The sequence below is a fragment of the Streptomyces sp. YKOK-I1 genome (genome assembly GCF_054660435.1).
The window spans coordinates 2,557,613-2,614,676 of the sequence record NZ_BAAGDR010000001.1; the positions used below are offsets into that span (position 1 = coordinate 2,557,613).

At 71.1% G+C, this 57,064-nt stretch carries 48 protein-coding genes, 3 rRNA genes and 1 pseudogene (2 of these 52 cut by a window edge); 16 read left to right on the forward strand and 36 right to left on the reverse strand.

The annotated features are described in order from the left end of the window. Positions 1–555: the beginning of an ABC transporter substrate-binding protein gene (locus tag ACYQ8Q_RS10875; RefSeq protein ID WP_460064035.1), read on the reverse strand. The gene continues 729 nt to the left of window position 1, outside the view; only the first 555 of its 1,284 coding nucleotides appear in the window; its start codon is at positions 553–555; its stop codon lies beyond the left edge, outside the window. Continuing rightward, the gene (locus ACYQ8Q_RS10880) at positions 524–1,090 is read right to left on the reverse strand and encodes a hypothetical protein (protein WP_460064038.1); all 567 of its coding nucleotides are present in this window, start codon (positions 1,088–1,090) and stop codon (positions 524–526) included. Before ACYQ8Q_RS10880 ends, ACYQ8Q_RS10875 begins: the two co-directional genes overlap by 32 nt. 107 nt (positions 1,091–1,197) lie before the next feature. Here ACYQ8Q_RS10880 and ACYQ8Q_RS10885 point away from each other — a divergent pair, with 107 nt between their 5' ends. The 3 genes from ACYQ8Q_RS10885 to ACYQ8Q_RS10895 are packed head-to-tail and all read left to right on the forward strand — an operon-like array spanning position 1,198 to position 4,990. Next, positions 1,198–1,671, forward strand: coding sequence for a hypothetical protein (locus ACYQ8Q_RS10885; RefSeq protein WP_460064039.1), 474 nt, complete (start codon positions 1,198–1,200; stop codon positions 1,669–1,671). After that, on the forward strand, positions 1,671–4,361 hold the full coding sequence (locus ACYQ8Q_RS10890; protein WP_460064042.1) for an ABC transporter permease subunit: 2,691 nt from the start codon (positions 1,671–1,673) through the stop codon (positions 4,359–4,361). The genes ACYQ8Q_RS10885 and ACYQ8Q_RS10890 overlap by 1 nt, the downstream gene beginning before the upstream one ends. Then, positions 4,355–4,990, forward strand: coding sequence for an ABC transporter ATP-binding protein (locus ACYQ8Q_RS10895; RefSeq protein ID WP_460073251.1), 636 nt, complete (start codon positions 4,355–4,357; stop codon positions 4,988–4,990). Before ACYQ8Q_RS10890 ends, ACYQ8Q_RS10895 begins: the two co-directional genes overlap by 7 nt. A 69-nt stretch (positions 4,991–5,059) precedes the next feature. On the opposite strand, the gene ACYQ8Q_RS10900 is transcribed toward ACYQ8Q_RS10895, so the two are convergent. Beyond that, positions 5,060–5,764: a LysM peptidoglycan-binding domain-containing protein gene (locus ACYQ8Q_RS10900; RefSeq protein ID WP_460064043.1), complete on the reverse strand. Its 705-nt coding sequence runs from the start codon at positions 5,762–5,764 to the stop codon at positions 5,060–5,062. A 517-nt stretch (positions 5,765–6,281) separates the two neighbouring features. Here ACYQ8Q_RS10900 and ACYQ8Q_RS10905 point away from each other — a divergent pair. Together ACYQ8Q_RS10905 and ACYQ8Q_RS10910 are read left to right on the forward strand one after the other, a co-directional pair. Then, complete coding sequence (locus tag ACYQ8Q_RS10905; RefSeq protein ID WP_460064044.1) at positions 6,282–7,064, forward strand: hypothetical protein; 783 nt, start codon at positions 6,282–6,284, stop codon at positions 7,062–7,064. Between the two features lie 132 nt (positions 7,065–7,196). After that, positions 7,197–7,598, forward strand: a complete 402-nt coding sequence (locus tag ACYQ8Q_RS10910) for a hypothetical protein (protein WP_460064047.1) — start codon at positions 7,197–7,199, stop codon at positions 7,596–7,598. 45 nt (positions 7,599–7,643) lie between these two features. Here the strand turns inward: ACYQ8Q_RS10910 and der are convergent, their stop codons facing one another. The 5 genes from der to aroH all read right to left on the reverse strand — a co-directional run bounded on the left by der (position 7,644) and on the right by aroH (position 12,159). Next, positions 7,644–9,125, reverse strand: coding sequence for a ribosome biogenesis GTPase Der (gene der, locus ACYQ8Q_RS10915; RefSeq protein ID WP_460064049.1), 1,482 nt, complete (start codon positions 9,123–9,125; stop codon positions 7,644–7,646). A gap of 108 nt (positions 9,126–9,233) precedes the next feature. Next, positions 9,234–9,944 carry a lysophospholipid acyltransferase family protein gene (locus ACYQ8Q_RS10920; protein ID WP_460064050.1) on the reverse strand — a complete coding sequence of 237 codons (711 nt, stop codon included), beginning with the start codon at positions 9,942–9,944 and terminating at the stop codon, positions 9,234–9,236. Next, entirely contained in the window at positions 9,902–10,588 is a 687-nt protein-coding gene (cmk, locus tag ACYQ8Q_RS10925) for a (d)CMP kinase (RefSeq protein WP_460064053.1), read from the reverse strand. Before cmk ends, ACYQ8Q_RS10920 begins: the two co-directional genes overlap by 43 nt. 117 nt (positions 10,589–10,705) lie before the next feature. Next, complete coding sequence (locus ACYQ8Q_RS10930; protein ID WP_460064054.1) at positions 10,706–11,800, reverse strand: prephenate dehydrogenase; 1,095 nt, start codon at positions 11,798–11,800, stop codon at positions 10,706–10,708. After that, positions 11,797–12,159 (reverse strand): chorismate mutase, encoded by a 363-nt coding sequence (gene aroH, locus ACYQ8Q_RS10935; protein WP_055636532.1) that lies wholly within the window; start codon positions 12,157–12,159, stop codon positions 11,797–11,799. The genes ACYQ8Q_RS10930 and aroH overlap by 4 nt, the downstream gene beginning before the upstream one ends. Positions 12,160–12,331: 172 nt before the next feature. Between aroH and ACYQ8Q_RS10940 the strand changes: the two genes are divergently transcribed. Beyond that, the gene (locus ACYQ8Q_RS10940) at positions 12,332–12,754 is read left to right on the forward strand and encodes a Rieske (2Fe-2S) protein (protein ID WP_460064056.1); all 423 of its coding nucleotides are present in this window, start codon (positions 12,332–12,334) and stop codon (positions 12,752–12,754) included. 60 nt (positions 12,755–12,814) lie between these two features. On the opposite strand, the gene ACYQ8Q_RS10945 is transcribed toward ACYQ8Q_RS10940, so the two are convergent. From ACYQ8Q_RS10945 to ACYQ8Q_RS10995, 11 genes and pseudogenes are all read right to left on the reverse strand, one after another. Beyond that, positions 12,815–13,837 (reverse strand): ADP-ribosylglycohydrolase family protein, encoded by a 1,023-nt coding sequence (locus tag ACYQ8Q_RS10945; protein ID WP_460064058.1) that lies wholly within the window; start codon positions 13,835–13,837, stop codon positions 12,815–12,817. Then, entirely contained in the window at positions 13,834–14,562 is a 729-nt protein-coding gene (locus tag ACYQ8Q_RS10950; protein ID WP_460073252.1) for an NUDIX hydrolase, read from the reverse strand. Before ACYQ8Q_RS10950 ends, ACYQ8Q_RS10945 begins: the two co-directional genes overlap by 4 nt. A gap of 168 nt (positions 14,563–14,730) precedes the next feature. Continuing rightward, complete coding sequence (locus ACYQ8Q_RS10955; protein WP_460064060.1) at positions 14,731–15,831, reverse strand: pseudouridine synthase; 1,101 nt, start codon at positions 15,829–15,831, stop codon at positions 14,731–14,733. Continuing rightward, a complete protein-coding gene (scpB, locus tag ACYQ8Q_RS10960) occupies positions 15,831–16,478 on the reverse strand; it encodes an SMC-Scp complex subunit ScpB (RefSeq protein ID WP_359003288.1) in 648 nt (215 codons plus the stop codon). Before scpB ends, ACYQ8Q_RS10955 begins: the two co-directional genes overlap by 1 nt. Then, complete coding sequence (locus ACYQ8Q_RS10965; protein WP_460064062.1) at positions 16,475–17,884, reverse strand: segregation and condensation protein A; 1,410 nt, start codon at positions 17,882–17,884, stop codon at positions 16,475–16,477. The genes scpB and ACYQ8Q_RS10965 overlap by 4 nt, the downstream gene beginning before the upstream one ends. 18 nt (positions 17,885–17,902) lie before the next feature. Then, the gene (locus ACYQ8Q_RS10970; RefSeq protein WP_460064063.1) at positions 17,903–18,442 is read right to left on the reverse strand and encodes a hypothetical protein; all 540 of its coding nucleotides are present in this window, start codon (positions 18,440–18,442) and stop codon (positions 17,903–17,905) included. Next, entirely contained in the window at positions 18,427–19,563 is a 1,137-nt protein-coding gene (locus ACYQ8Q_RS10975; protein WP_359003282.1) for a ParA family protein, read from the reverse strand. Before ACYQ8Q_RS10975 ends, ACYQ8Q_RS10970 begins: the two co-directional genes overlap by 16 nt. 436 nt (positions 19,564–19,999) lie before the next feature. Beyond that, complete coding sequence (gene ald, locus ACYQ8Q_RS10980) at positions 20,000–21,124, reverse strand: alanine dehydrogenase (RefSeq protein ID WP_460064064.1); 1,125 nt, start codon at positions 21,122–21,124, stop codon at positions 20,000–20,002. Between the two features lie 133 nt (positions 21,125–21,257). Next, positions 21,258–23,307 (reverse strand): annotated as a pseudogene (locus ACYQ8Q_RS10985) (tetratricopeptide repeat protein). Positions 23,308–23,818: 511 nt separating this feature from the next. Continuing rightward, positions 23,819–24,445 (reverse strand): NUDIX domain-containing protein, encoded by a 627-nt coding sequence (locus ACYQ8Q_RS10990; protein ID WP_460064066.1) that lies wholly within the window; start codon positions 24,443–24,445, stop codon positions 23,819–23,821. A gap of 87 nt (positions 24,446–24,532) precedes the next feature. Further along, a complete protein-coding gene (locus ACYQ8Q_RS10995; RefSeq protein WP_067250830.1) occupies positions 24,533–26,182 on the reverse strand; it encodes a CTP synthase in 1,650 nt (549 codons plus the stop codon). Between the two features lie 494 nt (positions 26,183–26,676). On the opposite strand from ACYQ8Q_RS10995, the gene ACYQ8Q_RS11000 reads away from it, so the two are divergent. The 3 genes from ACYQ8Q_RS11000 (at position 26,677) to ACYQ8Q_RS11010 (ending at position 31,689) form a co-directional block, all read left to right on the forward strand. Further along, a complete protein-coding gene (locus ACYQ8Q_RS11000; protein ID WP_460073254.1) occupies positions 26,677–28,479 on the forward strand; it encodes a glycoside hydrolase family 15 protein in 1,803 nt (600 codons plus the stop codon). Positions 28,480–28,563: 84 nt separating this feature from the next. Then, a complete protein-coding gene (locus ACYQ8Q_RS11005; RefSeq protein WP_460064069.1) occupies positions 28,564–29,946 on the forward strand; it encodes an FAD-binding oxidoreductase in 1,383 nt (460 codons plus the stop codon). Positions 29,947–30,027: 81 nt separating this feature from the next. Continuing rightward, entirely contained in the window at positions 30,028–31,689 is a 1,662-nt protein-coding gene (locus ACYQ8Q_RS11010; RefSeq protein WP_460064071.1) for a PucR family transcriptional regulator, read from the forward strand. A gap of 2 nt (positions 31,690–31,691) precedes the next feature. Here the strand turns inward: ACYQ8Q_RS11010 and ACYQ8Q_RS11015 are convergent, their stop codons facing one another. From ACYQ8Q_RS11015 to ACYQ8Q_RS11035, 5 genes are all read right to left on the reverse strand, one after another. Beyond that, positions 31,692–32,819, reverse strand: coding sequence for a glycosyltransferase family 4 protein (locus ACYQ8Q_RS11015; protein ID WP_460064072.1), 1,128 nt, complete (start codon positions 32,817–32,819; stop codon positions 31,692–31,694). A 196-nt stretch (positions 32,820–33,015) separates the two neighbouring features. Continuing rightward, complete coding sequence (recN, locus tag ACYQ8Q_RS11020) at positions 33,016–34,746, reverse strand: DNA repair protein RecN (protein WP_460064074.1); 1,731 nt, start codon at positions 34,744–34,746, stop codon at positions 33,016–33,018. A 225-nt stretch (positions 34,747–34,971) separates the two neighbouring features. Next, the gene (locus ACYQ8Q_RS11025; RefSeq protein ID WP_460064075.1) at positions 34,972–35,877 is read right to left on the reverse strand and encodes an NAD kinase; all 906 of its coding nucleotides are present in this window, start codon (positions 35,875–35,877) and stop codon (positions 34,972–34,974) included. Further along, positions 35,874–36,689: a TlyA family RNA methyltransferase gene (locus tag ACYQ8Q_RS11030; RefSeq protein ID WP_460064076.1), complete on the reverse strand. Its 816-nt coding sequence runs from the start codon at positions 36,687–36,689 to the stop codon at positions 35,874–35,876. The genes ACYQ8Q_RS11025 and ACYQ8Q_RS11030 overlap by 4 nt, the downstream gene beginning before the upstream one ends. A gap of 7 nt (positions 36,690–36,696) precedes the next feature. Then, a complete protein-coding gene (locus ACYQ8Q_RS11035) occupies positions 36,697–37,017 on the reverse strand; it encodes a hypothetical protein (RefSeq protein WP_460064077.1) in 321 nt (106 codons plus the stop codon). 42 nt (positions 37,018–37,059) lie between these two features. Between ACYQ8Q_RS11035 and ACYQ8Q_RS11040 the strand changes: the two genes are divergently transcribed. Beyond that, a complete protein-coding gene (locus tag ACYQ8Q_RS11040; RefSeq protein ID WP_460064079.1) occupies positions 37,060–37,407 on the forward strand; it encodes a sterol-binding protein in 348 nt (115 codons plus the stop codon). Here the strand turns inward: ACYQ8Q_RS11040 and ACYQ8Q_RS11045 are convergent. The 4 genes from ACYQ8Q_RS11045 to ACYQ8Q_RS11060 form a co-directional block, all read right to left on the reverse strand. Beyond that, positions 37,391–38,233, reverse strand: coding sequence for an ABC transporter ATP-binding protein (locus tag ACYQ8Q_RS11045; RefSeq protein ID WP_460064081.1), 843 nt, complete (start codon positions 38,231–38,233; stop codon positions 37,391–37,393). The two genes, ACYQ8Q_RS11040 and ACYQ8Q_RS11045, sit on opposite strands and share 17 nt — an antisense overlap. Beyond that, positions 38,230–39,249, reverse strand: a complete 1,020-nt coding sequence (locus ACYQ8Q_RS11050; RefSeq protein WP_460073256.1) for a FecCD family ABC transporter permease — start codon at positions 39,247–39,249, stop codon at positions 38,230–38,232. The genes ACYQ8Q_RS11045 and ACYQ8Q_RS11050 overlap by 4 nt, the downstream gene beginning before the upstream one ends. A 65-nt stretch (positions 39,250–39,314) precedes the next feature. Next, positions 39,315–40,358 (reverse strand): FecCD family ABC transporter permease, encoded by a 1,044-nt coding sequence (locus ACYQ8Q_RS11055; protein ID WP_460064082.1) that lies wholly within the window; start codon positions 40,356–40,358, stop codon positions 39,315–39,317. Between the two features lie 43 nt (positions 40,359–40,401). Then, positions 40,402–41,430, reverse strand: a complete 1,029-nt coding sequence (locus tag ACYQ8Q_RS11060; RefSeq protein ID WP_460064083.1) for an HAD hydrolase-like protein — start codon at positions 41,428–41,430, stop codon at positions 40,402–40,404. Between the two features lie 73 nt (positions 41,431–41,503). On the opposite strand from ACYQ8Q_RS11060, the gene ACYQ8Q_RS11065 reads away from it, so the two are divergent. From ACYQ8Q_RS11065 to ACYQ8Q_RS11075, 3 genes are all read left to right on the forward strand, one after another. Beyond that, entirely contained in the window at positions 41,504–42,787 is a 1,284-nt protein-coding gene (locus ACYQ8Q_RS11065; RefSeq protein WP_460064084.1) for a DUF1015 family protein, read from the forward strand. Between the two features lie 124 nt (positions 42,788–42,911). After that, positions 42,912–43,325, forward strand: a complete 414-nt coding sequence (locus tag ACYQ8Q_RS11070) for a YciI family protein (RefSeq protein ID WP_460064086.1) — start codon at positions 42,912–42,914, stop codon at positions 43,323–43,325. Continuing rightward, positions 43,325–44,482, forward strand: a complete 1,158-nt coding sequence (locus tag ACYQ8Q_RS11075) for an RNA polymerase sigma factor (RefSeq protein WP_460064088.1) — start codon at positions 43,325–43,327, stop codon at positions 44,480–44,482. Before ACYQ8Q_RS11070 ends, ACYQ8Q_RS11075 begins: the two co-directional genes overlap by 1 nt. A gap of 88 nt (positions 44,483–44,570) precedes the next feature. Here ACYQ8Q_RS11075 and ACYQ8Q_RS11080 read toward each other — a convergent pair whose 3' ends face one another. The 5 genes from ACYQ8Q_RS11080 to ACYQ8Q_RS11100 all read right to left on the reverse strand — a co-directional run bounded on the left by ACYQ8Q_RS11080 (position 44,571) and on the right by ACYQ8Q_RS11100 (position 52,888). Then, a complete protein-coding gene (locus ACYQ8Q_RS11080; protein WP_460073258.1) occupies positions 44,571–45,377 on the reverse strand; it encodes a hypothetical protein in 807 nt (268 codons plus the stop codon). Between the two features lie 1,201 nt (positions 45,378–46,578). Then, a 5S ribosomal RNA gene (gene rrf / locus ACYQ8Q_RS11085) occupies positions 46,579–46,695 on the reverse strand. 104 nt (positions 46,696–46,799) lie between these two features. Next, a 23S ribosomal RNA gene (locus ACYQ8Q_RS11090) occupies positions 46,800–49,921 on the reverse strand. 270 nt (positions 49,922–50,191) lie between these two features. After that, positions 50,192–51,717 (reverse strand): 16S ribosomal RNA (locus tag ACYQ8Q_RS11095). The 16S, 23S and 5S rRNA genes sit together here, the layout of an rRNA operon. A gap of 520 nt (positions 51,718–52,237) precedes the next feature. Beyond that, positions 52,238–52,888, reverse strand: coding sequence for a DNA-3-methyladenine glycosylase (locus ACYQ8Q_RS11100; protein ID WP_460064090.1), 651 nt, complete (start codon positions 52,886–52,888; stop codon positions 52,238–52,240). Positions 52,889–53,038: 150 nt separating this feature from the next. Here ACYQ8Q_RS11100 and ACYQ8Q_RS11105 point away from each other — a divergent pair, with 150 nt between their 5' ends. The 3 genes from ACYQ8Q_RS11105 to ACYQ8Q_RS11115 all read left to right on the forward strand — a co-directional run bounded on the left by ACYQ8Q_RS11105 (position 53,039) and on the right by ACYQ8Q_RS11115 (position 55,066). Further along, positions 53,039–53,821 (forward strand): sporulation protein, encoded by a 783-nt coding sequence (locus ACYQ8Q_RS11105; RefSeq protein ID WP_460064092.1) that lies wholly within the window; start codon positions 53,039–53,041, stop codon positions 53,819–53,821. Positions 53,822–53,866: 45 nt separating this feature from the next. After that, entirely contained in the window at positions 53,867–54,400 is a 534-nt protein-coding gene (locus ACYQ8Q_RS11110) for a YbhB/YbcL family Raf kinase inhibitor-like protein (protein WP_460064093.1), read from the forward strand. A 159-nt stretch (positions 54,401–54,559) separates the two neighbouring features. Continuing rightward, positions 54,560–55,066: an HNH endonuclease gene (locus ACYQ8Q_RS11115; protein WP_460064094.1), complete on the forward strand. Its 507-nt coding sequence runs from the start codon at positions 54,560–54,562 to the stop codon at positions 55,064–55,066. 122 nt (positions 55,067–55,188) lie between these two features. Here ACYQ8Q_RS11115 and ACYQ8Q_RS11120 read toward each other — a convergent pair whose 3' ends face one another. The 3 genes from ACYQ8Q_RS11120 to ACYQ8Q_RS11130 form a co-directional block, all read right to left on the reverse strand. After that, a complete protein-coding gene (locus ACYQ8Q_RS11120; RefSeq protein WP_055638678.1) occupies positions 55,189–56,136 on the reverse strand; it encodes an SPFH domain-containing protein in 948 nt (315 codons plus the stop codon). Positions 56,137–56,286: 150 nt separating this feature from the next. Continuing rightward, positions 56,287–56,721, reverse strand: a complete 435-nt coding sequence (locus ACYQ8Q_RS11125; RefSeq protein ID WP_460064096.1) for an NfeD family protein — start codon at positions 56,719–56,721, stop codon at positions 56,287–56,289. Between the two features lie 89 nt (positions 56,722–56,810). Next, on the reverse strand, positions 56,811–57,064 hold the 3' portion of the coding sequence (locus ACYQ8Q_RS11130; RefSeq protein ID WP_055638680.1) for an ABC transporter ATP-binding protein. It continues 544 nt past the right edge of the window; only the last 254 of its 798 coding nucleotides appear in the window; its start codon lies beyond the right edge, outside the window; the stop codon is at positions 56,811–56,813.

Consider the following 57,064-nt stretch of genomic DNA (forward strand, 5'->3'; position numbering starts at 1 on the left):
GAAGTAGCGGTAGACCTCGGTGCCGCCGTACAGCTCGCCGTCCCAGCCCGGGGTGCCGTCGCGGGGCGCGAGGCTGCCGTAGATGCCGTAGAGGTGCGGCCAGGTGTCGTAGGCGGGGCCGATGGGCTGGCCGCCGATGTCGGGCACGCGCGCGTGGGAGACGCGGGGGGCGCCCGCGTAGTCGAGGGAGGTGGTGGCGACGAGGGCGACGACCTTGTCCTCGTCGAGCAGCCGGTGCACACAGGTGTTGTTGCCGACACCGCTGCCGCCGTCGTCGCACAGCCGCACCTCGACGCGGTGGCCGTCGATGCCGCCGCGCGCGTTGATCCGGTCGAACCAGGCCACCGCCCCGTCGCGCGGCCCGGTGAAGGCGGCGCCGCCGAGGGGGCTGGTCGTGCTGGTGATCACGCCGACGCGGACCGGGGCGGCCCGCGGGGACGCGGTGGCGTGCTCGAAGTCGCTCTCCGGGAGCCGGCTGCCGCAGGCCGCGCTCAGCAGGAGCAGCAGCGCGGCGGCAGCGCCCTCAGCAGCCCGGGACCGCCGACGCCGACGCATCACCGCTCAGCCCGACCAGGGCGCACAGGGTGGTGACGGAGACCTTCCAGGTGCCGTTCTGGAGGACGGCCTTCCCGGTGGCGCTCGGCAGCGCGGTCGCGCCGTCGAGGGTGAGGGTGTACGTCACGGTCGCCTCGGTCGGGGAGGTGAACTCGACCTTCTCGACCTCGGCCGCCACCTGTCCGCCGCGCTGGTCCCCGGCGAAGGCCCGGAGCATCGGGCCCATCATCCGGCCGTTCTCCAGCAGGGCCTGCTTGTCGGCGGTGGAGGTGGCCGGGTCGAAGAACGTCTGCCAGTTCTGCCGGACCTGCTGTTCGGCCGCCGCCGCGTCGGTGGGCGCGGTGGCCGCCCCGCCGACCGTCGCGGTGGCCGTCACGGTCGCCTTGCCGCCCCCGCCCCCGTCGTCGCCGCACGCCGCGAGGGCCGGGGCGAGCGCGAGGAGGAACACCGCCGCCAGTGCCGTCGCCCGTATGCCCCGCGTCCCCCGCGTCCCCTGTGTCCCCCGGGTCCGTCCGAGGTCGCTCCCGAGAAGCATCACGCTCACCACCGGGTGTCGGTCCGGGCGTGCGCGCCCGGTCCTTTCAGGGTCAGCTTGCAGAAGGCATAGTGCAAGCCATCGGCGGACTGCGGCGGGAGCGTGGGATGCGGACAGGACGACTGCGGACCGTGCCCCCCGTCCTGTGGGCCGGCTGGGTCGGGCTGGCCGCGGGCGCGGTGCTGTGCGTCGCGGGCTGGTACGGCGTCTCCGGCGAGCGCTTCACCGCACGGCAGCTCCCGTATCTCGCCTCCTGCACGGTCCCGGGCGCGGCGCTGATCGTCGCCGGGGCCGTCCTGCTGGCGTCCGGCCGGGCGCCCGCCGCCACCGCGCGCGTGGAGGAGCTCTACGGCCTTCTGGTGGCCGTCGGCGAGGAGTCCGGGGCACCGGAGCCGGCGGTGTCCGCGCCCGTCGCGGTCAGCAGTGAGCTGCGGATGGTGCCCGGGGGCACGCTGTGGCACCGGGCGGACTGTCCGCTGGTCGCCGGGAAGCCGGAGGCGGTGCCGGTGGACGGCAGGCTGCTGGCCGGCGGCGACCTCGACCCGTGCCCCATCTGCGAACCGGACGCGGCGGACTCCTGATGTCGTCCCTGACCTACGACCTCACGCTCGCCGGCCTCGCGGTCGGCAGCGCGGCCGCCCTCACCGGCATCGGTCTGGTCGTCACCCACCGGGCGACCGGGGTCCTCAACTTCGCGCACGGGGCGATCGCGATGGTCTGCGCCTACGCGCTGCGGCAGTGCGTCGTGGAGTGGGGGTGGCCGCTGTGGCTGGGGGCCGTGGCGACCCTGCTGTTCCTCGCGCCCGGGATCGGGGTGCTGCTGGAACGGTTCGTCTTCCGTCCGCTCGCCGTCCTGGGCAACGACCCGGCGCGCACCCTGGTGGCGTCGATCGGTGTGTTCGTGCTGCTGGTGGGCGGGGCGGCGCTGGTGTGGGGGCAGGGGGCGCGCGACGACGCGCCCGAGCTGGTCCCGGCGGATCCCTGGGGGCAGCTCACGGTGGTGCTGGTGCTGGCCGCCGGGGTCGGTGCGGTGATCCGGTGGACGCGCTTCGGGCGGGAGCTGCGGGCGGTGGTCGACGACCGGGAGCTGGCCGTGCTCGGCGGGGTCGACGCGGACCGGGTGGCGGCCGCGGGCTGGGCGTTCGGCTCGTTCACGGCCGGGGTGACGGGCGTGCTGCTGGCGCCGTACGTACGGCTCGACCCGTACGGTCTGCCGCTGCTGGTGATGGAGGTGCTCGCGGTCGCGGTGGCGGCCCGGATGCGCAGTCTGCCGGTCGCGGTGGCGGTGGCGCTGGGCATCGGGATCGCGCAGAGCCAGCTGACCCGGCTGCACCCGTCGGGCTGGGCGGCGCCGCTGGTGCAGGCGGTCGGCGCGAACCTGTTCGTGGTGGCGCTGCTCATCGCCGCGCTCGTCCTGCCCGGTGTGGGCACCCGGGACGTGCCCCCGGCCGCGGTGGGCACACGCGTGCGGACCCCGCCGGGAGCGTGGGGGGTGGCCGCGGTGCTGTTCCTGCTGCCGCTCGGCTTCGCGGGGTCCGATCTGCACACCGCGGTCCAGGTGCCGGCCCTCGCGGTGATCCTGCTGTCCCTGGTGGTGGTCACCGGCCGCGGCGGCCAGATCTCCCTCGGGCAGGCGGCGTACGCGGGGCTGGGCGCCCTGTTCACCGCGCTGCTGGCCGCGGGCCGCTTCCCCGGGCTCCCCCGCCTTCCCGAGCCGGTGGCCCTGGCCGTGGCGGTCCTGCTGGTGGCCCCGCTCGGCCTGCTCACCGGCCGGCCGGCGATCCGCCGCCACGGCCTCGCCCTGGCCCTCGCGACCTTCGCGGTCGGCGTCGGCGTGAGCCGTTTCGTCCTCGCCCAGCCGTACGCCACCGCGGACCTGTCCCTGGGCCGCCCCGCCGGCTTCGACGGGGACCGCGCCTACTACGTCCTGGAGCTGGCCCTGCTCGTCCTGGCGCTGCTGGCCACGCGGGCGCTGCGCCGGGGCCGCACCGGGCGGGCGCTGGCGGCGATGCGGGACCACGAGCCGGGTGCCTCGGCGGCGGGCGTGCGGGTGCCGTCCCTGAAGCTGCTCGCCTTCGTCGCGGGGGCCGCGCTGGCCGCGCTCGGCGGCGCCCTGCTCGGCATGGGCCTGCGCTCCTTCGACGCCACGGCCTACGACCCCGTCCGCAGCTTGCTCTGGTTCGCCGCGGTGGTGGTCCTGGGCGCCGACAACGCCCTGGGCGCGCTCGTGGCGGCGGCCCTGCTGGTGGGCCTGGACGCGGGCGCCCGCGGCGGGGTGGCGGCGGCCCTGGTCGGCGTCCTGGCGGCCCTGACGGGACGCTTCCCGGACGGGCCGTACGAGGCCCTGCGGGCGGCATGGGCGCGCGCACCTGCCCGGCGGAGACCGGCACTGACCCCTTTGGGGACCCGGGTACGAAGCCGACTCGCGCCGCACTCTGCCGGGGCGCCGACCGCACCGGCCACCGCACCGCGTTCCACCCCCGCACCGGCCCCACCGGCCACACCTGCCCCACCGGCCACCGCCCCGTCCCGGCCCCGTGGGACAGCCCGTGCGGCGGGCCCGCCGCTTCTCACCGCTCGTGGTCTGGAGGCCCGCTACGGCGGGTTCACCGCTCTCGGCGGGGTCGGGCTGGAGGTTCCCGGTGGGCGGGTCACCGCCGTCGTCGGGCCCAACGGCGCCGGGAAGAGCACGCTGTTCCACTGTCTGGCCGGCACCCTGCGCCCGGTCCACGGGCAGGTGCGGTTCGCCGGGCGGGACATCACACGGCTGCCCGCGCACGCCCGGACCCGGCTCGGTGTCGCGCGGACCTTCCAGCAGCTCGCCGTGTTCCCGTCGCTGACGGTGGCGGAGAACGTGCGGGTGGGCGCCGAGCAGGGCCGGCTCGGCGGACCGGAGGCCGTGGAGCGGGCGCTGGCGCTGTTCGGGCTGGACGGGCCGGTCCGCGCACGGCCCGCGGCCGGGCTGCCCACCGGCACCCTGCGCCGGGTCGAGCTGGCCCGGGCGTACGCGGGAGGCCCGCGCGTGCTGCTGCTGGACGAGCCGGCCGCCGGGCTGGACACGGCCGAGGTGAACGCGCTGACCCGGATCCTGCGCGCCCTGGCCGCCGAGGGCACCGCCCTGCTCGTCGTCGAGCACGACCTCGATCTGGTCGCCGGGCTCGCGGACGTCGTGCACGTCATGGCGGCCGGCCGGATCGTCGCCTCGGGTCCGCCCGACCGTGTCCTGGACTCCCTGGACTCCCTGGACTCCCCGGAGGGGGCGGCCTGGTGATCTCGCTGCGGCACGCGCGCGTGCGGTACGGCCCGCTGGAGGCCCTGCACGGCGTCACCCTCACCGCCCCCGCCCCGGGCCTCACCGTCCTGCTGGGCCGCAACGGCTCCGGTCGTACGACGGTGCTGCGGGCGCTGGCCGGGACCGTACCGCTGGCGGGCGGGGCGGTGGTGTGGGACGGGGCGGACGTGACCCGGATGCCCGCGTTCGAGCGGGCGCGGCGCGGGCTGTGCCTGGTCCCGGAACGGCGGGTGGTGTTCGGCTCGCTGACGGTCCGGGAGAACCTGGAGCTCTCCGGGGCCGACCCCGCGCTCTACCCGCCGCTGGTGCCGTTGCTCGCCCGCCGTGCCGGGACCCTGTCGGGGGGTGAGCAGCGGATGGTGGCCCTGTGCCGCGCCCTGTCGGCGCACGCGCGCGTGGTCCTCGTCGACGAGCCGGCCCAGGGGATGTCCCCGGCGGTCGCCGCCCGGACGTACGCCCTGCTCGCCTCGCTCGACGCGTGCGTGGTCCTCGCCGAGCAGCGGCTGCCGCCCGCGCTGCGCGGCCGACGGGTCTTCGTGTACGAACTGCGGCGCGGGGCCGTCGTGTTCGCCGGGGAGGCGGGCGAACGGGTGCGGCGCGGCCGCTGAACACGGCGGCCCCGCCCGGAGGATGGTCCGGACGGGGCCGTGAAGTCCGGCGGGGCCGGAGCGTTCGGCTCAGTACGCGAGGCGCTGGCCCGGCAGGATCAGGTCCGGGTCGTTGCCTATGACGGTCCGGTTGGCGGCGTAGAGCCGCTGCCAGGTGGTGTTGTGCGCGGCGGCGATGGTGCTGAGGGTGTCGCCGGTCCGGACGGTGTAGTCCCCGCGGCTGCTGCCGCGCGAGGTGCCGGTCGTGGTGCGCTCGGGCGCCTGGGACGAACTGCCCTGCGCCGAGCCGGACTTCGTCGTGTCCGCCGGCTTGCCCGACCGGGTCGACTTGCTCGAACTCGACTTGGTGGAGCTCGACTTGGTGGAGCTGGAGTTGGTGGTGGAGGACCCGGAGGTCGACGGGGCGCTGCCGGTGGCTCCGGCGCGGGCCGAGCAGACCGGCCAGGCGCCCCAGCCCTGGGACTTCTGGACCTTGGTGGCGACGGCGATCTGCTGCTCCCGGCTGGCCCTGTCGGCGGTGGCCGCGTAGGCCGAGCCGCCGTAGGCGCGCCAGGTGGAGGCGGAGAACTGCAGTCCGCCGTAGTAGCCGTTGCCGGTGTTGATGTGCCAGTTGCCGCCGCTCTCGCACTGGGCGATGCGGTCCCACACCCCGCTGTCCGCCGCCGCGGCGTTGCCGGTCGCGGCCAGCAGTCCCAGGGGGGCGAGCAGTGCCGCCCCGGCGAGGACCGCCGTCTTGCGCGTCTTGCGGGTGTAGTGATCGGCACACTCGGACATGAAGTTCCCTCTCTGCAAACCCGGGTCTCCCCCGGGCGGGGCGCTTCCCACGTGGAGACGTGGGGGTCACGCTCCGCCCCGTCCGCCGGCGGTGTCGCTGCGCCTCTGGTCCTGCTTGGCGCGGCCGGTGGACGTACCCGAGCGGTGCTCGCTGCACACGGCGGAGCAATCTAGGGAGCCTGACGATCCGTTATCAACCACATCCCTGTTCCCGCAGGCCAGTTGAGGGTTACCGTGAGTAGCAGTTGATTTCGGCCACCCACTACATCCCCTGATTTCAGGTTTTGTCGGACAGCTGTCGAGGCGTGCTGTGAGTCAGTTCACGGGGTCAACCCCCGTGACCTTCCCGTTACTTGACAGGGAGTGTCGCATTCCCCACGGAACGTGACCATCCGTGTTCGGTGATGTGAACGACTCAGTCGTCCAGCGTGACCCCCACCACAGCTCCCCCGTTGTCATCTCATGAGCCGGGAACCCACCCGGCCCACCGACGCACCGCCTTCCGAGGGAGTCACCCGTGCCGCGCATGCTCGACGTCAGCGACGAGGTACGCGCCGAGATCGGCGACGAAGAAGCCGACCGGCTGCTCGCCGGAGACAACGCCCCGGGCAGTTACGACTGCACCTCCTGCCGCACCCCGGGCGACTCCGCGCACGAGCGCACCAGCACCGTCCTGTTCATCGGGGACGAGACCGCCGTCCTCGCCTTCGCCCACGCGACCTGTCTGCCCTCGCAGGTCGTCCAGGTCACCGAGGAGCAGCTCCAGGGAGCCGTCCGCTCCATCAGCGGCGACAGCGTCGAACTGGACCCGCAGAAGGTCGTCCCCGAGCAGGCCGTGCTCGGGGTGACCAGCGGGCTCGTCCTGCTCGCCGGGGAGCTGCACCCCGCGCTGGTCGTCGAGCCCACCGCGCCCATCGTGCGCCCGGGCACCACCGGCGCCGGCGACGACTTCCTGCCGCTCCTGATCGAGCAGGGCTTCATGCCGCTGTCCGAGCTGTCCGAGGTGCCGCCGGTGCAGCACGGCTGGTCGGTGCTGCTGGCGATGGGTCAGCTGCACGCCGTGCTCCAGCCCTCGGCGCACGGCGGGCAGCCGGTCGCCTGGTGGCAGGCGCACCAGCCGCTCCAGGTGACGGAGGGGTGGCGGGCCGCCGCCAACAAGCACCAGCAGGTGCTGATGTTCGCGGCGCCGGTGGGGTCGATCGGGCGGCAGCCGCGGGAGGATCTGCTGCGGGACGCGCTGGACAAGGCGGCGGCGAACGGGAAGCTGGTGGGGGCGGCCATGCCGCTCGCCGGTACCTGAGCGACCACCGAGCGGGGGGCTGCGGATGTACGGCGGCTGCGGCACCGTCGTGGTTGTTCGCGCAGTTCCCCGCGCCCCTGAAGGCATACTGCGGAACCGCATCTCTTCAAGTCGCGGGTCGTTTGCACTTACGTGCACAGCTACGAGGTTCCCCGCCGCCCCGTGTATCCGTCGGTCCCCTCCGCGCGACCGGCCCAGGACTCCCAGGGCGGCCCGTCGGCCACGCCGATCTACGACGCGCTCTACGCCGAGTACGTCAAGACGTTCCGCTCGCTGCCGGGTGACCGCAGCGGCGAGGACGATCTGGGGTTCACCGCCTTCGGGAACATCCCGCACCGTACGGAGGCGCCGACGGTCTACCGGCCCGGCTCGTTCAGCCACTCCTACAGTGCCTACAGCGCGGGTGCGCAGACCGCGCGGCAGCAGTCGCAGTGGCAGCGGGTCGGGCAGATCGGCCCGCAGCCGGAGCGGCAGCAGACGTCGATGGTGCCCGTCCCGGCGGCGCTGCCGCCGATCTCCCGAAGGGGTTACTGAGCGAGGGGGGTCCGTGACACGGTCACGGACCCCCCTCGCTCCTGCCTACTTCTTCTTGCTGCGCTTCTCGCGCACCCGCACCGAGATATGGATCGGGGTGCCCTCGAAGCCGAACTCCTCGCGCAGCCGGCGCTCGATGAAGCGGCGGTATCCCGCCTCGATGAAGCCGGAGGCGAAGAGGACGAACCGCGGCGGCTTGGTGCCCGCCTGGGTGCCGAAGAGGATGCGCGGCTGCTTGCCGCCCCGGACCGGGTGGGGGTGGGCGGCGACGAGCTCGCCGAGGAAGGCGTTGAGGCGGCCCGTGGGGACACGGGTCTCCCAGCCGGCCAGGGCGGTCTCGATCGCCGGGACCAGCTTCTCCATGTGCCGGCCGGTGCGCGCCGAGACATTGACCCGGGGCGCCCAGGCGACCTGGCCGAACTCGGTCTCGATCTCCCGCTCCAGGTAGTAGCGGCGCTCCTCGTCGAGGGTGTCCCACTTGTTGTAGGCGATGACCATCGCGCGGCCGGCCTCGACGGCCATCGTCACGATCCGCTGGTCCTGGACCGAGATGGACTCGGCGGCGTCGATCAGGATGACCGCCACCTCCGCCTTCTCCACCGCGGCGGCGGTGCGCAGGGAGGCGTAGTAGTCGGCGCCCTGCTGGAGGTGGACCCGCTTGCGGATACCGGCGGTGTCGACGAACTTCCAGGTCACGCCGCCGAGGTCGATCAGCTCGTCGACCGGGTCACGGGTGGTGCCGGCGATCTCGTTGACGACGACGCGCTCCTCGCCCGCCACCTTGTTCAGCAGCGAGGACTTGCCGACGTTCGGGCGGCCGATGAGGGCGATCCGGCGGGGGCCGCCGATCCCGGCGCCGCCGAAGAGCTGCTCGGGGGCGTCCGGCAGCACGTCCAGGACAGCGTCCAGCATGTCGCCGGTGCCGCGGCCGTGCAGCGCGGAGACGGGGTGCGGCTCGCCCAGGCCCAGGGACCACAGGTACGCGGCATCCGCCTCCCCGCTCGGCCCGTCGACCTTGTTGGCGCACAGCACGACCGGCTTTCCGGCCTTGCGCAGCAGCCGTACGACGGCCTCGTCGGTGTCGGTGGCGCCGACCTTGGCGTCCACCACGAAGACGACCGCGTCGGCGGCCTCGATCGCGTACTCGGCCTGGGCGGCCACGGAGGCGTCGATGCCGAGGACGTCCTGCTCCCAGCCGCCGGTGTCGACGACCTTGAAGCGGCGGCCCGCCCACTCGGCCTCGTAGGTCACGCGGTCGCGGGTGACGCCGGGCTTGTCCTCGACGACGGCCTCACGGCGCCCGATGATCCGGTTGACGAGGGTCGACTTGCCGACGTTCGGCCGGCCGACGACCGCGAGCACCGGGAGCGGGCCGTGTCCCGCCTCCTCGATGGCGCCCTCGACGTCCTCGAGGTCGAAGCCCTCCTCCGCGGCGAGCTCCATGAACTCCGCGTACTCGGCGTCGCCGAGCGCCCCGTGATCGTGCTCGACGCCGTCCGGGCCGCCGGGCTGGATGTGGTCGTTCATGAAGTGCGTACCTCGTCGTTCCATCGTGGTGGTCGGTGGATCACCCCGCTCGTTCCGGTGTGATCCACTACTCAGTGTCGCCCGGCACCCGGTCGGGCGCCCGGCGTTTTATGCGCCCGTGGGCGGGCGGCCGGTGAGCCGCCGTGCGTGGTCCAGGTGGGCGGCCAGGTTCTTCTGGATGCGCTCGGTCGCCTCGTCCAGCGCCTTGCGCGTACGCCGTCCGCTGCCGTCGCCCGCCTCGAAGGGGTCGCCGAAGACCACGTCGACGCGGGAGCGCAGCGGGGGCAGCCCCTTGACCAACCGTCCGCGCCGCTCGGAACTTCCCAGCACCGCGACGGGCACGATCGGCGCCCCGCTGCGCACGGCGAAGTAGGCGAGTCCGGCGCGCAGGGAGGCGAAGTCGCCCTCGCCGCGGGTGCCCTCGGGGAAGATGCCGAGGACACCGCCGTTCTCCAGGACGCCGAGGGCGCGGGCGATCGCCGTGCGGTCGGTGCTCGCACGGTCGACCGCGATCTGGCCGGTGTGGACCATGAAGCTGCCGACCGGGCCGACGAACGCCTCCTTCTTCACGAGGAAGTGCGAGGCCCGGGGCGCCACGCCGATGACCATCGGGCCGTCGAGGTTGTGGGAGTGGTTGGGCGCGAAGATCACCGGACCGCTGGCGGGCACCTTCCAGGCACCCAGCACCCGCGGCCGCCACAGGCCGTACATCAGGCCGACGCCGATGCGCCGGCCGATCTCGGCGCCCCGCTCCGAGGGCAGCTGGATCGGCTCGCTCACTTTCCGGCCCGCTTCTCCTCGACGAGGGTGACGACGCACTCGATGACCTGGGCGAGGGTCAGCTCGGTGGTGTCCACCTCGACGGCGTCGTCCGCCTTGGCGAGCGGGGAGGTCTTGCGGGAGGAGTCGGCCGCGTCCCGCTTGATCAGCGCCTCGCGGGTGGTGGCCACGTCGGCGCCCTTGAGCTCACCGCTGCGGCGGGCGGCGCGCGCCTCCGCCGAGGCGGTGAGGAAGATCTTCAGGTCGGCGTCGGGCAGCACGGTCGTGCCGATGTCCCGGCCCTCGACGACGATCCCGTGCTCGGCGTCGGCGGCCAGCGACCGCTGGAGCTCGGTGATCCGGGCCCGCACCTCGGGCACCGCGCTGACCGCGCTGACCCGGGAGGTGACCTCCTGGGTGCGGATCGGGCCGGCGACGTCCACGCCGTCGACGGTGATCGTCGGGTCGGCCGGGTCGGTGCCGGAGACGATCTCCGCCTTGCCCGCGACGGCGGCGATGGCCGTGGGGTCCTCGATGTCGATCCCGTTGGTCACCATCCACCAGGTGATCGCCCGGTACTGGGCGCCGGTGTCCAGGTAGCTCAGCCCGAGCTGGGCGGCCACGGCCTTGGACGTGCTCGACTTGCCCGTGCCGGAGGGACCGTCGATGGCGACAATCACGGGCTGGGCGGCGCCGTTTTCCACGGGGGGACACCTTCCTGGTGCGAGGCGGTGGGTGTGCGGGGCGCGACTGTGCCCCGCACAAGGTTACCGGGCACGGCTCACCCTTCCGGCCGAGCCCGGTACCGGTCCGGTACCGGCCTACTGCCGGATCGCCCAGCCCCGCTCCTTCAGCGCCGCCGCGAGAGGGGTCGCGGACTTCGGTTCGACCATGAGCTGCACCAGGCCCGCCTGCTGCCCGGTCGCGTGTTCGATCCGTACGTCCTCGATGTTGACGCCCGCCCGCCCGGCGTCCGCGAAGATCCGGGCCAGCTGTCCCGGCTGGTCGTCGATGAACACCGCGACGACCTCGTACACGCGCGGGGCGGCGCCGTGCTTGCCGGGGACGCGGACCTGTCCGGCGTTGCCGCGGCGCAGGACGTCCTCGATGCCGTCGACGCCGTCACGGCGCTTGGCCTCGTCGGAGGACTGCAGCGCGCGCAGGGCCCGCACGGTCTCCTCCAGGTCGGCGGAGACGTCGGTGAGCAGGTCGGCGACCGGCCCCGGGTTCGCGGAGAGGATGTCGATCCACATCCGGGGGTCGGAGGCGGCGATCCGGGTGACGTCCCGGATGCCCTGTCCGCACAGCCGTACGGCGGCCTCCTCGGCGTTCTCCAGCCGGGCGGCGACCAGGCTGGAGACCAGGTGGGGCATGTGGGAGACGAGCGCGACGGCGCGGTCGTGCGCGTCGGCGTCCATCACCACGGGGACCGCCCGGCAGTGCGAGACGAGCTCCAGGGCGAGGTTGAGGACCTCGGTGTCGGTGTCCCGGGTCGGGGTCAGCACCCAGGGCCGGCCCTCGAAGAGGTCTCCGGTGGCGGCGAGCGGGCCGGACTTCTCGCGGCCGGACATGGGGTGGGTGCCGATGTACCTGGACATCACGGACGGGTCCAGGCCGAGCGCCTCCAGCTCCCGGCGCGGCCCGCCCTTGACGCTGGCCACGTCCAGGTAGCCGCGGGCCACGCCCCGGCGCATCGCGTCGGCGAGCACACCGGCCACATGGGCGGGCGGGGCGGCGACCACGGCGAGGTCGACGGGCCCCTCGGGCGCCTCGTCGGTGCCGGCGCCGAGCGCGGCGGCCGTACGGGCCTGTCCGGGGTCGTGGTCCTCGAGATGCACGACGACGCCCCGCTGGGCGAGGGCGAGCGCGGCGGAGGTGCCGATCAGCCCGGTTCCGATGACGAGCGCGGTCCTCACTGGGCGATGTCCTTGCGCAGGGCGGCGGCGGCGCCGAGGTAGACATGGCTGATCTCGGCGCGCGGCCGGTCGGACTCGACGTGCGCGAGCAGCCGTACGACCCGCGGCATGGCGCCCTCCACGGCGAGCTCCTGGGCGCAGATCAGCGGTACGTCGACGATGCCCAGCTTGCGGGCGGCGGCGGCCGGGAAGTCGCTGTGCAGATCGGGCGTGGCCGTGAACCAGATGCTGATCAGGTCGTCCGCGCTGAGGGAGTTCCGCTCCAGGACGGCGGTGAGCAGGGCCCCGACCTGCTCGTCCATGTGTCCGGCCTCGTCGCGTTCGAGTTGGACGGCTCCCCGGACCGCTCGTACCGCCACGGCGCTGCTCCTTGCTGATGTCGGGCTGCTGAGGCGTACAAGCCTAGTCAGCCCGCGCCGGGCCGGGTGCGCCCCGACCGCCCCCTGAGACGCGGCGCGTCCGGTTGCGGGGCGGCGCCGGTACGCGCTTGGCTGGCACCTGTACGTGCTTCCGCATCCCCGGAGTGACGACATGACCCTCTCCCCCTCCCGGCGCACGGTGCTCGTCGTGACGGGCGGCGCGGCAGCCGCCCTGGCCACGGGCTGCGGCAACGGCGGCGACGGTACGTCGTCGGACGCGGCCGACTCGACGAAGTCCGGGGCCGCCGGTGGCGCGCTGGCGAAGACCACCGACATCCCCGAGGGCGGCGGCAAGATCTTCACGGCCGAGAAGGTCGTCGTCACCCAGCCCACGAAGGGTGACTTCAAGGCCTTCTCGGCGGTCTGCACCCACCAGGGCTGCACGGTCGGCTCCGTGGCCGACGGCACCATCAACTGCCCCTGTCACAAGAGCGAGTTCCGGATCGCCGACGGCTCGGTGGCCGCCGGTCCGGCGACGGAGCCGCTGCCCGAGAAGCAGATCACGGTGCAGGGCGACAGCATCACGCTGACCTGAGCGACGGCCTGAGCGACGGCCTGAGCGGCAGCCTGACCGACGGCCTGAGCGCCGGCCTGATCACAGGTCCCACAGCGCGCCGAGCGTCACCAGCTCCCCCTGGTACTCGATCCGGTCCGCCCAGGGCGTGGGCCAGGCGTCCGCGCCCGCGTACGCCCCCGCGAAGGCGCCCGTCAGACAGGCGATGGAGTCGGAGTCGCCGGAGGAACAGGCGGCCCGGCGCAGCGCGGTGACCGGCTCGTCGGGGAAGAGCAGGAAGCACAGCAGCCCGGTGGCCATGGCCTCCTCGGCGATCCAGCCCGCCCCCGTGGCCAGGCACGGGTCGGCCTCGGGCGCCGGGTCGCGCAGGGCCGCGGCGAGGCGGTCCAGGACGCCCAGGCACTCGTCCCAGCCGCGCGCGATGAAGTGCTCGGCGGACGGGTCCTGGCTGCGGGTCCACAGGTCGCCGAGCCAGCGGTGGTGGTAGCGGGTGCGGTGCGCGACGGCGTACGCGCGCAGCTGTCCGACCAGGCCGGCCGGGCGGGCGCCCTGGGCGAGGAGCCGTACGGCGTGGGCGGTGAGGTCGGACGCGGCGAGCGCGGTGGGGTGCCCGTGGGTGAGCGCCGACTGGAACTGGGCGGCTCCGGCGCGCTGCTCGTCGCTGAGGCCGGGGGCGAGGCCGACGGGAGCGACGCGCATGTTGGCGCCGCAGCCCTTGGAGCCGATCTGGCTGGCGTCCTGCCACAGCCGCCGCTCGTCCTTGAGCAGCTCGCAGGCGGTCAGGCAGGTCCGGCCGGGGGCGCGGTTGTTCTCGGGCGACTGGTACCAGTCCACGAACTCCTCGCGCAGGGGCCGCTCCAGCCGGGTGGGCACCAGCAGCCCCCGGTCCATCGCGGTGCGCAGGGCCCGGGCCACGGCCAGGGTCATCTGGGTGTCGTCGGAGACGAAGGGGCGCCGGGGCAGTTCCATCCCCCGCCAGGGCCCGCACTTGGCGAGGATCGAGGGGATGTCGTTGAACTCGGTGGGGAAGCCGAGCGCGTCCCCGAGGGCGAGGCCCAGCAGGGCGCCGGTGGCGGCGCGCTTCCTCACGGTGGTCGTGGTCATGCGGAACGTCCTTCCCGGGGCGGTCGCAGCAGGGGCGGGTGGAGCGCGGTGGCGGTGCCCGCGCGGTAGAGGGCGGCCGGTTTGCCGCGGCCACCGGTGAGCCGCGCGGCACCGGGCACCGGTTCGACGAACCCCGGTGTGGCCAGCACCTTGCGGCGGAAGTTGGGACGGTCGAGCCCCGTCCCCCAGACCGTCTCGTAGACCTGCTGGAGCTCGCCGAGGGTGAACTCGGGCGGGCAGAAGGAGGTCGCGAGGCAGGTGTACTCGAGCTTGGCGCCGACCCGGTCGTGGGCGTCGGCCAGGATCCGGTCGTGGTCGAAGGCGAGCGGCCCGGTGTCGTCGTACGGCAGCCAGCGGGCCTCGGCCGCGTCGCCGCCGCCGTGCGGTTCGGGGGCGTCGGGCAGCAGCGCGGCGAAGGCGACGGACACGACCCGCATCCGGGGGTCGCGGCCGGGGTCGCTGTAGGTGCGCAGCTGCTCCAGGTGCAGTCCGGAGGCCGCGGAGACGTCGTCCAGGCCGGTCTCCTCGGCCAGTTCGCGCCGGGCGGCCGTCTCGGCGGACTCGTCCGGCCGCACGAAGCCGCCGGGCAGCGCCCATTTCCCGGCGTACGGCTCCTGTCCGCGCTCGACGAGCAGCACGTGCAGGGCGCCCACGCGCAGGGTGAGGACGGCGAGATCGACGGTGACGGCGAAGGGTTCGTGCGCGTATTTGTCGTAGCCCTGCATCACCGTCACCTCTTTTATGGTCAACCTGACTAATAGTCGTGACGACTATAAAGAATCGGCCCCGGCGCCACAAGCCCTCTGCGGCGCTCTGACCGCCTTTTGCACAAACGGAAGCGGCCGGCACCGGAAGACCCGGTACCGGCCGCCACAGTCGCGCTCAGGACGCTTCTAGAGGTCGACCTCGTTCATCAGCATGCCGACCTCCGTGTTGGACAGCCGTCGCAGCCAGCCCGACTTCTGGTCGCCCAGCGTGATCGGCCCGAAGGACGTGCGCACCAGCTTCTCGACCGGGAAGCCCGCCTCGGCCAGCATGCGGCGCACGATGTGCTTGCGGCCCTCGTGCAGGGTGACCTCGACGAGGTAGTTCTTGCCGGTCTGCTCGACGACCCGGAAGTGGTCCGCGCGCGCGTACCCGTCCTCCAGCTGGATGCCGTCCTTGAGCTTCTTGCCCAGGTCGCGCGGGATCGGGCCCACGATGGCGGCGAGGTAGGTCTTCTTCACGCCGTACTTCGGGTGGGCCAGCCGGTGCGCCAGCTCACCGTGGTTGGTGAGCAGGATGACGCCCTCGGTCTCGGTGTCGAGCCGGCCGACGTGGAAGAGCCGCGTCTCGCGGTTGGTGACGTAGTCCCCGAGGCACTGCCGCCCCTCCGGGTCCTCCATCGTGGAGACGACACCGGCGGGCTTGTTCAGCGAGAAGAACTGGTACGACTGCGTCGCGACCGTCAGGCCGTCGACCCTGACCTCGTCCTTCTCCGGGTCGACCCGCTTGCCCTGCTCGAGCACGACCTCGCCGTTGACCTCGACCCGCGCCTGCTCGATCAGTTCCTCGCAGGCCCGGCGGGAGCCGTAGCCCGCGCGCGCGAGGACCTTCTGCAGCCGCTCGCCCTCCTGCTCGGCGCCCGGGAAGGTCTTGGGCGGCTTGATGTCCTTCTTGCCCGCGTACCGCTCGCGGTTGCGCTCCTCGGCCCGTGCCTCGTACTCGCGCGAGGTGCCCGGGGCCGTACGCCCGCGCTGGGGCTGGGCCCTCTTGGGGCCGCCCTTGGCACCGCCGCGCGCGGAGCCGCCGCGCCCGGACTTCGGGCCGTCCGGGGAGGCGGAGGGGCCGACGTCGTAGCGGCGCTCCTCGGGACGGGGCCTGCGGGGGCGGCCCTGGCCACCCTGGCCACCCTGGCCGCCCTGGCCGCCCTGCTTCTGGTCCCTGCCGTTGCCGGCCCCGCGGTAGTTACCGCGCCCGCCGCTCTTGCCGCTACCGCTACCGCTGCTTCGCATCAAAGTTCCGTCGTCGTCGTGTCAGTCGTCTTCGTCGTGGGCCCGTCGTCCGTGTCCGGGGCGTCCGGGTCGAACGACGGCACGGCTTCCTGGGTCTCGGCCTCGATCGCCTCCGCCTCCGGGAGGAAGGGCGCGAGCTCCGGGAGCTCGTCCAGACCGCGCAGGCCCATCCGCTCCAGGAAGTAGTTCGTCGTCGCATACAGGATCGCACCTGTTTCGGGTTCCGTGCCCGCCTCCTCGACCAGACCGCGCTGCAACAGGGTGCGCATCACACCGTCGCAGTTCACTCCGCGCACCGCGGAGACCCGGCTGCGGCTGACCGGCTGCCGGTAGGCGACCACGGCGAGCGTCTCCAGCGCGGCCTGGGTGAGCCGGGCCTGCTGCCCGTCCAGCACGAACCGCTCCACGGCGGGCGCGTACTCCGCGCGCGTGTAGAAACGCCAGCCGCCCGCGACGAACCGCAGCTCGAAGCCGCGGCCCTGCACGGTGTATTCGTCGGCCAGTTCCCGCAGCGCGTCGGCGACCTGGCGGCGGGGGCGCTCCACGATCTTCGCGAGGTGCTCCTCGGTGGCGGGCTCGTCGACGACCATCAGGACGGCCTCCAGGGCGCCCTTGAGGTCGAGCGCGGCGACGGTGCTCTCGGTCACTGCTTCTTCTCCTTCCCGGGCTCCTCGGGCAACTCCGGCGGCCGGTCGAACTCGTCGGTGACGGACGGCTGGGCGTCACCCTCCGCGGCGGTCCAGCGCACCAGCAGCTCACCGAGCGCGGTCTCCTGGTCGAGCGCGACCGCCTTCTCCCGGTACAGCTCCAGCAGGGCCAGGAACCGGGCCACGACGGTCAGGGTGTCGTCGGTGTCCTCGACGAGCGTGCGGAAGCTGGCCTCGCCCAGCTCCCGCAGCCGGGCGACGACGATCCCGGCCTGCTCCTGCACGCTCACCAGGGGGGCGTGGATGTGGTCGACGTACACCTGCGGCTTCGGCCGGGGCTGCATCGCCTTGACCGCGAGCCGGGCGAACCCCTCCGCCCCGATGCTGATGACCACCTCGGGCAGCAGCTCGGCGTGGTGCGGTTCGAGCCCCACGGTACGGGGGTAGCGGCGGGCCTCGACGTCGAGCCGGTACGTGAAGATGTCGGCGACCTGTTTGTACGCGCGGTACTGGAGCAGCCGGGCGAACAGCAGGTCGCGGGCCTCCAGCAGTGCGAGGTCGGCCTCGTCCTCGACCTCGGCGGCGGGCAGCAGCCGGGCGGCCTTGAGATCGAGCAGGGTGGCGGCGACGACGAGGAACTCGGTCGTCTGGTCCAGGTCCCAGTCCGGCCCCATCGCCCGGATGTGGGCCATGAACTCGTCGGTCACCTTCGACAGCGCGACCTCGGTGACGTCCAGCTTGTGCTTGGAGATCAGCTGGAGAAGCAGATCGAACGGCCCCTCGAAGTTGGCGAGCCGCACCTTGAAGACCCCGTCGGGCACCTCCTGCACCGGCTCCGCCGCAACGACCGCGGGCCCAGATGCAGCGGCCTCCGGCTCCGGCGCGACGTCTTCGGGCTGCGGATCGCATACGCCGACCTCCGGCACGACGGCCTCAGACTCCCGCTCGACCACCACCGGCACGACCACCCCGGGCTCAGCCACGGCCTCCGGCTGCGGCTCAACCGCTTCCGGCACGAGCGCCCCGGGCTGCGACTCGACCGCCCTGGGCTCCGCCACGGCCTCCGGCTGCGGCTCGACCGCTTCCGGCTCCGGTACGACGGACTCGCGCTCCGGTGCGGCCTCAGGCTCCCGCTCGACCACCACCGGCTCCGGCACGACCGCTCCGGGCTCCGCGGCAGCCTCAGCCTCCCGCTGGACCACTTCCGGCTCCGGCACGACCGCCCCGGGCTCCGCCGCGGCCTCGGGCTGCGGCTCGACCGCTTCCGGCTCCGGTACGACGGACTCGCGCTCCGGTGCGAGGGACTCCCGCTCCGGGGGCGCCCCGGGTCCCCGGCCCAGCGCGCGGCGGCGACCGCCGGCTCTGCCGGGCCCGGGAGCGTCGTTCGAGGGGTTCGCGGAGGTCATGGCCCCCGCAGGCTACCCCTACCGCCCTCGCAGCCGTCGTACGAGGATGCTGGCGTCGCCACGGGTCTCCAGGTCGGCCAGCACCACCGCGACCGCCTCCCGCACGATCCGCCCCCGGTCCACGGCCAGCCCGTGCTCGCCGCGGAGCACCAGCCGGGCGTGCTCCAGGTCCATGAGTTCCTCGGCGGACACGTACACGGTGATCTTCTCGTCGTGCCGCTCACGCCCGCTGGGCCGGCGGGCGGCCTGCCGGCCCCGCTTACCGGGGGCGGCAGAACCTTCCTGCGCCGGTGCCGCGGGCCGCCGTGCGGGGCGCTCCCCGGTGAGGGTCTGGTCGGCGTCGGCCGCCGCGTGCTCGGCGCCCTCGCCGTCCCCGCCCTGGACGGGGACGGCCTGCGGCGCGTCCTCGCCCGCGGCGACTCCGTCGCTCTCGCCGGCCGGGGCGGGCACCCGGGCCTCGCCACCGGCCTGGCGTCGGGGTGCGGACGGCTGAAGCGCCATTCCCCCTGTCGTACGGAAGAGTTCGTCGGCCCCCGGCAGACTCACTCGGCGTGACACCGGGCGAGCACCTCCCTGGCGAGCTGGCGGTAGGCGGCGGCACCGACGGAGTTGGAGGCGTACGTGGTGATCGGCTCGCCGGCGACCGTGGTCTCCGGGAAGCGGACCGTGCGTCCGATGACCGTGTGGTAGACGTGGTCGTCGAAGGCCTCGACCACACGGGCCAGGACCTCACGGCTGTGGACCGTGCGCGAGTCGTACATCGTGGCGAGGATGCCGTCGAGCTCCAGCTCCGGGTTGAGCCGCTCCTGGACCTTCTCGATGGTCTCGGTCAGCAGGGCCACCCCGCGCAGCGCGAAGAACTCGCACTCCAGCGGCACGATCACCTTGTGCGCGGCCGTCAGCGCGTTCACGGTCAGCAGACCGAGCGAGGGCTGGCAGTCGATGACGATGTAGTCGTAGTCGTCCATCAGCGGCTTGAGCGCCCGCTGGAGGGTCGACTCGCGCGCGACCTCGGAGACCAGCTGGACCTCGGCGGCCGACAGGTCGATGTTGCTGGGCAGCAGGTCCATGTTGGGGACCGCGGTCTTCAGGAGCACCTCGTCGGCCGCCATGCCCCGCTCCATGAGCAGGTTGTAGACCGTGAGGTCGAGCTCCATCGGATTGACGCCGAGGCCGACCGACAGCGCGCCCTGCGGGTCGAAGTCGACGAGCAGCACCCGGCGTCCGTACTCCGCGAGCGCGGCACCCAGGTTGATGGTCGACGTCGTCTTGCCGACGCCGCCCTTCTGGTTGCACATCGCGATGATCGTCGCGGGGCCGTGCTGGGTCAGCGGGCCCGGGATCGGGAAGTACGGCAGCGGGCGTCCGGTCGGGCCGATGCGCTCACGGCGCTGCCGTGCCGCGTCGGGCGCGAGGGTGGCCGCGTACTCCGGGTCCGGCTCGTACTCGGCGTCGGGGTCGTAGAAGTGCCCGTCGGGCAGTTCGTCGTAGTCGGCGAAGTGGTTGTGGGGCGCGCCACTTCCGTCGCCGGCCATGGCGTTCACGTGATGACCGTCCATGCTCTGGTGTGCTGACAGAGCCGTGCGGGGGCCGAGCCGGCTCTGGTGGGCTGCGAAGGTTCGGACAGCGACGGAGCCGACAGCCTCGAGCCCCGCGGAATCCTGGTCCCGCGTAGGCATTCCTGGTTGACCACCCCCGGGAGCAAATGTCGACTCATTCACAAGTCGTCTTACCTCCTTGGTGACCAGGAAACTTCTAGACAAGGTCAGCGTGGCACCATGCCGACGGTTGGCGACTCTATGGCGTGTCGGGCGTCCGCAGCAACACAATCCGCCGGACCCGGCCCGATGTGTCGGCAATGAAACATGTCGCTGTCAAGGGCGTACGGCCGTCGCACGGCAGGTTCGACCGGTGCGCGAATCGGTCGAAGGGTTACGTTCGAGGCGAGTTGACCGAGAGCCGCAAAGTGACCATACACACATCTGGCCGGACCTTGTGGGGCAAGGTCCGGCCGGGCGTGTGCCGTTGACGCGCCTTGTTGACGTATCGCCTTTGCGAAAAGGTGACTTAATCGAGGCGCTCGCGGAGGGCCGTCGTGGGGTCCGTCGCGGGGGCTCAGCCGAGGAGCTGGTCGAGCTCCACGTGCTCCAGGCCGTGCGCCTCCGCCACCTCGCGGTAAACGACCTTGCCGTCATGGGTGTTGAGACCGCGGGCCAGCGCGGCGTCCCGGCGCAGCGCCTCCGCCCAGCCCCGGTTCGCGAGCTCGACGATGTAGGGCAGCGTGGCGTTGGTGAGCGCGTAGGTGGAGGTGTTGGGGACGGCGCCGGGCATGTTGGCGACGCAGTAGAAGACCGAGTTGTGGACCTGGAAGGCCGGCTCGGCGTGGGTGGTGGGCCGGGAGTCCTCGAAGCAGCCGCCCTGGTCGATCGCGATGTCGACAAGGACACTCCCGGGCTTCATGCGGGACACCAGCTCGTTGGTGACGAGCTTGGGGGCCTTGGCGCCGGGGATGAGGACCGCGCCGATCACGAGGTCGGCCTCCAGGCAGGCCTTCTCCAGCTCGAAGGCGTTGGAGACGACGGTCTGGATCTTCGTACCGAAGACCTTGTCGGCTTCCTTGAGCTTGTTGATGTCCTTGTCGAGCAGGGTGACGTGGAAGCCCATGCCGATGGCGATCTGCGCCGCGTTCCAGCCGGAGACGCCGCCGCCGATGACGACGGCCTTGCCGGCCGGGACGCCGGGGACGCCGCCGGGCAGCACACCGCGGCCGCCGCCGGCCCGCATCAGGTGGTAGGCGCCGACCTGCGGGGCGAGGCGCCCGGCGACCTCGGACATGGGCGCGAGCAGCGGCAGCGCGCGGTTCGGGAGCTCGACCGTCTCGTAGGCGATGGCGGTGGTGCCGGACTCCAGCAGGGCGTCCGTGCACTCCTTGGACGCGGCCAGGTGCAGGTAGGTGAAGAGCGTCTGGTCCTTGCGCAGGCGGTGGTACTCCTCGGCGACGGGCTCCTTGACCTTGAGCAGCAGGTCGGCGGTGGCCCACACCTCGTCGGCCGTCTCCAGGATCCGGGCGCCGGCGGCCACGTACTCCTCGTCGGTGATCGAGGAGCCGACGCCGGCGTTGCGCTCGATGACCACTTGGTGGCCGTGTCGCACCAGCTCGTGCACACCGGCGGGGGTGATGGCCACCCGGAACTCGTTGTTCTTGACCTCGCGGGGGATGCCGACCTTCACGTCGATCACGGTCCTTGGCTCAGAGGGTGGGGGCATAGGGCTACATACCCGGATACAAGGGGTACACCGGGATACACCGCGGGAGAAGGTGCGGCAGAGCCAGTCTAATGAAGGTGTTCCCGCTGTCTAGCCTTTCAATGCATCAATCTTCAGCAGATGCACTGCGGATTTCGCAGGTGTTAGGGCTGTGTTCCAGCCGATTGTGGTTCCGGCTCCTCCAGCAGCCGGCCCGCCTCGCCCCGGTGCAGCCGTGCGGCCGTGGGGTCGCCGAGACGGTCCAGGGTGTCGGCGAGGCGCAGCCGCACCGCCGCCTGGAGCCGGGTGTCCTCGGCGTGCCGCGCCCACTCCAGCGCCTCCTCGCAGGTGCGCAGCGACTCCTCGGGCCGGCCCGCGTACTCCTGGACCCGCGCCAGCTCGCTCAACGCCCGCGCGTGGGCGGCCACATCGCCGTTCTTGCGGTGTCCGGCCGCCGCGGCGCGCCAGGCCCGTTGCGCCTCGCCGTAGCGGCCCGCGTAGGTGTGCGCGGTGGCGATCCGGCCGTAGAGCCGGGCGGCGTCCGCGCGCTCGTCCCGGGCCAGACGCTGGGCGAGCGCCCGGCCGTACCAGTCGGCGGCCCGTTCGTAGTCCCCGAGCTCCAGATGCGCGCCGCCTACGGATTCCATCGCGCGGCCGGTCGCGTACGGGTCGTGCGCCGCCCGTCCGGCGTCCAGCGCGGCCCGGTAGCGCACCAGGGCCTCGGCGGTACGCCCCGTCCTGGCGTCGACGTCGGCCAGGTTCAGCAGGGCGGCGGCCTTCTCCCGGGGCAGATCGCGGCGCTCGGCCACGTCGAGGACGAGCCGGTGGACGCCGTACAGGTCGGGCGCGGCCTCCTGGGTGCCGAAGTGCGCGACCATCGCCCGCACCAGCTGGGACATCAGCCGACGGGCCAGGGTGTCCAGCTCGCCGTCCGCGACGGCCGCGCGGGCTGCGGCGAGCAGGGCGGGGCGGCGGACGGTCAGCCACTCGGCGGCGGCGGCCCGGGTGGGGAAGCGCAGGCCGCGGGGGGTGCCCTGGAGCTTCTCCCGGGCCTGGGGGTTGTCCGGCTCGGTGACGGCCCGGCAGGACTGGAGCAGCCGTACCGTCCGCTCGAACATACGGGCGCGGGCCAGTTGGAGCTCGGCGGGGCGTTCCTGGGCCTCGGCGGCGGCGCGCAGCAGGGGGTGCAGGGCGGCCGGGACCTCGTACTGCGGCAGCGGGGAGTCCACGGCCCGCAGCAGGCCGAGGGCGGTGAGGTCGTCCAGGGCGGTCCGGGCGGCGCTCATCGAGCAGCCGGCGAGCGCGGCGGCGGTGTGCGGGTCGGCCAGTCCGGCCGGGGCCAGCGAGAGCAGGCGCAGGGTGCGGGCGAGAGGGGCGGACAGGCCGGCCTGGACGAGACCGAACACCCGGCTGAGCGGGGTTCCCTCGTCGCCCTCGGCGTGCAACTGCTTGGCGAGGTCGGAGACGGCCGCCTGGGGACGGGCGGCGAGCCAGCCGCCGGCCAGGATCAGCGCGGCGGGCTGGCCCTGGCAGATCTCGACCAGTCCCTCGGCCGCGCGCGGGTCGACGGTGATGCGGACCGAGCCGGTGTAGCGGGTGAGGAGGTCGAGGGCGGACTTGGTGTCCAGGCCGCCGAGGGTGCAGGGGCGGACGTCCGCGATACCGGTGAGGGGGCCCGCGGACACGGCGACGAGCAGGCATTCCGGGGTGTCCGGCAGCAGCGCGTCGACCTGGTCCGCGCCGGTCGCGTCGTCCAGCAGGATCAGCGCGCGCCGGTCGGCGAGGGCCTCGCGCAGGGTGGCCGCGAGCTCGTCCTCGTCGGCACCGGCCGGGGTCGGCAGGTCCAGGGCGGTGAGCAGCTCGCGGGCGGCGCGCTCGACGGGGACGGGGGTGCCGTCGGGTTCGGCGAGCCGGGTGCGCAGGACGCCGTCGGGGTAGCGGCGGGCGACCTGCCGTACGAGTTCCTCGGCGAGCGCGGTGCGGCCGGAGCCGGGTCGGCCCGCGATGAGGAGGACGCGTGCGCGGGGGGCCTTCCGGCCGGTGAGGGTGTCAAGACCGGTGCGTTCGATGTCGGCCCGCAGTTCTTTCAACTCCCGGTTCCTGCCCAGGAATTGACCCGGTGTCGCAGCGTGTCCGGACAGCTGCACGCCGCCTGTGTCCACTGCCTGATCCGTCACGGGCCACACTCCCGTCCCACGCACACGCCTGCCCGCCGGGACTCCGGATCGGACGATTCCAGAGCCTAGTTCACGCTCTGCGACGTTCCGGGCGCAGGACGGCGGGCAGCGCCCCGAGGTCCCCCGATCGGATCAGGCGATCGTCACACCGCAGCCTCGCGCGGGGGCTCCCGGGCGTGTGTGTAGGGGGCTCCCGGGCGTGTGTGTGGGCTCCCGGCCGTGTGTGGTCGACTCCGGCCGTGCGCGAGGCGGCTCACAGCCGCGCGCGGACGGCCACCGGCCCTACGCGAAACACCTCACCGCCACGCGCAGACGGCCACCGGGCGAGTGCGAGACGCCTCACAGCCACGCGCAGACAGCTCCCGGTCATACGCGAAACACCTCACCGCCACGCGCGGACAGCCACCGGCCACACGCGAAACACCTCACCGCCACGCGCAGACGACCATCGGCCACACGCGAAACACCTCACAGCCGCGCGCGGACGGCCACCGGGCGGGTGCAAGGCGGCTCAGGCCTCGAACGGGCGTGCCGGCCAGGGTGCCTCGGCGGGACGCAGCGAGCCGAGGCCGTCCCCGCCGCGCGCGGCCACGAACGACAGCACGCCCACCACGAGACAGGTGTTGTGCACATCGCCCGCGAGCACCGCCCGGACGAGCTCGTCGACCGGCACGCGCGCGTGCTCCATGTCGGCCTCCTCGTCCTCCACCTCGAAACGCCGCCCGTCGGCCTCGGACAGCCCCCGGGCCAGGAAGACCCGTACGGACTCGTCGCAGCCGCCGGGAGTCGTGTACACGTCCGTCAGCACCCGCCAGTCCTCGGCCTTGACGTGCGCCTCCTCGTACAGCTCGCGCTGCGCGGCGTGCAGCGGGTTCTCGCCGGGCACGTCGAGCAGTCCGGCCGGGATCTCCCAGAGCTTGTGCCGCACGGGGTGGCGGTACTGCTTGATCAGCAGCACCCGGTCCTCGTCGTCGAGGGCGAGGACGGCCACGGAACCGGGGTGGACCTGGTAGTCGCGACGGACCACACCGCCGTCGGGCATGACCACCTCGTCCGTGCGGACGGAGGTCTTGTTGCCCACGAAGGGGGTCTCCGTGGAGCGGATCTCCCACGCCGCGGGGGTGTCCTTGATCGTCATGCCCAGTACTCCTTCGACGTGCACAAACGAAAACCGGGGTGCTCTCCTTTGAAGAGAAGCACCCCGGCCACCGTACAAGCTGGTGTGTTACTTGGAATTCTTCCGCTCGACGGAAGCCTTCACCAGACCCGCGAACAGCGGGTGCGGACGCGTCGGCCGCGAGCGCAGCTCGGGGTGGGCCTGGGTGGCGACCAGGTAGGGGTGGACGTCGCGCGGGTACTCGACGTACTCGACGAGCTTGCCGTCCGGCGAGGTGCCGGAGAACAGGATGCCCGCCTTCTTCTCCAGCTCGGCGCGGTAGGCGTTGTTCACCTCGTACCGGTGGCGGTGCCGCTCCTCGACGTACTCCTTGCCGTCGTAGACCTCACGGACGATGGAGCCCTCCGCCAGCTTGGCCGGATACATGCCCAGACGCATCGTTCCGCCCATGTCGCCCTCGCCCGCCACGATGTCGAGCTGCTCGGCCATGGTGGAGATGACCGGGTGCGCGGTGGCCGCGTCGAACTCGGTGGAGTTCGCGTCGCCGATGTCGGCGAGGTTGCGGGCCGCCTCGATCACGATGCACTGCAGGCCCAGGCAGAGGCCCAGCAGCGGGATCCGGTTCTCGCGGGCGTAGCGGATCGCGCCGACCTTGCCGAGCACACCGCGGTCGCCGAAGCCGCCCGGGATGCAGATGCCGTCGACGTCGGCGAGCTGCGCCTTGGCGCCGGCCGGGGTCTTGCAGTCGTCGGAGGTGACCCACTTGATCTTCACGCGGGCCTTGTTGGCGAAGCCGCCGGCGCGCAGCGCCTCGGTGACCGAGAGGTAGGCGTCGGGCAGGTCGATGTACTTGCCGACCAGGGCGAGGGTGATCTCGTGGTCGGGGTTGTGGACGCGGTCGAGCAGGTCGTCCCAGGTCGTCCAGTCCACGTCGCGGAACGGCAGGTCCAGCTTGCGGACGACATAGGCGTCCAGGCCCTCGCCGTGCACGGTCTTCGGGATGTCGTAGATGGACCGCGCGTCGGGGCAGGCCACGACCGCGGCCTCGTCCACGTCGCACATCAGCGAGATCTTGCGCTTGATCGCGGTCGGCACCTCGCGGTCGCAGCGCAGCACGATCGCGTCGGGCTGGATGCCGATGTTGCGCAGGGCGGCCACGGAGTGCTGGGTGGGCTTGGTCTTCAGCTCGCCGGACGGGCCGATGTAGGGCAGGAGCGAGATGTGCACCACGAAGACGTTGTCCCGGCCGACCTCGTGCCGCACCTGGCGGACGGTCTCCAGGAACGGCAGCGACTCGATGTCGCCGACCGTGCCGCCGACCTCGGTGATCACGACGTCGACCTCGTCCGTCGCCATCCGGCGGATGCGATGCTTGATCTCGTTGGTGATGTGCGGGATGACCTGCACGGTGTCGCCGAGGTACTCGCCGCGCCGCTCCTTGGCGATCACCGTCGAGTACACCTGGCCCGTGGTGACGTTCGCCGAGCCGTCGAGGTCGCGGTCGAGGAAGCGCTCGTAGTGGCCGATGTCCAGGTCGGTCTCGGCGCCGTCGTTGGTGACGAACACCTCACCGTGCTGGAAGGGGTTCATCGTGCCCGGGTCGACGTTCAGGTACGGGTCGAGCTTCTGCATCACGACGCGCAGACCGCGCGCCTTGAGCAGCATGCCCAGGCTGGAGGCGGTCAGGCCCTTGCCGAGAGAAGAGGCGACACCCCCGGTGACGAAGATGTGCTTGGTCGTCGTAGATTTCGGCGGCATGGCCAAGAGGGGGCTCCCGTGGTCGCGGTCTGGGGTCGCTGCGGTTCGGGGGTTTCGAGCCCACCGGTCCACGGGCTACCAGGGTATCAGCGCCTCGAAGGGATGGCTTCCGGCCACGCTCCGCGCACGCGCCGACACCGCACGCGCTCTTCGCACGAGCCGGGCAGACTACTTGTTACGGACTTCTCACCGGTGGCTCACCCGTTCGGCGTACGCACGTTGCCCGGAGCGACACACAGATCATCTACGTGCGTCGTATCCTGCTCGGACACTCGCTGCCGAGCCCGGCCGGCAAGACGGCACACCCCAGCCCGTAACCACCGGAACAACGAGAGCTCGTCAGTTCGTTGAGCAACAATTGGCGTTTTGCCCATACGGCGGAGCGACTGCTTTGCTTCATCGCTCAACGACGCATTACAACGACCCCTTGACCGCAAATAAGCGACAGCCCCCGTTCGCGTGGGGGTGACGTGGCCGTTCGACTGGAGTTGCACGTGGCCGGGCGCATCGAAGACTACGCACTCATCGGAGACATGCAGACCGCTGCCCTGGTCTGCCGTGACGGGACAGTGGACTGGCTGTGCCTGCCCCGCTTCGACTCGCACGCGATCTTCGCCGGTCTGCTCGGCACAGAGGAACACGGATTCTGGCGCCTGGGCCCCGCCCACGCCTCCGACACCCAGCCGCCCACGGCCGCCCGGCGCACCTACCGCGGCGACTCGCTGATCCTGGAGTCCGAGTGGGACACCCCGCGCGGCACGGTCCGGATCACCGACTTCATGCCCCCGCGCGACGGCGCGCCCCAGCTCATCCGCATCGTCGAGGGCGTCACGGGCCGCGTCCCGATGCGCTCCACCCTGCGCATGCGCTTCTCCTACGGCCGGGTCGTCCCCTGGGTGCACAAGCACGAGGGCCGCACGGTCGCCGTCGCCGGCCCCGACTCGGTGTGGTTCGACACCACCGCCGAGACCTACGGAAAGTCGCTGACCACGTACGCGGACTTCACCGTCGCCCCCGGTGACCGCATCGCGTTCACGATCTCCTGGGAGCCCTCGCACAAGCAGCCGCCGGCGCTGCCGGAGCCGGAGCAGTCGCTGGAGGCGACGGAGGAGTTCTGGCGCGAGTGGGTCGAGCACTGCACGTACCACGGCCCGTACCGCGAGGCGGTGATCCGCTCCCTGATCACCCTGAAGGCCCTGACCTACGCCCCGACCGGCGGCATCGTCGCGGCCCCGACCACCTCCCTGCCCGAGGACATCGGCGGCGTCCGCAACTGGGACTACCGCTACACCTGGCTGCGTGACGCGGCGATCACGCTCTCCTCGCTGCTGCGCACGGGCTACCGCGAGGAGGCCCGCGCCTGGCGCGAGTGGCTGCTGCGCGCGGTCGCCGGCGACCCCGAGAACCTGCAGATCATGTACGGCATCGCGGGCGAGCGCGAGCTGGGCGAGGCCGAGCTGGACTGGCTGCCGGGCTACGAGAACTCCGCCCCCGTCCGGGTCGGCAACGGCGCGGCGCACCAGCTCCAGCTGGACGTCTACGGCGAGGTCACCGAGGCGCTGCACCTCGGCCACATGACGGGCCTCGCCCGCAACGACTACGCCTCCCTGCTCCAGCTCAAGCTGATCCGCTACCTGGAGAAGCACTGGGACACGCCCGACGAGGGCATCTGGGAGGTGCGCGGCCCGCGCCGGCACTTCGTGCACTCCAAGGTCATGGCCTGGGTCGCCGTGGACCGCACCATCAAGCTCATCGAGTCCGGCGACGCCGACGGCCCGCTGGAGCGGTGGCGCGAGCTGCGCGACGACATCCACCGGGACGTGTGCGAGAAGGGCTACGACAAGGAACGCAACACGTTCACCCAGTCGTACGGCTCCAAGGAACTGGACGCGTCCCTGCTCCTCATCCCCCAGATGGGCTTCCTGCCGCCCGACGACAAGCGGGTCATCGGCACCATCGAGGCGATCCAGCGGGAGCTGTCCACCCCGGACGGCTTCATCCTGCGCTACCCCACCTCGGGCGACAACGAGGGCGTCGACGGCCTGCCCGGCGACGAGGGCGCCTTCCTCGCCTGCTCGTTCTGGATGGCCGACGACCTGGCGATGATCGGCCGCGTGGACGAGGCCCGCAAGCTCTTCGAGAAGCTGCTCTCCCTGCGCAACGACCTCGGCCTGCTCGCCGAGGAATGGGACCCCCGCCTCAAGCGCCAGGTAGGCAACTTCCCCCAGGCCTTCAGCCACGTCCCGCTGATCGACACGGCCCTGAGGCTGACGGCCTCGGGGGCCTACGGAGGCTGAACCGCAAGCGCTGAACAGGAAGGCCGCGCCGCGCGCGCCTAGTCTGGGAAGGTCATACTGCCCCTGCACGGAAGGGGGCGCCTCATGGCCTCCCCGTCGAAGGCGGGCGCGGCGCTTGCCGCGCTGCGCGAGGAACTGTCGGGCGACGTGTTCGCCCCGGACGACCCGGGCTACGACGAGGCCCGCACGGTCTTCAACGCGATGGTCGACCGGCGTCCGGCCGTGATCGCGCAGTGTGTGGACGAGGCGGACGTCGTACGGACGGTCCGCTTCGCCCGTGATCTGGACCTGCCCGTCGCGGTGCGCGGCGGCGGGCACAGCGTGGCGGGCAGCGCCCTGGGCGACGGCGCGGTGGTGGCCGACCTCCGGCACATGCGGACGGTCACCGTCGATCCCGAGGCCCGCACGGTGCGGATCGCGGGCGGCGCCACCATGAGCGACCTGGACCGCGCCTGCGCCCCCTTCGCCCTCGCCACGACCGGCGGCCGGGCCTCCACCACCGGCGTCGGCGGGTTCGTCCTCGGCGGCGGCTCCGGCTGGCTGGACCGCGCCTTCGGCCTGGCGGTGGACAACCTGCTCGGCGTGGACCTGGTCACCGCCGACGGCACCCGGACGCACGCCGACGCCGGCGACCACCCGGAGCTGTTCTGGGCCCTGCACGGCGGCGGCGGGAACTTCGGCGTCGCCACCTCGCTCACCCTGGGCCTGCACGACCTGCCCGACTTCTCGATCGCGCTGCTGCTGTACCGGCCCGAGTACGGCCGCGAGGTCACCCGCACCTACCGCGAGCTGATCGCGGCCGGTCCCGACGAGGCGAGCGGCATGATCGTCTACTTCACCGGCCCGCCCGCGGAGTTCGTCCCGCCGCACCTGGTCGGCACCCTGCTGGTCGGCACCCTGCTGACCTACGCCGGTTCCGAGGCCGATCTGCGCAAGCTGGCCGAGCCGCTGCTGGCGCTGCCCCACGAGGCGGCGGTCGTCGGCGCGATGCCGTACGCCGAGGTGCAGTGCATGCTGGACGATCCGCCGGGGATGCGGAACTACTGGTCGGCGGAGTACCTGACCGGCGTACCGGACGAGTTCGTGGAGGTCTACTGCGCCCGCGGCGAGTCCGTGCCGGTGCCGACGGGCACCATGCACGCGCTGTTCCCGCAGGGCGGCGCGATCGCCGCGGGCCCGCACGACTATCCGGTGCCGTTCCGCGACGCGCCGTGGGGCGTCCACCCCTTCGGGCTCTGGGAGGACCCGGCCGACGACGAGCGCTGCGTGGCGTGGGTGCGGGACGTACGGACCGACGCCCGGCCGTGGAGCACCGGGGACGTCTATCTGAACTTCATCGGCGACGAGGGCACCGACCGGGTCGTGGCCGGCCTCGGCGAGGAGAACGCGCGGCGGCTCGCGGACGTCAAACGGCTCTACGACCCCGACAACGTCTTCCGCTTCAACCACAACATCAAGCCCGCCTGACCCGGCCGCTCCCCCACGCCGGGCCGCCCGGCCGGCCGCTCGGCTGTCTGCCGGGGCGTCCGCGCAGGTAGCGTCCGCTGCATGGACAGCCGTACCGACCACGACCGACCCCACAGCCACCGACCCGACAGCCAGGACGCCGGCGTCACCGTGCGGCGGGCGCTGGAACTGCCCGGTCTGCGCAGCGGGCTGCCCGAGATCCTCGCGGGCGCGGACCGGCTGGGGCGGACCGTGCGCTGGGTGCACGCCGGCGAGGTCCCGCACATCGCCTCCCTGCTCAAGGGCGGCGAGCTGCTGCTGACCACGGGCTACGGCCTCGGCACCCGGCCGGCCGAGCAGCGGGCGTTCGTGCGCACCCTGGCCGAGCGGGGCATCGCGGCTCTGGTGATCGAGCTGGGCCCGCGCTTCACCCGGCTGCCCGCGACCCTGGTGGAGACGGCACGGGCGAACGGCCTGCCCCTGGTGCAGCTGCACCGTGAGGTGGCGTTCGTGACGGTCACGGAGGAGATCCACACCGAGATCGTCAACGGCCACTACGCCCTGCTCCAGCGCGCGGAGGAGGTGCACCGCCGCTGTACCGAGGCGCTGCTGGGCGGCGGCGGGATCCCGCAGGTGCTGGGCATCCTGGCGGACTTCGGCGGCAACCCGGTGTTCCTGGAGACGACGGACGGGCAGCTGCTGTACGCCGCCGGGGAGGGACCGGAGGGGGCGGATCCGCTCCAGGTGTGGGAGGGGCTGCGCGGCCCGCGCAAGGACGCGCCGCCGCCCGCCGGGTCGGTGCTGGTGGATGTGCCCGGGGGCGGGCCGGGGGCGGGTTCGGTCCGCGCCCGGCTCGTGCTGCTGCCCGTGCGCGGCCCGCTCGCCCCGGTGCACCGGATGGCGGCGGAGCGGGCGGCGGGGATCCTGGCCGTGGTGCTGATGCAGGCCCGCCAGGAGGAGGAGCTGGCGGCGCGCGGCCGGGGCGACTTCCTGACCGATCTCGCCGAGGGCCGGATCACGGCGGAGGACGCTCCGGCACAGGCCCGGGTGCTGGGCTTCAAGCCCGGTGCGGGCCCGCTGCTGCCGGTCGTGATGCGGCTGGGCGACGCGCTCTCCCCCGGCGGGGGCTGGGCGGTGCTGGCCCGGGCGGTCGCCGAGGAGCTGGCGTCGGTGGGTGTGCCGGTGCTGCTGGGTGTGCGGCCGGTGGAGGGCCGGGTGCCGCTGCTGGTGGGGCTGCGGTCGGAGTCGGAGCGGTCGGCGGTCGCGGACCGGGTCGCGGCGGCGCTGCGGGCCGGGGTGGAACGGGCCGGGATGCGGCGGCCGGGCGCCCCGCCGCCGATCGTGGTCGTCGGGGTCGCGGGCGGCTGGGCGGCGGCCTCGGCGGGCCTGCGGCACGCGGCGGAGACGGCGACCGCCGCCCAGGGCCTGTCGGACCGCCCCTGGTACGACGCCCGCCGCCTCGACATCGACCTGCTGCTGTGGCGGCTGCGCGACCACCCGGACCTGGCGGCGTTCGTGGACCGCGCGATCGGCCCGGTCCGCGACCACGACCTGCGGTCCAAGCCGCCGCTGCTGCCCACCCTGGAGACCTATCTGGCCCACGCGGGCCGCAAGGCGGAGACCGCACGCGAGCTGCACCTCAACCGCCAGACGCTCTACAACCGCCTCGCCCGCATCGGCGAGCTGCTGGGCACCGACCTGGACGACCCGCAGACGGTCCTGGCCCTCAGCCTGGCCCTGCGCGCCCGCCGGCATCTGCCCTAGCCTCAGATCATGGGCAGGGGCTGCGTCAGCTCGTCGTAGACGCTCAGGACCTGAGCGACCGTCTCGTCCTCGCTGGGCCAGGTGGCCGCCTGACGGGTCCCCAGGTCCCGCAGCCGCGCGTACCGGTCCGGGTCGCCGAGCAGCCGGACGACGGCCTCGGCGAAGGCCGGTGCGTCCTCGGGCGGGACGAGCACGGCGGCCTCGCCGACGAGTTCGCGGATCCCGCCGGCCCGGGCGGCGACGAGCGGCACGCGCGCGTGGAGGGCCTCCTGCGCCAGGACCGAGCGGGCCTCCTCGCCGCCCGGCAGCAGCGCGAGGTCGGCGGCGGCGAGCAGCGTGCCGACGTCCTCCCGCCGCCCGAGCAGTCTGACCGGCAGCTCCTCGGTCTCGATCCGCTGCTGGAGCGCCGCCCGCAGCGGCCCCTCCCCGGCGATGACGACGAGCGGCACGGGGTCGAGCCGGCACCACGCGTGCGTGGCGTCCAGCAGCAGGTCGTAGCCCCGGTGCCGGTCCAGCGAACCGACGGCCATCAGCAACGGGCGGCCGATCGCGCCGAGTTCGGCCCGCACCTTGGAATGCGGCTCCTCGTCGTCCTCGGGCTCCTCGGCCGCGCCGGGCCCGGGCAGGGCCACAGCGGCGAGCCGGGCGTCCCTGGCGCCGGTGCGGCGGGCCCGGTCGACCAGGTCGGAGGTGGTGCCCAGGACCACGGCGGCCGCTCTCGCCACCCGCCGCTCCAGCAGTCGCAGCAGATGTGCGCGGGCTCCCTCGGCGCGTGCCCGGCTGTGCCAGGTGACGACGAGCGGGGTGGGGCGCCCGCCGAGCGCCAGGACGGCGCGGAAGGAGGCGTGCAGTCCGTGCGCGTGGACCACGTCGGCGTCCGTGCAGGCCGCCCGCAGCGCCGCGACCGATCCCGGGTCGCTGCTGCGCGGCACGTGGACGTGTGCGGCGCCGGTGCCGGTGAAGTCGTGGAGGCGCTCGGCCTCGGACGGGGCGCACACCGTCACCCGCACGCCCCGCGCGACGAGCCCCGCGGCCAGGGAGCGCACATGTGCGCTGCTGCCGGCGTTGCCGCCGCCCAGCACCTGCACGGTGCGCAGCGGCGACTGGCCGTGCGGTGAGTGGCTGCTCACGTGGCCGGGGCTCCTGGTTCGGCGTCGGACGGTCACGAAGGAACGGCTTCCTCCACGTACCGAGCCCAAGGATGCCAGCACGCACGGGTGTTCCGTGCCGCCCGGCCCCCGGACCACCGGCGACACGGCCGCACAAGTCACCCACACGAGCGAAGAAACCCAGGGATCCGTTCGATTACGCCCCCTGGGTCAGGTCCTACCCGTCCGCGCGGGCCGTCGCCAGCAACTCCTCCGCGTGCGCCCGGGCCGTCTCCGAGTCCTCCTGCCCGGCGAGCATCCGGGACAGCTCCCGGATCCGCTCCTCGCCCTCCAGGACCTTCACCCCGGACCGGGTGACCGACCCGTCGTTGGTCTTCTCGACCAGGAGCTGCCGGTCGGCGAACGCGGCGACCTGCGGAAGGTGGGTCACCACGACCACCTGGGCGGACTTCGCGAGTTTGGCGAGCCGCCGTCCGATCTCGACCGCCGCCTTGCCGCCGACGCCCGCGTCGACCTCGTCGAAGAGGTACGTCGGCACGGGGTCGGTGCCCGCGAACACGACCTCCACGGCGAGCATCACGCGCGACAGCTCACCGCCCGAGGCGCCCTTGGCGATGGGCCGGGGCGGCGCGCCCGGGTGCGGGGCGAGCAGGAGCTCGACCTCGTCGGCGCCGGACGGCCCGTAGGCGACCGCCCGCCCGCCGACCTCCACGCCCTCCGGGTCCTCGGTCTGCCGGATCGCGAACGACACGCGCGCGTGCGGCATGGCGAGCGACGCCAGCTCCGCCGTCACCGCCGCCGCGAACTTCTCGGCGGCCTCGGTCCGCGCGTCGGTGAGCGCCTGCGCCAGGCCGCCCAGTTCGCTCCGCAGGGCGTCCCGCTCGGCGGTCAGCTCGTCGATCCGCTCGTCGTCGCCGTCCAGCTCGGTCAGCCGGGAGGCGCTCTGCTCGGCCCACGCCAGCACCGCGTTCACGTCCGGCCCGTACTTGCGGGTCAGCGCGGTGAGCGCGGCCCGCCGCTCCTCGACGGCCGCGAGGCGCAACGGGTCGGCGTCGAGGTCGTCGGCGTACCCGGCGAGCTCGCCCGCCACATCCCCCAGCAGGATCCCGATCTCCCCGATCCGGTCGGCGAGGGCGGCGAGCCTCGGGTCGTAGGACCGCACGGCCTCCAGGGCCCGCTGGGCGCCCGCGACCAGGGTCGCGGCGTCGATGCCCTCGGGATCCTCCGGATTGCCCGCGAGCGCGGCGTGCGCGGCCGTGGCGGCCGAGGACAGCGCCTCGGCGTGCCCGAGCCGCTCGGCCTCCTCCGCCAGCTCCACGTCCTCCCCGGCGCGCGGCTCGACACCGCCGACCTCGTCGAGGCCGTAGCGCAGCATGTCGGCCTCCTGGGCCCGCTCACGCGCACGGGTGACGATCTCGTCCAGCTCGACCGCGACGGCCCGCAGCCGCCGGTAGGCCTCGGTGTACTTGGTGAGCGGCACGGCGACGGCGTCCCCGGCGTACCGGTCGAGCGCCTGCCGCTGCCGGGACAGCTTCAGCAGCCCCTGCTGGTCGGTCTGCCCGTGCACGGCCACCAGCTCGTCGGCGAGCTCGGCCAGTACGCCCACCGGCACACTGCGCCCGCCGACGTGCGCCCGCGACCGTCCCTCGGCGGAAACGGTACGGCTGATGAGCAGCGCGCCGTCGTCGAGCTCGGCGCCGGCCTCCTCTGCCCGTACGACCACCGGGGCGCCCGAGGGCACGGCGATACGCCCCTCGACCACCGCCCGCTCGGCGCCGATCCGCACGAGCGCGGCATCGGCGCGCCCGCCCAGCAGCAGCCCGAGGCTGGTGACCACCATGGTCTTGCCCGCACCCGTCTCACCGGTGACGGCGGTGAACCCGGGCGACAGCTCGACGACCGCGTCGTCGATGACTCCGAGCGACCGTATCCGCATCTCCTCCAACACGGAGAAGACCTTACGAGGTCCGACCCGAAAAGTGCGAGGCACCCTGGTCACCCGAGCGAGTGGACCTGCGTGTCACGGGCGCGAGGGGCGGTCTTTCCCGGGGCGCGAGGGGCGGTTCTTTCAAGGGATGCGAGGGCACATGCTTTTAAGGGGCGCGGGGAACTGCGCGACAAGCCACGACGAACCCGCAGCCGCCGACAAGCCCCCGCCACCCCCTACAGACCGCTAGTGCCGAGCCCCCCGCCACCCGGACACAGGCAGAGCGAACTTCGCCACCAGCCGATCGGTGAACGAAGCGTGATGCAGTCGAGCCAACCGCACCGGCACAGCCCCCCGCCGCACCTCCACCCGAGCCCCCGGCGGCAGCTCGAACGTCCGCCGCCCGTCACACCACAGCACCCCCGGCGGAATGTGCGGCAGCAGCTCCACGGCCAGCACGGAGTTCGGCGAGGTCACCAACGGCTTCGCGAACAGCGCGTGCGCACTGATCGGCACCATCAGCAGCGCCTCGACCTCGGGCCACACCACAGGCCCGCCCGCGGAGAACGCATACGCGGTCGACCCGGTCGGCGTGGACAGCACGATGCCGTCACACCCGAACCCCGTCACCGGCCGCCCGTCGATCTCCAGCACCACTTCCAGCAGCTTCTCGGCGCCCGCCTTCTGCACCGCCGCCTCGTTCAGCGCCCAGTCCGTGTGCACGATGTCCCCGTTGCGGTGCACGACGACATCGACGGTCATCCGCTCCTCGACCTCGTACGCCTTGCTGACCACCCGGTCGACGACCTTGTCGAGATCGTCCCGCTCGGCCTCCGCGAGGAACCCGACACTGCCGAGGTTGACGCCGAGCATCGGCACCCCGGACGCCCGCGCGAACTCGGCGCCGCGCAGCAGCGTCCCGTCACCGCCGAGGACGATGAGCAGCTCGCACCCCTCCAGGCAGTCCGGAGTGGCCTCGGAGACCAGTTCCACCTCGTCCGGCACATGCAGGTCGGAGGCCTCGTACTCCAGGACGCGCACCCCGATGCCCTCGCGCAGCAGCCCCTTCACCACCAGTTCCGCGCTGCGGATGGCGGCGGGCCGGCCCGTGTGGGCGAGGAGGAAAACAGTACGGGTTCGGTTCTCGGTCAACGCGGCCCCTCCGCAACTGCACGGTCAACGTCGGCCGGGTCCAGGGCAGGCGCCCCGGCCCGGAGCCACAGAAAGTACTCGACATTGCCCGACGGCCCGGGCAGTGGACTGGCGGTGACACCCTTCACCCCGAGTCCGAGGTCCCACGCCTTGCCGGCGACACCGCGCACCGCCTCGGCCCGCAGCTGCGGGCTGCGCACGACGCCCCCGCTGCCGAGCCGTTCCTTCCCCACCTCGAACTGCGGCTTGACCATCATCACCAGATCCGCGTCCGGCTCGGTGCACCGCTCCAGAGCCGGCAGCACCAGCCCGAGCGGGATGAAGGACAAGTCCCCCACGACAAGATCCACTGGCTTCCCATCGATCGCTTCAAGCGTCAACTCGCGTACGTTCGTACGGTCCTTGACGGTGACGCGTTCATCGCTCTGCAGAGACCAGGCGAGTTGTCCGTATCCGACGTCGACGGCGACGACGTGCGCGGCGCCGGCCCGCAGCAGCACATCGGTGAACCCGCCGGTGGACGCCCCGGCGTCCAGCGCCCGCCGCCCCTCGACGACGAGCCCCTGTGGCACGAAGACCTCCAGCGCCCCGGCAAGCTTGTGCCCGCCCCGGGAGACGTAGTCGGGGTCGTCGTCGGCCACGGCGACGACGATCGCGGCGGCCGTCTCCACCTGGGTGGCGGACTTGGTCGCGACGGTCCTGCCGACGGTGACCCGCCCCGCGGCGATCAGCTGCCCGGCGTGCTCCCGCGAGCGCGCGAGCTTGCGGCGGACCAGCTCCGCGTCCAGACGGCGACGTGCGACTCCTGCCACGTTCGGTTCAGCTCCTAATGCCATACGAGGGCGTGCCATACGAGGGTGAAGGCGCCCTCTGCTCGTACGAGGGTGAGGGCGCCGGAGGTCCCGGGCGGGCGTCGAGCGCGGTGAGCGCGTCGCGCAGCCCCCGGTGTACATCCTCGTACACCTCGAGGTGTCCGTCGGTGGCGAGGTGGTCGGCGTCGGCCAGCCGGTCCAGCTGGGCGTCGACCTCGGCGTTGCCGGTGGGCGTGCGGGGGACGGCCAGCGGGGCGGGCGCGGCGGGGTCGTGCCCCGGCTCCTCCGGCGCGGTCTCCGCCGCCGTCTCCGGCACTGTGTCGCTCATGCCCAGACGCTACCGCGAACCGCTGGGGTACCGTCGATCACGATGGCCACGATCGAGGAGTGCCGCGCCGCACTCGAGAAGCTCTCGGACAGCATGCAGCGTGCCGAAGGGGACGTCCGCGCCGCCGCGGAACTGGACCGTTCGGTCAGCTGCTGGATCACCGACCTGGACGTGACGTTCGTGGGCCGGATGACAGACGGCCGGATCGTGGTCCAGGACACCCTGCAGGGCTCTCCGCGGGAGAAGGCCCAGATCAGACTGAGCATGACCGGGGACGACCTGGTGGCCCTGGTCGTCGGCGGGCTGAACTTCGCCAAGGCCTGGGGCTCGGGCCGGGTGAAGCTGCACGCGGGCGTGCGCGACCTGTTCGTCCTCAGGAAGCTTCTGTAGCCGCCAGGCGCGTGCGTGCGGGCCGCGCCGCCGGCACCACCAGAGGCGTACCGGTCTCCGGGTCGTCGATGACCTGGCAGCGCAGCCCGAACACCTCCTCGACCAGTGCGGCCGTGACGATGTCGTGCGGCGCGCCCTGCGCGATGACCTCGCCGCCCTTCAGCGCGATCAGATGCGTGGCGTACCGGGCCGCGTGGTTGAGGTCGTGCAGCACGGCGACGAGCGTGCGGCCGTGTTCCTCGTGGAGTTCGGCGCACAGGTCGAGGACGTCGATCTGGTGCTGGATGTCGAGATAGGTGGTCGGCTCGTCGAGCAGCAGCAGCGGGGTCTGCTGGGCGAGGGCCATCGCGATCCACACGCGCTGGCGCTGACCGCCGGACAGTTCGTCGACGTACCGGTCGGCGAGTTCGGCCACGCCGGTCCGGGTCATGGACTCCTGGACGACCCGCTCGTCCTCGGCCGACCACTGCCGCAGGATGCCCTGGTGCGGGTAGCGGCCGCGGCCGACGAGGTCGGCGACGGTGATCCCGTCCGGCGCGATCGACGACTGCGGCAGCAGGCCCAGCGTGCGCGCGACCTTCTTCGCCGGCATCGACTGGATCACCTGCCCGTCGAGCAGCACCCGCCCCCGGGACGGCTTCAGCATCCGCGACAGCGCCCGCAGCAGCGTGGACTTGCCGCACGCGTTGGGGCCGACGATCACGGTGAAGGAATGGTCGGGAATCTCCACCGACAGCTGCTCGGCGATCACCCGCTGGTCGTAGGCGAGGGTGACGTTCTCGGCGGACAGGCGGTTCACGGCGCTCCCTGGGTTGTTCTGGTTCATATCCGGCCCGCCTTGCGCTCGGTGACGAGGAGCCACAGCAGATAGACACCGCCGAGGACCCCGGTGACCACGCCCACGGGCAGCTGTCCGTCGCCGAACAGCCGCTGGGAGGCCCAGTCGGCGGTGACCAGCAGGGCGGCGCCCATACACAGCGACGCGACGAGGTTGGGGCCGGGCGAGCGGGTGAGGCGCCGGGCGAGCTGCGGCGCGGTGAGCGCGACGAAGCTGACGGGGCCCGCGGCGGCGGTGGCTGCGGCGGTGAGCAGCACGGCCGACACCATCAGCACCAGCCGGACCCGCTCGACCCGCACCCCGAGCGCGTTCGAGACGTCGTCGCCCATCTCCATCATCCGCAGCCCGCGCGCCTGGGCGAGGACGACCGGGACGAGCACACCGACCAGGGCGAGGAGCGGCCAGACCTGCTTCCAGTCCCGCCCGTCCAGGGTCCCGGTCATCCAGACGACGGCCCGCGCCGCGTCCACGAAGTCGGCCTTGGTGATCAGATAGCCGTTGACCGCGGTCGCCACGGCCGAGACGCCGATGCCGACGAGCACCAGCCGGTAGCCGTGCACACCCCGCTTCCACGCCAGGAGATAGATCGCGGCCCCGGTCACCAGCCCGCCGACCAGCGCGCCGACGGTGACCTGGGCGGTGGTGCCGGAGAACAGCACGATCATCACGAGCGCGCCGGCCGTCGCTCCCTGCCCGAGGCCGAGCACGTCGGGACTGCCCAGCGGATTGCGCGACACGGCCTGGAACAGCGCCCCGCCCAGGCCCAGCGAGGCCCCGACCAGCAGTCCGACCAGCACCCGGGGCAGCCGCAGCTCGTTGACGACGAGCTCCTGGCCCGGATTCCCCTCGCCGAACAGCGTCCTGACGACGTCCCCGGACGAGATGGGGAAGTCTCCGGTGCCGATCAGCACCACGCTCGCGGCGAACGCGGCGGCCAGCAGCAGCACCACGACCACCAGGGCCCGCGTGTCCAGCCGCACCGACAGCCCGCCCGGCGTACGCAGCGCACGCGCCCCGGCCTTCGTCCCGGTCTTCGTCCCGGTCGTCTTTCCGGTCGTCTCCGCGGTCCTCACAGCTGGGCCGTCCTCCGCCGTCGTACGAGAAAGATGAAGACCGGCCCGCCGATGATCGCGGTGATGATGCCGACCTGGACCTCCGAGGGGCGGGCCACGACCCGGCCGATCACATCGGAGCCCAGCAGCAGCACCGGCGACAGGATCGCCGCGTACGGCATGATCCAGCGCAGGTCGGGGCCGGTGAAGGAACGGACGATGTGCGGCACCATCAGCCCCACGAACACGATCGGCCCGCAGGCGGCGGTCGCGGCCCCGCACAGCACGGTCGCGGCGAGCATGGCCAGCGCCCGGGTGCGGTTGAGGTTGGCGCCGAGCGCCTTGGCGGTGTCGTCGCCCATCTCCACCGCGTTCAGCGGCCGGGCGAGGGCCAGCGCGAGGACCGTGCCGGCCACCAGGAAGGGCAGCACCTGCCAGATCGTCTCGTCGGTCGCCGAGGACAGCGAACCGACCGTCCAGAACCGCATCCTGGCCAGCGCCGCCTCATCCATGATCATCACGGCCTGGAGATAGCCGTACAGCGCGGCGCTGATCGCGGTGCCGGCCAGCGCGAGCCGCACGGGCGTGGCCCCCCGGCTCCCGCCGAGGAACCAGACCAGCGCCCCCACCGCGGCCGCCCCGAGGAACGCGAACCACACATACCCGGTCAGGCTCGTCACCCCGAGGAAGGTGATCGCGGTGACGACGGCGGCCGAGGCACCCGCGTTGATCCCGAGCAGCCCCGGGTCGGCCAGCGGATTGCGCGTCAGGGCCTGGAGCACCGCTCCGGACAGCCCCAGCGCGGCACCGACCAGCAGCCCGAGCACGGTCCGCGACAGCCGCTCGTCGACGACGACGTCCGCGTACGTCCCCGAGTCCGCGAACAGCCCGTGCCAGACCTGGGCGACGGACAGCTCCTTCGCCCCGACGGCGATGCTCGCCACCGCCACCAGGGCGAGGACCGCCACGGCGACCAGCAGCCCAAAGGAACGGACCGCCCGACGGGTCGGGGGCGCGGGGGCGGTCTCCGCGCGCTGTTCGGGAACACTGTCGACCAACACGCAGTTAGGTTAGCCTACCCTCCCAAGTCGCCCGGAGGGCTGGTCACAACCCCAGCCGCGCCAGTGCCTTGCCCCCGTCCAGCGTGCAACTCCCCTCCCCCGCGGCCGTCCAGGCCGCCGCGCACAGCGCCCGCAGCCCGTCCAGCGCCTCACCGTCCCCGTCCAGCTCCACCTGCTCCTCCCCCGCGGTCGCCGTCCACCCACCACACCGGAAACCGTCCCCGGCCGGGACGACCTCCGGCTGCCCGGTGAGCAGCCCGCGCAGATCGGCGTCCACGAACGTCGGCCGGTGCCGCGGCGGCGCCGCCAGCAGCTGCGCCCCGTCGGTAACCCCGGTCAGGACGAGCAGCGAGTCCACCTCCCCGTTGAACGCCCCCTCGATGTCGGTGTCCAGCCGGTCCCCGACCACCAACGGCCGCTCGGCGCCCGTCCGCAGGATCGTCTCCCGGTGCATCGGAGGCAGCGGCTTGCCCGCGACCTGCGGCTCGGCACCGGTCGCTATCCGCACCACCTGCACCGCCGCCCCGTTCCCCGGCGCGATCCCCCGCCCGCTCGGAATCGTCAGATCGGTGTTCGACGCGAACCACGGCACCCCGCGCGCCACGGCGTACGACGCCTCCGCGAACCGCCCCCACGGCAGATCAGGACCGCCGTACCCCTGCACCACCGCCACCGGATCGTCGTCCGCCGACTCCACCGGGACGAGCCCCCGCTCCCGCAGCGCGACCCGCAGCCCCTCCCCGCCGATCACCAGCACCCGCGCCCCCGCCGGCACCTGCTCACTGATCAGCCGCGCCACCGCCTGGGCCGAGGTGATGACCTCCTCGGCGCCCGTCGGGATCCCCAGCTCGCTCAGATGCCCGGCCACCGTGTCCGGCGTCCGCAGCGCGTTGTTGGTGACGTACGCGAGCCGCATCCCGCCCGCCCGGGCGGTGGCCAGCGACTCGACGGCGTGCACGATCGCGGCCCCGCCCGCGTACACCACCCCGTCCAGATCGAGCAGCGCCGTGTCGTACGCCTCGCTCAGGGCCTGCCCACTGCCCTCGGGCCTCGTCCTGACGCTCCGGCTCATTCCACATCGCTCCTCGTTCGATCCGCTTTCCCTCGATCATCCCGCACGCCACCGACACACGTACGATGCCGGGATGAACACTGCAGGTCACTCGGAAGCAACGGCGCCCCGAGGCCTGGAACTCACCCCGTTCCGAGGCCTGCGCTACGACCCCGACCGGGTCGGCAGCCTCGCCGCCGTCACCTCCCCGCCGTACGACGTCGTCGTCCGCCCCGACGGCCTGCACCAGCTCCAGGACGCGGACCCCTACAACGTCGTCCGGCTGATCCTCCCCCAGGCGACCACACCCAGCGCCCGCAACGAACAGGCCGCCGACGCCCTGCGCCGCTGGCTCGCCGAGGGCGTCCTGACCGCCGACCCCGAGCCCGCCCTGTACGTCTACGAGCAGCGGCACGCCGACGGCATGCTCCAGCGCGGCCTCATCGGCACCCTGCGCGTCTCCGACCCGGCGGAGGGGATCGTCCTCCCCCACGAGGACGTCATAGAACCGGTCGTGGCGGAGCGCGCGGCCCTGATGCGCGCCACCTACGCCAACCTCGAGCCCCTGCTCCTCACCTACCGCGGCAACGGCACGGCGGCCGAGATCGTGGACCGCACCGCCGAGCGCCCCCCGCTCCTGGCCACCACCACCGAGGACGGCTACCACCACCGCCTGTGGGCGATCACCGACCCCGCCGACCAGGACCTCGTCCGGGCCGACCTCGCCCACCGCCAGGCCCTGATCGCCGACGGCCACCACCGCTGGGCCACCTACCGCCGGCTGCGCGCCGCCCACCCCTCCCCCAGCCCCTGGGACCACGGCCTGGTCCTCCTCGTCGACACCGCCCGCTACCCCCTGCGCGTCCGGGCCATCCACCGCCTCCTGCACGGCCTGCCGGTCGCCGATGCCCTCACCGCCGTACAGGACCTGTTCCGGGTCCGGCACCTGCGCGTCCCGCTCCCCGAAGCCCTCGAAGCACTGGCGGACGCGGCCTGCGCCGGCAACGCGTTCCTGCTGGCCGGCGACGGCGCCTTCCACCTCCTGGACCGACCGGACCCGGCCCTCCTCGCCCGTACGGTCCCCCAGGACCGCCCGCAGGCCTGGCGCACCCTGGACGCGACCGTCCTGCACGCCGCGCTCCTCGCCCACGTCTGGCACATCCCCGAGGACGACCCGGCCCGCATCGCCTACATCCACGACACCGCCGCCACCGTCCGCAAGGCGGAACGCGCCGGCGCCACGGCCGTCCTCCTCCACCCCGTGCGCGAGGAGGTCGTCCGCGACCTCGCCCGCCAGGGCATCACCATGCCCCGGAAATCGACGTCGTTCGGCCCCAAACCGGCCTCCGGTCTCGTCCTGCGGGCACTGGACGTCTGAGGCCCCGGGAACGGGCCGCGAAAAATTCCAGAAAAACGTCACGGACGATGTCGAGAACCCGCGTCGGGCTCCGTCCCCGCTGTGAACGCGACCAGAATGGGTCGCACAGCACCGAGGAGACACCATGGCCAAGTACCTGCTGCTGAAGCACTACCGCGGCGCCCCGGACCCGGTGAACAACGTGCCGATGGACCAGTGGACACCACAGGAGATCTCGGCGCACATCCAGTACATGAACGACTTCGCGGCCGGGCTCGAGAAGACCGGCGAGTTCGTCGACGGCCAAGCGCTCGCCCCCGAGGGCCAGTGGGTCCGCTACGACGGCGAGGGCCGCCCGCCGGTCACCGACGGCCCGTTCGCCGAGACCAAGGACCTCATCGCCGGCTGGATGATCATCGACGTCGACAGCCACGAGCGCGCCGTCGAACTGGCCGGGGAACTGTCCGCCGCCCCCGGCGCGGGCGGCCGACCGATCCACGAGTGGCTCGAGGTACGCCCGTTCCTGACCGCGTCGCCCGCCATCACGGAGTGCCATTGATGGACGAGGCCCTCCTGCGGAGCCTCACACCGAACGTCCTCGCCGTCCTCGTCCGCCGCGGAGCCGACTTCGCGGCGGCCGAGGACGCCGTGCAGGACGCACTGGTCGAAGCGGTCCGCGTCTGGCCCGACGACCCGCCCCGCGACCCCAAGGGCTGGCTCGTCACCGTGGCCTGGCGCCGCTTCCTCGACACCACCCGCGCGGACGCCGCCCGCCGCCGCCGTGAGGAGCGCGTCGACGAGGAGCCGACGCCCGGCCCCGCGCCCTCGGCGGACGACACGCTCCAGCTCTACTTCCTCTGCGCCCACCCCTCGCTCACCCCGTCGTCCGCCGTCGCCCTCACCCTGCGCGCGGTCGGCGGCCTCACCACCCGCCAGATCGCCCAGGCCTACCTGGTCCCCGAGGCGACCATGGCCCAGCGCATCAGCCGCGCCAAGCGCACCGTCTCCGGCGTCCGCCTGGACCGGCCCGGCGATGTCGCGACCGTGCTGCGCGTCCTCTACCTGGTGTTCAACGAGGGCTACTCCGGCGTTGTCGACCTCGCCGCCGAGGCCATCCGCCTCACCCGCCGGCTCGCGGCCGCGATCGACCACCCCGAGGTGTCCGGGCTGCTCGCCCTCATGCTGCTCCACCACGCCCGCCGCGCCACCCGGACCGCGCCCGACGGCAGCCTCGTACCGCTCGCCGAGCAGGACCGCGCCCGCTGGGACACCCGGTCGATCGCCGAGGGCGTCCGGATCCTCCAGACAGCCCTCTCCCGCGACCGGCTGGGCGAGTTCCAGGCCCAGGCCGCCATCGCGGCCCTCCACGCCGACGCGCCCACCGCCGAGGAGACCGACTGGGTGCAGATCGTCGAGTGGTACGACGAACTCACCCGGCTGACCGACAGCCCGGTCGTCCGCCTCAACCGCGCGGTCGCCGTCGGCGAGGCCGACGGACCCCGCGCCGGCCTGGCGGCCCTCGCGGCACTGGACGACTCGCTGCCCCGCCACACCGCCGTCGCCGCCCACCTCCACGAACGCGACGGCGACCTGACGACGGCGGCCCGTCTGTACGCCGAGGCGGCCCACAAGGCGCCCAACCTCGCCGAACGCGAGCACCTGACCCGCCAGGCCGCCCGGCTCAACACCCGCGAGCACCCTGACGCGGACAGCTGACGCGAAACGCGGAAGGGGCAGGTTCCGACCGGAACCTGCCCCTTGCCTACTCACTGCTCACTGCTCGCTGCTCACTCACGCGACGGACTCAGTCCTTGTCGTCGTCCTCGCCCAGGTCATCGCCCAGGTCCTCACCCGGAGCATCGGCGCCGGCTTCGGCATCGGCCTCGATCCCGGCCTCGATCCCGGTCTCGGACTCTGCCTCGTCCTCGCCTTCGTCGAGGGCGTCGACGAAGTCCACCCCGTCCAGCTCGGCGAGCCGGTCGGAGGCGTCCGTGCTGCCGTCCCGGTCCGCCTCGACGGCCTTCGCGAACCACTCCCGCGCCTCGCCCTCACGGCCGGCGGCCAGCAGTGCGTCGGCGTAGGCGTACCGCAGCCGCGCGGTCCACGGCTGTACGGAGCTGGAGGCGAGTTCGGGGCTTTGGAGCGTCACGATGGCCGCGTCCAGCTGACCCATGTCACGCCGGGCACCGGCCGCGACGAGCCGCATCTCGACCTGGCCGGCCTTGTCGAGCTTGTGCACCTCGGGGGCGCCGGCCATGTCCAGCGCCTTCTCCGGCCGCCCGAGCCCACGCTCGCAGTCGGCCATGACGGGCCACAGCTCCACCGACCCGGTCATCCGCCGCGCCGCCCGGAACTCGGCGAGCGCCTCGCTGTACTTCTGGTTCGCGTACGCCGCGAACCCGGCCGCCTCCCGCACGGCCGCGACCCGCGACGCGAGCCGCAGCGCCACCTTGCTGTACCCGTAGGCCCCCTCGGGGTCCTCGTCGATCAGCCGGGCGACCATCACCAGGTTGCGGGCGACGTCGTCCGCGAGCGTCTTGGGCAGGCTCTGCAGCTCCTGCCGTACGTCCTTGTCGATCTCCTCGCCGGTGACGTCCGCCGGGATCGGCAGCCGCTTGATCGGCTCACGGTCCCGGTCCCGCTCGTCACGGAACCGACCGCCACCGCGCCGGTCGTCGCCGCGCCGGTCGTCCCGACGGTCGTCACGGCCCCGGAAGCCACCGGGCCGCCCACCTCGGTCGTCGCGCCGGAAGGCCGGACGGTCACCGCGGTAGCCCCCGCGCTCGCCACCACGGTCGTCCCGACGGTCATCGCGCCGATCGTCACGGCGGTCGTCACGGCGGAAGGCCGGACGGTCGCCACGGTCGTCCCGCCGGAAGCCACCCCGATCGTCACCACGCCGGTCGTCGCGTCGATCATCGCGCCGGTCATCCCGGCGGTCGTCACGGCGGAACCCGCCCCGGTCACCGCGGTCGTCCCGACGGTCGTCGCGCCGGAAGGCCGGACGGTCACCGCGGTAGCCCCCGCGCTCGCCACCACGCTCGTCACGCCGGTCGTCCCTGCGGTCGTCACGCCGGTCATCGCGCCGGTCGTCACGGCGGAAGCCACCCCGGTTGTCGTCGCGCCGGAAGGCGGGACGGTCACCGCGGTCGTCGCGACGGTCATCACGCCGGAAGCCGCCGCGCTCGCCACGGTCATCGCCGCGCCGGTCGTCACGCCGGTCGTCACGGCGCCCGTAGCCACCCCGGTCTCGGTCCCGGTCGCCGAACCCACCGCGGTTGTCGTCGCGCCGGAAGGCGGGACGGTCACCCCGGTCGTCACGCCGGTCGTCACGCCTGTCGTCACGCCGGAACCCACGGTCCCGGTCGTCCCGACGCGGGCCGCGGTCGTCGCGCTGGAACGCGGGACGGGGGCCACGGTCACCCTCGCGGCGGTCGTCACGCCGGTCGTCCCGACGGCCGTACCCACCACCCCGGTTGTCGTCTCGCCGGTCGTCGCGGCGGAACCCGCCTCGGTCACCGCGGTCACCGCGGTCGTCCCGACGGCCGTACCCACCACCGCGGTTGTCGTCACGCCGGCCGTGACCACCACGATCACCACGATCGTCGCGGCGGAAACCCCCGCGATCGCTGCGGTAGCCACCACGATCGCTGCGATCCCCACCGTCCCGTCGCCGCTGCTCGCGCTCCGGTCGGTCGTCGGGAGAGTTGGTGGACATCGGTGACTCCTGTCTTCGGTACACAAGCATTGTAAAAACAAAAGGACCCCTGGTCCCAGCTGAACGCTGGGACCAGGGGTCCTTTCCAAAGATTGTTCGGCGGTGTCCTACTCTCCCACAGGGTCCCCCCTGCAGTACCATCGGCGCTGTGAGGCTTAGCTTCCGGGTTCGGAATGTAACCGGGCGTTTCCCTCACGCTATGACCACCGAAACCCTAATGGTTTCGAGCGAACAAGCACACTCTTTTGTTATGTGTTCTGCTCAAAGCCGGCAACGGTCGTTGCCTCAGAACTAACACAGTGGACGCGAGCAACTGAGGACAAGCCCTCGGCCTATTAGTACCGGTCACCTCCACACATTACTGTGCTTCCAGATCCGGCCTATCAACCCAGTCGTCTACTGGGAGCCTTACCCCATCAAGTGGGTGGGAATACTCATCTCGAAGCAGGCTTCCCGCTTAGATGCTTTCAGCGGTTATCCCTCCCGAACGTAGCCAACCAGCCATGCCCTTGGCAGAACAACTGGCACACCAGAGGTTCGTCCGTCCCGGTCCTCTCGTACTAGGGACAGCCCTTCTCAATATTCCTGCGCGCGCAGCGGATAGGGACCGAACTGTCTCACGACGTTCTAAACCCAGCTCGCGTACCGCTTTAATGGGCGAACAGCCCAACCCTTGGGACCGACTCCAGCCCCAGGATGCGACGAGCCGACATCGAGGTGCCAAACCATCCCGTCGATATGGACTCTTGGGGAAGATCAGCCTGTTATCCCCGGGGTACCTTTTATCCGTTGAGCGACGGCGCTTCCACAAGCCACCGCCGGATCACTAGTCCCGACTTTCGTCCCTGCTCGACCCGTCGGTCTCACAGTCAAGCTCCCTTGTGCACTTACACTCAACACCTGATTGCCAACCAGGCTGAGGGAACCTTTGGGCGCCTCCGTTACTCTTTAGGAGGCAACCGCCCCAGTTAAACTACCCATCAGACACTGTCCCTGATCCGGATCACGGACCCAGGTTAGACATCCAGCACGACCAGAGTGGTATTTCAACGACGACTCCACAACCACTGGCGTGGCCGCTTCAAAGTCTCCCACCTATCCTACACAAGCCGAACCGAACACCAATATCAAACTGTAGTAAAGGTCCCGGGGTCTTTCCGTCCTGCTGCGCGAAACGAGCATCTTTACTCGTAGTGCAATTTCACCGGGCCTATGGTTGAGACAGTCGAGAAGTCGTTACGCCATTCGTGCAGGTCGGAACTTACCCGACAAGGAATTTCGCTACCTTAGGATGGTTATAGTTACCACCGCCGTTTACTGGCGCTTAAGTTCTCAGCTTCGCCACACCGAAATGTGACTAACCGGTCCCCTTAACGTTCCAGCACCGGGCAGGCGTCAGTCCGTATACATCGCCTTACGGCTTCGCACGGACCTGTGTTTTTAGTAAACAGTCGCTTCTCGCTGGTCTCTGCGGCCACCCCCAGCTCGGGAAGCAAGTCCCCTCACCAGGCGTGGCCCCCCTTCTCCCGAAGTTACGGGGGCATTTTGCCGAGTTCCTTAACCATAGTTCACCCGAACGCCTCGGTATTCTCTACCTGACCACCTGAGTCGGTTTAGGGTACGGGCCGCCATGAAACTCGCTAGAGGCTTTTCTCGACAGCATAGGATCATCCACTTCACCACAATCGGCTCGGCATCAGGTCTCAGGCTATGTGAACGGCGGATTTGCCTACCGTTCGCCCTACACCCTTACCCCGGGACAACCACCGCCCGGGCTGGACTACCTTCCTGCGTCACCCCATCACTCACCTACTGCAAGTCTGGTTCGTCGGCTCCACCACTCCCCTTTGCCCGAAGGCTCCGGGGCGGCTTCACGGACTTAGCATCGCCTGGTTCGATGTTTGACGCTTCACAGCGGGTACCGGAATATCAACCGGTTATCCATCGACTACGCCTGTCGGCCTCGCCTTAGGTCCCGACTTACCCTGGGCAGATCAGCTTGACCCAGGAACCCTTAGTCAATCGGCGCACACGTTTCTCACGTGTGAATCGCTACTCATGCCTGCATTCTCACTCGTGAACCGTCCACAACTACCTTCCGGTGCTGCTTCACCCGGCACACGACGCTCCCCTACCCATCACAGCACCCGTTGGGGCTTATCGCTGCAATGACACGACTTCGGCGGTACGCTTGAGCCCCGCTACATTGTCGGCGCGGAATCACTAGACCAGTGAGCTATTACGCACTCTTTCAAGGGTGGCTGCTTCTAAGCCAACCTCCTGGTTGTCTCTGCGACTCCACATCCTTTCCCACTTAGCGTACGCTTAGGGGCCTTAGTCGATGCTCTGGGCTGTTTCCCTCTCGACCATGGAGCTTATCCCCCACAGTCTCACTGCCGCGCTCTCACTTACCGGCATTCGGAGTTTGGCTAAGGTCAGTAACCCGGTAGGGCCCATCGCCTATCCAGTGCTCTACCTCCGGCAAGAAACACACGACGCTGCACCTAAATGCATTTCGGGGAGAACCAGCTATCACGGAGTTTGATTGGCCTTTCACCCCTAACCACAGGTCATCCCCCAGGTTTTCAACCCTGGTGGGTTCGGTCCTCCACGAAGTCTTACCTCCGCTTCAACCTGCCCATGGCTAGATCACTCCGCTTCGGGTCTTGAGCGTGCTACTGAAACGCCCTGTTCGGACTCGCTTTCGCTACGGCTACCCCACCCGGGTTAACCTCGCAACACACCGCAAACTCGCAGGCTCATTCTTCAAAAGGCACGCAGTCACGAGGTAGGAACAAGTTCCTACCCGACGCTCCCACGGCTTGTAGGCACACGGTTTCAGGTACTATTTCACTCCGCTCCCGCGGTACTTTTCACCATTCCCTCACGGTACTATCCGCTATCGGTCACCAGGGAATATTTAGGCTTAGCGGGTGGTCCCGCCAGATTCACACGGGATTTCTCGGGCCCCGTGCTACTTGGGTGTTTCTCAAACGAGCCGTACAGATTTCGACTACGGGGGTCTTACCCTCTACGCCGGACCTTTCGCATGTCCTTCGCCTATCCATACGGTTTCTGACTCGCCGACCAGCCGGCAGACTGATCAAGAGAAATCCCACAACCCCGTATGCGCAACCCCTGCCGGGTCTCACACGCATACGGTTTGGCCTCATCCGGTTTCGCTCGCCACTACTCCCGGAATCACGGTTGTTTTCTCTTCCTGCGGGTACTGAGATGTTTCACTTCCCCGCGTTCCCTCCACACTGCCTATGTGTTCAGCAGCGGGTGACAGCCCATGACGACTGCCGGGTTTCCCCATTCGGAAACCCCCGGATCAAAGCCTGGTTGACGACTCCCCGGGGACTATCGTGGCCTCCCACGTCCTTCATCGGTTCCTGGTGCCAAGGCATCCACCGTGCGCCCTTAAAAACTTGGCCACAGATGCTCGCGTCCACTGTGCAGTTCTCAAACAACGACCAGCCACCCATCACCCCCAACCACACGGTCAGAGTTCACTGGGGCCGGCATCCGAGGGTTCATTCCCTCAGACACCCAACAGCGTGCCCGACCCGGTCCTTTCGTTCTCCCTGCGTTCCACGCCGAAGCAGTACTAGCAGAAGACATCCAGACCGTGCCGAATAATCAACGTTCCACCCATGAGCAACCACTCCGAGACATTCGCTCGAAGCTGGCTATGTGCTCCTTAGAAAGGAGGTGATCCAGCCGCACCTTCCGGTACGGCTACCTTGTTACGACTTCGTCCCAATCGCCAGTCCCACCTTCGACAGCTCCCTCCCACAAGGGGTTGGGCCACCGGCTTCGGGTGTTACCGACTTTCGTGACGTGACGGGCGGTGTGTACAAGGCCCGGGAACGTATTCACCGCAGCAATGCTGATCTGCGATTACTAGCAACTCCGACTTCATGGGGTCGAGTTGCAGACCCCAATCCGAACTGAGACAGGCTTTTTGAGATTCGCTCCACCTCACGGTTTCGCAGCTCTTTGTACCTGCCATTGTAGCACGTGTGCAGCCCAAGACATAAGGGGCATGATGACTTGACGTCGTCCCCACCTTCCTCCGAGTTGACCCCGGCGGTCTCCTGTGAGTCCCCATCACCCCGAAGGGCATGCTGGCAACACAGGACAAGGGTTGCGCTCGTTGCGGGACTTAACCCAACATCTCACGACACGAGCTGACGACAGCCATGCACCACCTGTACACCGACCACAAGGGGGCGACCATCTCTGGCCGTTTCCGGTGTATGTCAAGCCTTGGTAAGGTTCTTCGCGTTGCGTCGAATTAAGCCACATGCTCCGCTGCTTGTGCGGGCCCCCGTCAATTCCTTTGAGTTTTAGCCTTGCGGCCGTACTCCCCAGGCGGGGAACTTAATGCGTTAGCTGCGGCACCGACGACGTGGAATGTCGCCAACACCTAGTTCCCACCGTTTACGGCGTGGACTACCAGGGTATCTAATCCTGTTCGCTCCCCACGCTTTCGCTCCTCAGCGTCAGTAATGGCCCAGAGATCCGCCTTCGCCACCGGTGTTCCTCCTGATATCTGCGCATTTCACCGCTACACCAGGAATTCCGATCTCCCCTACCACACTCTAGCTAGCCCGTATCGAATGCAGACCCGGGGTTAAGCCCCGGGCTTTCACACCCGACGTGACAAGCCGCCTACGAGCTCTTTACGCCCAATAATTCCGGACAACGCTTGCGCCCTACGTATTACCGCGGCTGCTGGCACGTAGTTAGCCGGCGCTTCTTCTGCAGGTACCGTCACTTTCGCTTCTTCCCTGCTGAAAGAGGTTTACAACCCGAAGGCCGTCATCCCTCACGCGGCGTCGCTGCATCAGGCTTTCGCCCATTGTGCAATATTCCCCACTGCTGCCTCCCGTAGGAGTCTGGGCCGTGTCTCAGTCCCAGTGTGGCCGGTCGCCCTCTCAGGCCGGCTACCCGTCGTCGCCTTGGTGAGCCATTACCTCACCAACAAGCTGATAGGCCGCGGGCTCATCCTTCACCGCCGGAGCTTTCGACCCTCACAGATGCCTGCGAGAGTGATATCCGGTATTAGACCCCGTTTCCAGGGCTTGTCCCAGAGTGAAGGGCAGATTGCCCACGTGTTACTCACCCGTTCGCCACTAATCCACCCCGAAGGGCTTCATCGTTCGACTTGCATGTGTTAAGCACGCCGCCAGCGTTCGTCCTGAGCCAGGATCAAACTCTCCGTGAATGTTTACCGGTCATCCGGTGAACACACACGAGAGCGGAACAGTCGGAGGAATGATCCGACCGTTCACAGCGTCCTCGCTGTGTTTTTTCAAAGGAACCTCATCCTCGGCTATCACTGCCGGGGACGGGGTATCAACTAATCTGGCGTTGATTTTTGGCACGCTGTTGAGTTCTCAAGGAACGAAAGCTTCCTTTGTACTCACCCTCTCGGGCTTTCCTCCGGGCTTCCCTTCGGTGTTTCCGACTCTATCAGACCTTTTCGGTGTCCGATTCCCTGTCGGCGGGATTGTCTTCGGGCTTCCGGCTTTCGCCTGTCGGCCTTTCGACATTCACTACGTTAGCCGATTCCCTCGGCAACTCATAATCGAGTTCCTGCGAGTTCGAATTCAGGCATGCAGGCATGCCGAAAGCGATCCCGCTGAGGGATGTCGTAGGTAGTGGGTTGGCCGCTTCCGGCTGCTGGCGAATGCCGTACCCGGTTCAAGCGGCTCGGGCTACGTTACGCCCCTGTCAATGGCGAGTCAACTTCGGCGGCGCCTGGGGACGTGCGCCCGGTAGGGGCTCACGGTCGGGTCGCCGGCCGCCCAGAAGCGCCAGGGGTGGACGTCCCCGTTGCCGCCCTCGCCGGCGACCCCCGTGCGCGGACCGTTGCTCACCTGGTCGGAGGGGACGGGGGTGCCGGTCAGCAGTCTGAGAGGACTGCCGTCCGGGGCGCACGCGTCCGTGCCGTCGAGGGTGCGGTCCACGTCCAGGGCCGTGGCCAGGCGGGCGGGGCCTTTGGCCAGTTCCTTGTCATTGCGGGCCGAGAGTCGACGTTTGCGGGCCAGATCGGCGCCCTCGATCACCTCGCCGGCCCGGAGCAGGACCGCGCTCGCCCTGCCGTCGGGGCCGCAGACGAGGTTCATGCAGTGCCACATGCCGTAGGTGAAGTAGACGTACACATGTCCGGGGGGACCGAACATCACCTCGTTGCGGGGTGTGCGGCCGCGGTAGGCGTGGGAGCCGGGGTCGTTCGGGCCGTCGTAGGCCTCGACCTCCGTGAGGCGGAGAGTGATCGGACCGTCGGGTGTCGTACGGACGAGGAGGCGGCCGAGGAGGTCGGGGGCGACCTCCAGGACAGGGCGGTCGAAGAAGGCCCTGGAGACAGGCGTACGGTCGGGGGTCGCGATCATGCCCTCCGAGCGTAGTGGAGGACGACGGGTGCGCCGGGGTGGTCAGCGGGCACTCGGCTTGCCAGGGTGAGGGACGCGGAACCGGCCAGGTCCGGATCGCGTTTCTAGGGATCAAGGGATCCCGTCAGAAGTAGTCGTAGAGGGAGAGTCATGGCGTTCAAGAAGCTGCTCGCGAGTCTCGGGGCCGGCGGGGCTTCGGTCGAGACGGTGCTGACGGAGGTCAACGTCGTCCCGGGCGGTGTGGTCCAGGGCGAGGTGCGGATCCAGGGCGGTTCCGTCAACCAGAACATCGAGGGACTGTCCGTCGGGCTCCAGGCCAAGGTCGAGGTCGAGGGCGGCGACCAGGAGTACAAGCAGGACATCGAGTTCACCAAGCTCCAGCTGGGCGGTGCCTTCGAGCTCCAGGCGGGTGCGGTGCACGCGGTGCCGTTCGGGCTGGAGATCCCCTGGGAGACCCCCGTCACGATGATCGACGGGCAGGCGCTGCGCGGGATGCACATCGGTGTCACGACCGAGCTGGCGATCGCCCGCGCGGTGGACTCCGGTGACCTGGACCCCATCAACGTGCACCCGCTGCCGGCGCAGAAGGCGATCCTGGACGCGTTCCTCCAGCTGGGCTTCCGCTTCAAGAACGCGGACATGGAGCGCGGGCACATCCGGGGTACGCGGCAGAAGCTGCCGTTCTACCAGGAGATCGAGTTCTTCCCGCCGTCGCAGTACCGGGGTCTGAACCAGGTCGAGCTGAGCTTCGTCGCCGACGAGCACGCGATGGACGTCGTGCTGGAGATGGACAAGAAGCCGGGGCTGTTCAGCGAGGGCAGCGACACCTTCCGGTCCTTCCAGGTCGGTCTGAACGACTATCACGCGACCGACTGGGCGGCGTACCTCAACCAGTGGCTGTCCGAGGTCGGCAGCAAGCGCAACTGGTTCTAGGCTCGGCGTCACCGAGTCCATCAGCATCGTTCAGGAGGTACCGAGGTGACCGAGCTCAAGCGCCGGCCGCTCCCCCATGACTTCCACCCGCCCGTGCCGTCGTTCACGGTGACGAGCGAGGACGTCGAGGAGGGGGCGACGCTCAAGGCCGCGCAGGTCCACGCGGAGGGGAACACCTCGCCGCAGCTGCGCTGGGAGGGTTTCCCGGCCGAGACCAAGAGCTTCGCCGTGACCTGTTACGACCCCGACGCCCCGACGGGCAGCGGGTTCTGGCACTGGGTCCTGTTCGACATCCCGGTCTCGGTGACCGAGCTGCCGGCGGGGGCGGGCAGCGGCGCGTTCGAGGGGCTGCCGGAGGGTGCCGTACAGGCGCGCAACGACTACGGCAGCAAGGACTTCGGCGGTGCCGCGCCGCCGCCCGGGGACGGGCCGCACCGGTACGTCTTCACGGTGTACGCGGTGGACCAGGAGAAGCTCGGTCCGGACGCCGACGCCTCGCCTGCCGTCGTCGGGTTCAACCTGCGGTTCCACGCGATCGCGCGCGCCCAGCTGATCGGTGAGTACGAGAACCCCGCGTAGGGACAATCAGCTCATCGTTCATTGAACGTTTGCCCGCCTCTGGTCTTGGAAGTGATCAGAGGCGGGCATTTTTTATTGCGTTGTCCATCTCGGCATGCCCGTCCAGAGTTGATCCGAGCTCGCCGGAGGGCGGGCAGATGCAATGGGGAGGTGGGCTGGATGCGTGACACGCTGGTCCTGAACGCGAGCTTCGAGCCGCTGTCTACGGTGACGTTGAACCGAGCTGTCGTCCTGGTGCTCCAGGACAAGGCCGTCGTCGAGCAGGCCCACCCCGAACTGCGTATGCGGGGCGCCGATGTGGACATACCGGCGCCTCGGGTGATCAGGCTGTGCAGGTACGTACGGGTGCCGTTCCGAAGACAAGCGCCGTGGTCGCGGAGGGGGGTGCTGGTCAGGGACCGGCACCGGTGCGCGTACTGCGGTCGCCGGGCGACCACGGTGGACCACGTGGTGCCTCGCGCGCAGGGCGGTCAGGACACCTGGCTGAACACGGTGGCGTCCTGCTCGGAGGACAACCACCGCAAGGCGGACCGGACTCCGGACCAGGCGGGCATGCCGTTGCTGCGGGTGCCGTTCGAGCCGAGTCCGCAGGACGCGATGCTGTTGGCCCTGGGCCAGGACGACTTGGCTGCGCTGCCGGAGTGGTTGTCCGTGGACGCGGCTTAGCGGTTCGCCTAGCCGTAGGGGCTGGTGTCGTCTCTCGGCTGCGGGTTCGTTGTGGCTTGTCGAGCAGTTCCCCGCGCCCCTGAAAGCAGGTGGGGTGCGGGGAACTCTGTTTGCAGGAGCCCTCAGTCGATCGACGGCTTCTCTCGGCGTTCCGGGATCTTCTTGTCCGAGCCGCCGTTGCCGGAACCGCCGCCCATGGCGCCGAAGTTGCCCATCGCGCCGGAGAGGCCCTTGAGGGCGTCGCCGATCTCGCTGGGGACGATCCAGAGCTTGTTGGCATCGCCCTCGGCGATCTTCGGGAGCATCTGGAGGTACTGGTAGCTGAGGAGCTTCTGGTCCGGGTCGCCGGCGTGGATGGCCTCGAAGACCGTGCGGACGGCCTGGGCCTCGCCCTCGGCGCGCAGGGCCGCGGCCTTGGCCTCACCCTCGGCGCGCAGGATCTGGGACTGCTTCTCGCCCTCCGCGGTGAGGATCGCGGCCTGGCGCGTACCTTCGGCGGTGAGGATCGCAGCGCGCTTGTCACGGTCGGCGCGCATCTGCTTCTCCATCGAGTCCTGGATGGAGGTCGGGGGCTCGATCGCCTTCAGTTCCACGCGGTTGACGCGGATGCCCCACTTGCCGGTGGCCTCGTCGAGGACGCCGCGCAGGGCCGCGTTGATCTCCTCGCGGGAGGTCAGGGTGCGCTCCAGGTCCATGCCGCCGATGATGTTGCGGAGCGTGGTGACGGTGAGCTGCTCGATCGCCTGGATGTAGCTGGCGACCTCGTAGGTCGCGGCGCGGGCGTCGGTGACCTGGTAGTAGATGACCGTGTCGATGTTGACGACCAGGTTGTCCTGGGTGATCACCGGCTGCGGCGGGAACGGGACGACCTGTTCACGCAGGTCGATGCGGTTGCGGATGGTGTCGATGAACGGGACCACGATGTTGAGGCCCGCGTTCAGGGTGCGTGTGTAACGGCCGAAGCGCTCGACGATGGCGGCGCTCGCCTGTGGGATGACCTGGATGGTCTTGATCAAGGCGATGAAGACCAACACCACCAGAATGATCAAGACGATGATGACCGGTTCCATCGTGCGTCCCCGTCCCCTTCTCCGCTTCTCCGCCTCGAGCGCTTTCGGAAGATCCTACGTTTGTGAAGATCTTGCTGGTCGAGTCTGACAGACCGTCGCGTACCTCGGGAGGCCTTCGCCTCACTTGCGTAGTGCGGGAGTTGTGCAAGGTCAGATGACGATCGCCGTGGCCCCCTCGATGTCCACGACGTCGACTTCCTCACCGACTTCGTACGCGCGGTCCGTGTCGAGGGAGCGGGCCGACCAGATCTCTCCGGCGAGTTTGATCCGGCCGTTCCCGGAACCGTCGACGCGTTCCAGCACGATGGCGTGCTTGCCCTTCAACGCGTCCACTCCGGTGGCGAGTTGGGGGCGCTGTGCGCTGTGCCGGGCCGCGATGGGGCGCACCACGGCGATGAGGGCGACCGAGACGACGATGAACACGAGGACCTGGGCGACCGCGCCGAGGCCGAGGCCGGCGCCGATCGCGGCGGCGACCGCGCCCACGGCGAGCATGCCGAACTCCGGCATCGCGGTGACCACGAGCGGGATTCCGAGCGCTGCCGCGCCGACGAGCCACCAGACCCACGCGTCGATGTCGTTCACAGGGTCATGGTAGGACCGTATGTCCCGTTGCGGACAGGGCGCACGGGGTCAAGTACGGGGCAGGGCCGCCGTGGGTCCCTGGGGCGGGGTCAGGACAGCGGCAGGCCCTGGGCGGTCCAGCGGTCGCCGACCTGTTCCACGACGAGCGGGAGGCCGAAGCAGAGGGACAGGTTGCGGGAGGTGAGTTCGAGTTCGACGGGGCCCGCGGCGAGGACCTTGCCCTGGCGGATCATGAGGACGTGGGTGAAGCCGGGGGCGATCTCCTCGACATGGTGGGTGACCATGATCATCGAGGGGGCGATGGGGTCGCGGGCGAGGCGGCCGAGACGGCGTACGAGGTCCT

What these genes read in the sequence shown, in the direction of transcription:
- ACYQ8Q_RS10990 (WP_460064066.1), bottom strand. Translation starts at nt 24,445, where the DNA reads ATGACGATCAAGGACACCCCCGCGGCGTGGGAGATCCGCTCCACGGAG.
- ACYQ8Q_RS10955 (WP_460064060.1), bottom strand. Translation starts at nt 15,831, where the DNA reads ATGCGAAGCAGCGGTAGCGGTAGCGGCAAGAGCGGCGGGCGCGGTAAC.
- ACYQ8Q_RS11035 (WP_460064077.1), bottom strand. Translation starts at nt 37,017, where the DNA reads ATGAGCGACACAGTGCCGGAGACGGCGGCGGAGACCGCGCCGGAGGAG.
- ACYQ8Q_RS10940 (WP_460064056.1), top strand. Translation starts at nt 12,332, where the DNA reads ATGACCCTCTCCCCCTCCCGGCGCACGGTGCTCGTCGTGACGGGCGGC.
- ACYQ8Q_RS11075 (WP_460064088.1), top strand. Translation starts at nt 43,325, where the DNA reads ATGGACGAGGCCCTCCTGCGGAGCCTCACACCGAACGTCCTCGCCGTC.
- ACYQ8Q_RS11115 (WP_460064094.1), top strand. Translation starts at nt 54,560, where the DNA reads ATGCGTGACACGCTGGTCCTGAACGCGAGCTTCGAGCCGCTGTCTACG.
- ACYQ8Q_RS11040 (WP_460064079.1), top strand. Translation starts at nt 37,060, where the DNA reads ATGGCCACGATCGAGGAGTGCCGCGCCGCACTCGAGAAGCTCTCGGAC.
- ACYQ8Q_RS10975 (WP_359003282.1), bottom strand. Translation starts at nt 19,563, where the DNA reads ATGCCTACGCGGGACCAGGATTCCGCGGGGCTCGAGGCTGTCGGCTCC.
- ACYQ8Q_RS11045 (WP_460064081.1), bottom strand. Translation starts at nt 38,233, where the DNA reads ATGAACCAGAACAACCCAGGGAGCGCCGTGAACCGCCTGTCCGCCGAG.
- ACYQ8Q_RS10945 (WP_460064058.1), bottom strand. Translation starts at nt 13,837, where the DNA reads ATGACCACGACCACCGTGAGGAAGCGCGCCGCCACCGGCGCCCTGCTG.
- ACYQ8Q_RS11005 (WP_460064069.1), top strand. Translation starts at nt 28,564, where the DNA reads ATGGCCTCCCCGTCGAAGGCGGGCGCGGCGCTTGCCGCGCTGCGCGAG.
- ACYQ8Q_RS11065 (WP_460064084.1), top strand. Translation starts at nt 41,504, where the DNA reads ATGAACACTGCAGGTCACTCGGAAGCAACGGCGCCCCGAGGCCTGGAA.
- ACYQ8Q_RS10950 (WP_460073252.1), bottom strand. Translation starts at nt 14,562, where the DNA reads ATGCAGGGCTACGACAAATACGCGCACGAACCCTTCGCCGTCACCGTC.
- ACYQ8Q_RS10995 (WP_067250830.1), bottom strand. Translation starts at nt 26,182, where the DNA reads ATGCCGCCGAAATCTACGACGACCAAGCACATCTTCGTCACCGGGGGT.
- ACYQ8Q_RS10885 (WP_460064039.1), top strand. Translation starts at nt 1,198, where the DNA reads ATGCGGACAGGACGACTGCGGACCGTGCCCCCCGTCCTGTGGGCCGGC.
- ACYQ8Q_RS11070 (WP_460064086.1), top strand. Translation starts at nt 42,912, where the DNA reads ATGGCCAAGTACCTGCTGCTGAAGCACTACCGCGGCGCCCCGGACCCG.
- ACYQ8Q_RS11100 (WP_460064090.1), bottom strand. Translation starts at nt 52,888, where the DNA reads ATGATCGCGACCCCCGACCGTACGCCTGTCTCCAGGGCCTTCTTCGAC.
- ACYQ8Q_RS11060 (WP_460064083.1), bottom strand. Translation starts at nt 41,430, where the DNA reads ATGAGCCGGAGCGTCAGGACGAGGCCCGAGGGCAGTGGGCAGGCCCTG.
- ACYQ8Q_RS11105 (WP_460064092.1), top strand. Translation starts at nt 53,039, where the DNA reads ATGGCGTTCAAGAAGCTGCTCGCGAGTCTCGGGGCCGGCGGGGCTTCG.
- ACYQ8Q_RS10900 (WP_460064043.1), bottom strand. Translation starts at nt 5,764, where the DNA reads ATGTCCGAGTGTGCCGATCACTACACCCGCAAGACGCGCAAGACGGCG.
- ACYQ8Q_RS10880 (WP_460064038.1), bottom strand. Translation starts at nt 1,090, where the DNA reads ATGCTTCTCGGGAGCGACCTCGGACGGACCCGGGGGACACAGGGGACG.
- ACYQ8Q_RS10890 (WP_460064042.1), top strand. Translation starts at nt 1,671, where the DNA reads ATGTCGTCCCTGACCTACGACCTCACGCTCGCCGGCCTCGCGGTCGGC.
- der (WP_460064049.1), bottom strand. Translation starts at nt 9,125, where the DNA reads ATGAACGACCACATCCAGCCCGGCGGCCCGGACGGCGTCGAGCACGAT.
- ACYQ8Q_RS11010 (WP_460064071.1), top strand. Translation starts at nt 30,028, where the DNA reads ATGGACAGCCGTACCGACCACGACCGACCCCACAGCCACCGACCCGAC.
- ACYQ8Q_RS11120 (WP_055638678.1), bottom strand. Translation starts at nt 56,136, where the DNA reads ATGGAACCGGTCATCATCGTCTTGATCATTCTGGTGGTGTTGGTCTTC.
- ACYQ8Q_RS10965 (WP_460064062.1), bottom strand. Translation starts at nt 17,884, where the DNA reads ATGACCTCCGCGAACCCCTCGAACGACGCTCCCGGGCCCGGCAGAGCC.